Source organism: Paenochrobactrum gallinarii (genome assembly GCF_014205685.1).
GTDB lineage: Bacteria > Pseudomonadota > Alphaproteobacteria > Rhizobiales > Rhizobiaceae > Paenochrobactrum > Paenochrobactrum gallinarii.
On record NZ_JACIIU010000014.1, the window covers coordinates 1 to 57,671 of the forward strand.

The following is a 57,671-nucleotide window of genomic DNA, read 5'->3' on the forward strand; positions in this document are numbered from 1 at the left end:
TTCATATTGATCTCCCAGCCTTCACGCCTCAACAAGACATGGACGCGACGATAGCCATAGCGCACACGGCTCTCACAAATCTCCTTAATCCGAAGACTTAAAGCTGCCTGCTCGCCACGCTTGCGCTTATAGGTGTAAAGAGAGCGTTCTATCCGTAACGCAGAACAAGCCTTACGGATTGAGACCTTCCAGATACGCTGAACTTCATCAATAAGCGCACGGCGACGTGCAGGCTTCAGAGCTTTTTTGATAAAACGTCCTGCAACATCGCTTTATCCAGGCTGAGGTCGGCGACAAGCCGTTTAAGCTTGGCATTTTCCTCCTCCAGCTGACGAAGCCGCTTGACCTCTGAGGGCATCAGTCCGGCAAAGCGTTTACGCCAGCCGTAAAAGGTTGATTCAGCAATACCTGCCTTTCGGCAGACTTCGCCAATCGGTGTACCATCCTCGGCCTGCTTCAAAACAAATGCAATTTGTGCGTCGGAAAACTTACCCGCTTTCATGAAATTCTCCTTCTCCCGTAAAGGGCATTATAAATGGAAAATTCCAGCTGAAAATGGTCCGATTTTAAGGGAGCAGGTCACACGAGCTTACAAAAGCGAGCCGATGCGGTAAAAGCCCTTGGCCGATACATTGGTGGTGTCTCGAATTCAATCAGGCAGCATTCAGCGCTCGGATATAAGTCGCCAATAGCATTCGTAGCCAACAACGCATTCGCTGAGTGAAAGTCTTTTCACTAAAGCGGGGCAAGTCCAGAGTGCCTTTAACACTGGCTAGGCTTGCAGCGCTTACTCTGATCGGTTGTGAGAAACTCTAATCGAGGCTCCATGTAGAAACTCCGTTCTGTCCATTCAAAGCCTCATAATAACAGATCAGAAAATCAAACAAAATGTGGCGACAAAACAGCTCTTACGGTTTATTTTAGCTAGACCCTAAGCCTATCCAGATAAACAGGGCAACTTCAGTGGCAAGCAATTTGCACAGATTGAACTTGTGTCATTGCTTGTCACTTTTGTGCAGCATGCATGCTTTGAACTGAAGCCGATAGTGATCCGGTCTTTCATTGGAAATCGCAAATGCTAAGTAAAAATGGAGTGCAGGTCAGAGTTTCATCGCTCGACTAGCCCATCTGTCGTTTTTGCCAGCGACGTTCCGCAGAGGAACCAATCTTCATCAGGTCGCGATATTTAGCGACAGTGCGCCGTGCAATTTCTATGCCTTCAGCTTGTAATTTTGCGGCGATACTATCATCCGACAAAATACCGTTTGCACTTTCACCATCAATCAATTGCTTGATTTTCTGCTGAATGGTTTTTGCTGACAAATCTTCTTCTCCCGTCACGCCAGCAATGGCTTTCGAAAAGAAATATTTCATCTCAAACAAACCACGATTGGTCATAATATATTTATGCGAAACAGTACGCGAAATCGTAGATTCATGCATGTCCAAGGCTTCAGCCACTTGACGCATTGTCAGTGGCCGTAAATGGCCGTTTTCCGCAATAAGGAAAGCACGCTGATAGCTGGCAATATATGTTGCAACTTTCAAAATTGTTTGCGCACGCTGATCCAGACTTTTCACCAGCCAATGTGCCGACTGCAAACAATCTATAATAAATTGCTTTTCATCATTTCCTAGTTTGGCAACGGATATTTTGCTCGCATAAGCGCGGTCAACCAATACACGCGGCAATGCCTGCGGGTTCAATTCAATCTTTATATTATGCGCTTCATCAACAGAGATCAAAACATCCGCGACCACACGAATAGATGGTTCCGACTCAAAACAGTCACCAGGCTTTGGCACCAGCGCCCGAATTTCGCGCATCATGCCCATTATTTCATCAGGGGAAACGCCACAAAGCTTAGCTAGTTTGGGTAGATGATTACCAGCCAACAATGGCAGATTTTTCAGCAGAACCATCATCGGTTGGCTCAACCGATTTTTCGCTAACAGTTGAATTTTCAAACATTCAGTCAAATCGCGCGCGCCGACACCTGAAGGCTCAAAGTTTTGAATACGGCTCAAAATACGCTCAAAATCTTCCGATGTTATTTGGCACTGTTCAATAATTTCATCGGCAAGCTGGCGCAAATAACCATCTGGTTCAAGCGCATAAACAATCTTGGTAGCAATAGCCTGATCACGCGGCTCTTTAAAACTCGCCATCACCTGCTGGTGCAAATAATCATAGAGGCTAACTGAAGCGCTGTGGGTTTCTTCAATTGCACGAAGATCACCAGAGCCAGACAAAGTGCCTTTTCGCATAAAAGGCGCATAGGTATTTTGTGATGACTGAAGCTTTGGCGTCGCTAAATCCAAAACCGGATTTCTCTCCACCTGATCGAGAATATAAGACCGAAGCTCATCATAGCCGCACTGCAACACCTGCACCGATTGGATCATCTGTGGTGCAAGAATTTGCGTTTGTTGCTGGCTGGTATAAAGCCCTGCACCTGCCTTCATAAAGACTCCCGACAACATCACAGCGACGAAAACGAATAAAAATCCATGCAACACCTAAAAATGGCACGATTCTTGCTGTATTTTTATCTATCCCCTCAATCAAGCTAAAATCAAGTCCTGTCAGCACAGCCTCAACTGCCCATGAATAAAATTCACGCCCCCCCCCTACTTCATGCTGGCGTTAAAAAAACGCAAAGCGCGTGTATTTCACTCAATACACCCCCGCAACAGAGCATATCAAAAACCTCCAAAAGTTAAAGCTTTGAAAAAGCTATGTTAATTATTTAATCTTTGTGAGAAATAGTTTGGCATGATTATTGCTCGATCAGTTTCAAGGGAAAAAAGACAAATAATGTCACCCTGCTCGACAAAAAGGGAGATGGAATGATGCGCTTAAAAACAATCGCATTCGCTTCAGCACTTGCATTCACCTGCTCGCTCAACACCGCGATGGCAAGTGAGATCCGCATCGGCTTTGCAAATGACCCGCTAACTTTAGACCCGGCCAATCACAGAAACCGTGACACCGAAACAATCATCCGTAATATGTATGACGGACTTGTCACCCGTGATGGCGACATGAAAGTCGTACCGGAACTCATCGAATCTTATAGTCAGGTTTCTCCGACTGTTTATGACTTTGTCATCCGCAGCGGTGTCAAATTTCATGATGGCTCAACCATGACCGCAGGTGACATCAAGTTCACACTAGACCGGCTAACAGTTGACGGAGCGATGAACGGACAAACCAGCCCGCGCAAAAGCCTGCTTGGCCCTGTCGAAAAAGTTGAAGAACTCGAAAACAATATTATTCGCATACATTTAAGTGAACCCTGGCCGATTTTGCCGGCTATGCTGCCTAACCAACAAATTGTTTCGGAAGCCTTTGTCAAAGCGCATGGCGATGAAGCTCTTGCCACTCAAGTGAATGGCACCGGCTCATTCAAGCTCGTCGAATGGCGCAAAGGTGACTCTGTCATTATGGAGCGGTTTGAAGATTATTACGGCGGCTCTCCTGACGTTCCGCCGGTGGGCAAAGCCTGCGTAGAGCGTGCAATATTCAAAGTCATCCCTGAAAATGCTTCCCGCGTTGCCGCACTATTGGCTGGCGATGTGGATATTATTACCGAACTGCCAGCATTTTCTGTTTCACAAATTAAAAATAACCCTAATACCGATGTCATGACCGTCAATGGCACACGAAGTTTCTTCATCGCAATGAATAATGAAGGCTCCGCGTTAAAAGATGTCAAAGTGCGTCAGGCGCTGGCTTATGCGGTCGATAAAAAACTGATCGTCGACAAATTATTTAACGGAACGGCTGCGCTCATTAATGGTATTTTGAGCCCGGATGCTTTCGCCTATAATCCAGATCTCATCACCTATGATTACAATCCTGAAAAAGCAAAATCGCTGCTTGCAGAGGCAGGCTATCCTGACGGAATTGAGCTAACGCTAGAAACTGAAGGCGCATATAAAGATACAGCAGAAGCGATAGGCGCAGTTATGAGCAAGGCAGGCGTGCGCATTTCTGTGGTAACGGGTGAAGCCAGCCAATTGGTCAGCAAATGGCGAACGCAAGGAAAGCCTAAAAGCGGCGATCTGTGGTTGACCTCATGGGGCAACGGCTCGCTCGATCCTTATGATATTTTCGTACCCACCCATCGTACCAATGATCGCGGCAACTCCGCCGGCTACGCCAATCCGCAGGTCGACCAATTATTAGATGCTGCAGGTGTCGAAGCAGATACTGAAAAACGCGCCAGCCTTTACAAAGAAGCCGAAACAATCGTCAACAAAGAGCTGCCTTATATTTATCTATGGGTGCCGCAAGATATCTATGGGGTTTCCAAGCGTCTCAGCGGCTGGAAACCAAGCGCCGACAGCCGTATTCACTTGCATGATGCCTGCATAAATTGAGGCTATAACTAAAAATAAAAACAATAATAAAAATGGGAGTCGCTTAATGCAATTAAGCAAAGTGTTTGAGCGGTTTTTACAGCTCATCCCCGTTTTGCTAGGTGTTAGTGTCATCGTTTTTTTAATGATGGCACTCACACCCGGTGATCCGGTAACCATTATGATCGGCGATCAGAATGTCACACCCGAACAAGAAGCCTTGCTGCGAAGCGATCTCGGCCTTGACCAACCGATATATCAACGCTTCGTAACCTTTGTCGGCAATGTTGTGACCGGGGATTTCGGCACCAGCTTTTATCATCGCCGTCCGGTCTTTGATGTGATTGCCGAGCGACTTCCAGCAACCATCGAACTGACACTCATTGCGTTGATTATAGCAATCATCACATCAATTCCCTTGGGCGTATTGGCAGCGGTTAAGAAGAATACATTCTTTGATCGCATTGCCACTATCGGCTCACTTCTTGGTGTCTCCATGCCAGGCTTCTGGTTTGGTATTTTGCTATTGATGCTATTTGCCGTGCAACTGAACTGGCTGCCTGTATCAGGGCGCTTAGGCTATAGTAGTGAAGTCGCACCCATTACGCATTTTCTGCTGATTGATACCTTACTACGCGGCCGCCCTGATGCATTCTGGGATGCTCTCAAGCACATTATCCTGCCAGCACTCACATTAGGACTGCCCATGAGTGCCATTCTCATGCGGGTGACCCGCACATCCATGCTTGAAGTCATGCGCTCCGACTACATCACCTTTGCTGATGCAAAAGGTTTAAAACGCCACCGCATTCTTTACCGCCACGCACTCAAAAATGCTCTGATCCCGACAATTTCTGTTGCAGCCATCGAAACAGGCTCATTGCTGGGCGGCAATATGATTGTTGAGACAGTCTTCGGCTGGCCGGGTCTGGGAAGACTGGTCGTGGAAAGCATTTTTGTACGCAATTACCCGCTTGTACAGGCGGCTGTGCTTTTTTATGCGACAACCTATGTCCTGCTCAATTTTCTGGCAGACCTTCTCTACACCTTCTTTAACCCGAAGGTGAAGCTATGACAGACATTATCACAGATACAAGTGCCGTCACTTCACGCAAAGAAAGCCGCTTTGCTCAAAATATCAAAATTTTTATGCAAAACAGGCTGGCATTCTCATGCATTATTCTTGTGCTTCTTTTTGTGCTGGCAGCTATCTTTGCACCGTTGATTGCACCACATGATCCAAACGAAACAGACTTGTTCCGCCGCCTGCAACCACCCGCATGGTATCCGGATGGCGACTGGGCATATTTGCTTGGCTGTGACGCACTAGGACGTGATATCCTGTCACGACTGATTTACGGCTCGCGCATCTCCATTTTTATCGGCACCGCCGTTATTTTAGTTGCCACTGCCATCGGTTTAATCGCCGGTCTTGCAGCTGGCTACTTACGCGGCTGGACGGACGTCATCATTTCCCGTCTTGTCGATATTTTGCTGGGCTTTCCTTATCTTATTTTTGCCATCGGCCTGATGGCGATGATGGGCCCCGGCCTCATCAACATCATCATGGCACTTGCTTATAAGGAATGGGTGATTCCATGCCGTATCGTTCGCGGTGAAACACTTGCCGCGCGGGAGCAAGAATATGTCGAAGCAGCGCGTGCTTTAGGCGCTTCACCAGCTCATATCATGTTTCGCGAAATTCTGCCCAATATCCTGTCACCAGTCATTGTGGTTTCGACCATCAGAGTGGCGCATGTCATTATTCTGGAAGCAAGCCTGAGTTTTCTCGGCCTTGGCGTGCAACCGCCAACTGCCTCATGGGGCGCTATGGTTGCAGATGGCCGTGCCTTCATTCTTGAATCATGGTGGGTCAGCACCTTTCCGGGGCTCACAATTCTCGTTCTTGTTTTAGCAATCAATGTCGCAAGCCAGGGTTTGCGGGATGCCTTTGATCCGAGGTTCCACGAATGAAGAATGATGAAGCTTTATTGAAAGTGCGTGATCTCCGTACTGTTTTCCACACTCGCGCCGGTGCAGTCTGTGCCGTTGATGGTGTTTCTTTTGACGTAAAACCGGGTGAATGCTTAGGCGTTGTTGGCGAGTCTGGCTCCGGTAAAAGTGTAACATTCAGCTCTGTAATGGGTCTGATCCGATCACCAGGCATCATAGAAAATGGCAACATCCATTTTGAAGGCCGTGATCTGAGGCAGCTTTCTTTAAACGAGTTACGCAATTTGCGTGGCCGCGACATCGCAATGACTATGCAGGATGCACTCACTGCTCTCAATCCATCACTGACCGTTGGTGAGCAGATTGCAGAAACCATCATCGCCCATGATGACACCCTGCCCGGCGGTTACTTCCGCCGCAGGCAAGCTGTGCGTGAGCGCAGCATCGAAATGCTGCAATTGGTGGGCATTGCATCGCCTGAAAAACGCTTAAAGCAATATCCGCATGAGTTTTCCGGTGGCATGCGGCAAAGGCTTATGATCGCAATTGCGCTGTCCTGCCGCCCGAAACTGCTGATTGCCGATGAACCAACCACAGCACTTGATGTCACCATTCAGGCTCAGGTTCTGGAACTCATTGCCGATATTCGCGCGCAACTCGGCATGAGTGTTGTTCTCATTACGCATGATCTGGGCGTAGTTTCCGAGCATTGTGACCGCGTAGTGGTGATGTATGCAGGGCAAATCATCGAAACAGGCCCAACCAGAGAACTTATCCGCAACCCGCAACATCCTTATACGCAAGGTTTGCTTGCCTCATTGCCAAAGCTTTCCATGCGCGGCCAGTCTATCCAGCCCATTCAGGGGCAAGTCCCTGATCTGATCAATCTGCCGCCGCAATGCAGGTTTTATTCACGTTGTACGCAGCGCATAGCAGATTGCCAGCAAATTATAGACATACGAAGCATGACACCCGGCCGTGAAGTGCGCTGTATTTTAGCCGGGGAGAAGCAATCATGACATCAACATCTGCGCCTTTGCTTACTGTAAAAAATCTCGTCAAACATTATGGCGGCCAACCAACATTATTAGACACGCTAACCAAAAGAAAACCGGTTCAAATCCAAGCCCTCAACTCGGTCTCTTTTGACATTCGCAAAGGGGAAACTCTAGGGCTCATCGGAGAAAGCGGCTGCGGTAAATCCACACTCGGGCGCACAATTTTACGGCTGCATGAGCCGACAAGTGGTGAAATCAATTTTCAAGGCACAGATATTACCGCGCTTGATACCACGCAAATGAAGGCCATGCGCCAACATTTGCAAATCGTTTTCCAAGACCCCTATGCCTCACTTAATCCGCGCCGCACCATTGCAGAAATCGTCGGGCTTTCCCTGCAAATCCACGGCCTTGTAAAAACAAAATCTGAAATGCGCGACAAAGTGGTGGAAATAATCGAAAGCGTGGGGCTTAAAGCGGCACATCTTGATCGCTATGCACATCAGTTCTCTGGCGGGCAACGTCAGCGTATCGGCATAGCGCGCGCACTGATTTTAAACCCGCAATTCGTTGTCTGCGACGAGCCTGTGTCAGCACTCGATGTTTCTATTCAGGCACAAATCATTCAGTTGCTGAATGAAATGAAAAAACAACGTGATCTGACTTATCTGTTCATTTCGCATGATATTTCGGTCATCGGTTACTTAAGCGACCGAGTGGCCGTGATGTATTTAGGTGAAATCGTTGAAATGGGCGACACCGAAAGTGTCTTATCCAATCCGCGCCATCCTTATACCAAAAGCCTTTTATCGGCAGTGCCGGATATCGACAATCCTGAGCGCAAGCAACGCATTCGACTATCCGGCGATTTACCTTCACCGCTCAATCCGCCATCGGGCTGTAAATTTCATACACGCTGCCCTTTTGCCATGCCTGTATGCAGCAAAATTGCACCTCAAAGTGTTAATGTAGCACCCAATCACCAAACCGCTTGTCACTTGGAGGATAAAAACCTTGTTTCAGCAGCGTGACCCAGTCAGCCTTTCAGGCTCGGCATTTGAACGTGGTTTACAACAGCAAAAACGTAATCCCAATACTGTTCAAGCTGTGCGCGATGCAACATTGCAACGTGTGCATCAGGCACGCGCAGAAGGCTTGCTGGATAGTGCGGGCGAAGTCTACCTGCAAGCTCAACGGCAATTTGCCAAAATGCACGATCCGCAATCTTTGAAAGAATTAAAAGGTATCGCGCAAGGTTTCGGACTGGAAGAAAACCTGCTTTTTGAGCATCTTCATCTGGCTGTCCTCAGGGATCATAAAAGATGCGGAGGCATTGATCAGGACGGTTGCAGCGCATGGGCGGTCAATAACAGTGCTCAAGGCCCTTTGGTTGTCAAAAACCGTGATTTTGCCGGATCGCATACTGCAATCCAGCGCGTCTTTTCACATCAAGGCGATGATATCAAAACGGGCTCTGTTCTATGCATCGGAAGCCTTGGCAGTCCGGGCGCCTACTCCAGCGGCATGAATGCCTCAGGACTGGCTTTAGTCGACACACAAGTCGGTAGCCGTGACCACGGCATCGGCTGGTTGCGCTATTTTTTGATGACGCGCCTGCTGGCACAATGCCACACAGTTGACGAAGCCATTACTTTCATACGAACTCGTACTCATGCCGGTGGTGGTACTTTGGTTATGGCTGATATAAACGGCACTGTTGCCGCTGTTGAACTCGGGCATCGCCATATCAGCATTGAAACTGCTCCACGGGCCTGGCGGAGTAATCATTTCATCAGTGAAAAACTGCATCAGCAAACTTACCCGACTGACGGAGATTCTATCTCCAAAAGCTCGCTTGAGCGCTTTGCAGTTTTAAAAAACCGCATACCGGATGGTGACTGGTCAATAGAACAAGCAATTGCCTTGATGAAGTCTCATAAAGACACAGAAATTTATGGCTCGCTTTGCCAGCACCCCGAGGGGCACGGATCTTTAACCATATCCTCAGCGATTTATGATGTGAAACGACGTGAGCTATATTTCAGTGGCCCCAATCCATGTATAAGTCCATGGTATCACTATGCTCTTAATGGTCATTCACAAAAACATTTGACTGTAAGGGAGCGCTGACACAATGGAAGCAAAGGGCAGCGGCGTGGCCAGTTATCAAGGACAGCTCATTGGTGAACATCACTCAATTGAAGCCACACGCCGCCTGATAACGCGCGTTGCCAAAAGCCCCACACGGACAGTTCTCATTTACGGCGAAACCGGAACCGGTAAGGGGCTGGTGGCACGGATGCTACATCAGCAATCGTCGCGCGCTGCACATGAATTTGTTGACGTTAATTGTGCGGCCATTCCGGATAATTTACTTGAATCAGAGCTTTTTGGTTATGAGCGCGGCGCGTTTACCGGTGCCACAGCGAAGAAAACCGGCCTTGTCGAAACAGCCAATCAAGGCTCAATATTCCTTGATGAAATTCGGGAAATGGATCTTGTCCTGCAAGCAAAATTGTTAAGCCTTTTGGATACACAGCGCTTTCGTCGTGTGGGAGCCGTACAACCCATTGATGTCGATGTACGCTTCATCACCGCAACCAATAAAATACTACTAGCCGAAGTGGATGGAGGGCGCTTTCGTGAAGATCTCTATTATCGCCTTCAGGTAATTGCGATCAATATTCCCCCCTTGCGGGAACGTGATCACGATGTCCTGATCCTGACACAGCATTTTCTCAAACAATTAAATGAACGCTACAAGCGCAATATTACCGGAATTTCCGCCGAAGTTGCACAAATTTTTAGAGATTACCCATGGCCGGGCAATGTACGGGAACTGGAAAATCTTTTAGAGCGCATTTTCATTCTCGAAGATGAAAACGAAATCCTTTTAAAGCATTTACCTGACCGTATTATCCGCGGTGCGCGCAATCCAAGACATGTCAGCATCCCTCAATCCAGTGCGGTAAACACAGAAAATGCAGAAACCAATTTTCACATCGCAACACAACAATTTCAAAAATCACTGATTGAGCGCGCGCTATCAAAAGCTCAAGGCAATATTGGTCAGGCTGCAGCAGACCTGGATATCAGCCGTCACGCTTTGCGACACCATATGATCAAATTAAATATCTCAACGGACTGACCGCGTGTTTTTCACGCAGTTAGCGCAATTCACGCACAGCAAAAATCCGCACTCGATTTTCCATTGATAATGTATTCTCTCACCGACACACAAGTCTAAGGCCGTATAGGGCAAACTTTTAATTTATTATTTTATATCAAATAGTTATTGCATTTAAATCGTTCTATCTGATTACTCCTGACAATAAAAAATCCAATTCCATTCATTTGGCACAGAAAATGCTTGGTTCTCATTAGCCATTCGGCAGATCGTTAATGTTGGAGAACTTGGCATGCAATCAATGAAATTCATATGTCCTAATGGCCACTTGGGTTTTGCGCCACTGAAACCGGACAGTTTTAAGCTCGGTGTGGAAATCAATCCGGATGTAATCGCTGCGGATTCAGGCAGTGACGATATTGGCCCGGGTCCCCTTGGCAGTGATACATGCGCAAGCCCGCGGGCATGGCAAGAGCATGATCTGGAAATCATGTTACTGGCTGCACGAGATAAAAAAGTACCCATGATCATCGGTTCGGCTGGCGACACCGGCAGCAATAGCCGCGTGGATATGTATGTCAGCATCATTCGTGATTTAGCCAAAAAACACAAACTGGCAGATTTCAAACTTGGCTGGTTCTATTCCGAAGTCGATAAAGAGCTGATCCGTCAAAAAATCCGCAATGGCTCTGCTGTACGCGGGCTGGATGAGCGCTCCGATCTCGATGAAAAAACACTGGATGCAACAGAACGTGTCGTTGCAATGGCAGGTATTCATCCGTTTAAGAAATTACTTGATGAAGGCTGCGATGTCATTATTGGCGGCAGATCTTCCGACAGCGCTTTGTTCGCCGCTGGTGCATTAGCAAAAGGCTATCCTGAAGCCCAGTCTTACTATCTTGGTAAAGTTCTGGAATGTGCGTCTTTCTGCGCAGAACCTTATGGCGCCAAAGAAACTGTCATGGGTGAAATCACCAATGATTATGTTGAAGTAACTGCCATGAGCCCAGAACAACGCTGCACAGTTGCATCAGTTGCAGGCCATGCCATGTATGAGCGTGCAAATCCGTTTCATGAATATGTTGCGGGCGGCCTCCTTGACATGACTGAGTGCCGTTATGAACAGGTTTCAGAAAAAACCACACGCGTGACTGGCATGAAATTCGTGCCCGCAGAAGAGTTTCGAGTCAAACTTGAAGGCTCAGGCAAAATCGGCGAGCGCTATGTCGGCATGGCTGGAATTCGCGATCCTTACACCATTGCCAATGTCGACAAAGTCATCGAATGGGCTCGCAATCAGGTACGTGAACGCTTCGGTGATGAAGGCTGGGAACTCCACTATAATGTCTTTGGTCGTAATGGCATTATGGGTGATATGGAGCCTAACAAAAACAACCCTGCACATGAGCTGATGATTGTCGTTCAAGGCATCGCACCAACAGCTGAAATGGCCGAAGAGGTGACCATTACCGGCACAAGGCAACTTTTTTATGCACGTTTACCGGAGGTTAAAGGAACCGCGGGTGGCGTGTCGTTCATACTTGATGAGGTGATGCGCGCCAGTGCCGGTTATGTCTGGACACTCAACCACACAATGGCCGTTGATGATCCGCTTGAACTCTTTCCGACCCATAGCGAAGTTATTTCTCAAGGTTAGGTGCAGATAAAATGACAACCACTAAACTATCAGAACTTGCGAAAACAATTCGTAGTAAAAATGCCGGAACTGACAAAATCACCTTTGATATTATTTTCCGTGAACAGGAAACATATGATCGGGTGAAAAAATCCGGAGTGCTTTCTCGGGAGCGGGTCTGCGCTATTTTGGGTCTGCCGGAAAGACGTCTGACTGACTTTGTTGAATATGATCCGGCCTTTGCCATCAAATTCACAATTTCGCGCGTGCGTCCGAGCGGCAGCCCGGGAGATCCGGATATCTTTGGAGCGCAGCAATATGCTCCTTTCCTTGATGTAAAAGTACCCCTTTAAAAACAAAAATGTGAATGCGGATGTCAAAAGCATCCGCATTTTTCCAATCATGATGCTATTCATCATGATTATCTGGCTTTCAACCTGAGCCAATGTTATATGCTGTCCAAGTCCCATCGCAAAAGGTACGAGGCAGCAGAATATATGATGAGTACAGAACAGAGCACTAATTCGGATCACTCCAAGACGCCGGCATTGGAACTCTCTCATCTTCATAAAAAATTTGGCACTACCCAAGCGCTGAACGATCTGTCTTTGACGATACAGCGCGGCGAAGTTGTATGTCTTGTTGGCCATTCCGGCTGCGGAAAAACCACCCTTTTAAAAATCATCTCCGGTGTCGATAGTCCCGATGGCGGTAGCGTGTGCATTAATGGCACGCAAGTGGCGGGAGACAGCGGCTTTATCGAGCCGGAAAACCGCAAAGTGGGTGTGGTTTTTCAGGATTATGCTCTCTTTCCACATTTGACTATTGAGCAAAATATCATGTTTGGCTTGCGCAAAATGGCCAAATCGGAAGCCAGAGACCGCGCTCGCCAAATGCTGGAACTGGTTAATCTGACACATATGGCAGATAAATATCCGCATATGTTGTCGGGAGGTGAACAACAGCGCATTGCCTTAGCGCGTGCTCTCGCTCCAAAACCTGATATTCTTTTGATGGATGAGCCATTTTCCAATCTGGATCGCGGGCTGCGTGACCAGCTGCGCCATGATACGATCAGCCTGCTGCGAAAGCTTGGCACCACCGTAATATTTGTCACGCATGATGCCGAAGAAGCGCTCTCTACAGGGGACAAAATTGTCTTGATGCGGGCTGGCCATATCGTTCAGACAGGTACGCCGCGCGAGCTTTATGACCAACCTTGCTGCCGCTATACGGCTGATTTTTTCTGCGACTACAATATTGTTCAAGGCACTATGCGAACCGGTGAAGTTGAAACAGCCCTTGGCTGTTTTGCTACCGATTATATTGGTGATGACTGTCCGGCAGTAGTTTATTTGCGACCATGCGATATTTGCCCATGTCTTACACAAGCTGCGACTATCGATGCGATTTCGGCACAAATCGAAAGCCGTGTATTTCGTGGCGACATGGAAGAACTGACACTAAAAATCGGCGCTTTATCTGAGCCGCTAAAGCTACGGACATCCACGCGGCTGCCAGCACAGGCAGAAACCACCCAAATCGAAGTCAGCCGCGATAGAGCGCTGATATTTAAACTATAGTACTAATTCATCCTGTGCGCACTTGACCTTTTATTGACTTTATATAATAACCTGACTGTAGCACTCTAGTTTAACCGGATGCAATCAACGCGTCCCCTCTAAAGGTTATCGGATAAAAGAAACCATGGTTAAAACACATTATAAATATGCAAGCCTTGCCTTCGCTTTTTCTGCCCTCTTTGCAACAGGCGCCGTTGCTGAGGAAGTCAATATTTATACTACACGTGAACCTGGTCTCATCCAGCCTTTGCTTGATGCTTTCAAAAGCTCAACCGGTATCGGGGTCAATACAGTTTTTCTTAAAGACGGCCTGGCCGAGCGTGTTGCAACTGAAGGCGAAAGCTCACCTGCCGATATTTTGATGACCGTTGATGCGGGCAACCTCATTGACCTCGTTGAAAAAGGTCTGACCCAGCCTGTTGCATCTGATGTTCTCACTCATAATATCCCTGCGCAATTGCGTGATGCGGGCAATCAATGGTTCTCCCTTTCCATGCGTGCGCGTGTTGTTTATGCCGCGAAAGAGCTTGGCCTGAAAGAAATCACCTATGAAGAACTGGCCGATCCGAAATGGAAAGGCAAACTCTGTGTCCGCTCCGGTCAGCATCCATATAATACAGCACTTTTTGCTGATTATATCGTGCACCACGGCGCTGAAAAAACTGAAGAATGGCTGACCGGCCTGAAAGGCAATCTGGCGCGCAAAGCTGCTGGTGGCGACCGTGACGGCGCCAAGGATATTGTCGGTGGTATCTGCGATCTGGCGATTGCCAATTCCTACTATGTCGGACTGATGCGCTCAGGTAAAGGCGGCGAAGAGCAGGTTAAATGGGGAGAAGGTATTGACGTTCTCCTGCCCACATTCAAAGATGGCGGCACGCAGGTCAATATCAGCGGTGCAGCAGTTGCAAAACACGCCAAAAATAAAGATGCAGCCGTAAAATTATTGGAATATCTCGTCTCTGACGAAGCCCAGAAAATTTATGCGGAAGCCAATTTTGAGTATCCGGTTAAGGCCGGCGCAACCATTGACCCGATCATCGCTTCTTTTGGCGAGTTGAAAATTGACCCGACACCACTGACAGAAATTGTCGCTAAGCGCAAAGAGGCCAGCGAGCTGGTCGATAAAGTTGGCTTTGACAACTAAAATACTTTAGACATTGGCGCCATATCCTTTTGGCGCCAATGTTTTATCGTAAGATTTATGCTTAACACTTCGCACCCGACATCCAAGCAGCCTCTGCGCCGGTTCAGATCAGGCAGCCTTTGGCTGATCATCAGCCTTTTCATTGCCGGCTTGATGCTGCTGCCGATTTTGGCACTGCTCATGCAAGCATTTCAAGGCTCCGAAGGTCTCTGGTCGCATTTATTAGCCACAACGCTGCCAGTCGCTTTACGTGATACGCTAATCTTATTGACAGGGGTCGGTTTTATTGCAGCAATGCTTGGCACCACTACGGCGTGGCTTGTAACAGCCTACCAGTTTCCCGGCCGCCGCGTGCTTGAATGGGCACTCTTATTGCCGCTGGCCGTGCCAACCTATATCATTGCTTATTCATATCTGGATATTTTGCACCCGATAGGCCCGGTTCAAAGTGCAATCCGCACGATACTTGGCTACTCCAGCCCGCGCGAGTTTCGCCTGCCCGATATTCGCTCTCTGACAGGTTGCATTTTGCTCTTAGGCTTTGTGCTTTACCCTTATGTTTACATTCCAACCCGTGCGATGTTTTTAACCCAATCTGCCAATCTGATCGAAGCTGCTCGCACCTTAGGCGTTTCAAGACGTGGCATTTTCTGGCATGTCGCACTACCCATGGCGCGCCCTGCCGTAGCGGTGGGTGTCAGTCTGGCGTTGATGGAAACATTAAACGATATTGGCGCGGCCGAATTTCTTGGGGTACGCAGTCTGACGGTTTCAATCTACACGACATGGATTACCCGCTCTGATTTACCCGGAGCCGCACAAATTGCATTAGCATTATTGCTGATCGTCGTTTTGCTGGTTTCATTTGAGCGCTGGGCTCGACGCAAACAACGCTTCACATTAAGTACACAGCGCAGCCAAAGCTTCGAACCACGTCAGGTTAAAGGCTTAAAAGGCTGGTTATTTTTATTGCTGGGTGCAGTTCCGGTTATGCTTGGATTTATGGCGCCAGCCACTTATCTTATTATAGAAGCGTGGAAGAGGGTACAGTTCGCAGGCATATCACCACGTCTTTATGATGAAGCGCTTAACACTATACTGCTGGCAGGCACTGCGACTATCATAACGCTTACCTGCGGTGTGATCATTGCTTATGCCATGCGTTTGCGTCCCGGCCAAAGCACGCAATGGATATTCCGGCTGTCGACAATGGGCTATGCTGCTCCAGGCACTGTTATTGCCATTGGTGTGCTTATCATTAGCGGTGGCCTTGATCGTTTCATCGACCAAAACATGCAATACTATTTTGGTGTATCAACAGGCTTATTGTTGCTAGGCTCAGGTACTGCACTTTTATATGCATATGCTACCCGCTTCATGGCCATATCAGCCGGTGGCATTGAAGCGGGCTTGAACCGTATCCCTCTTTCTTTTGAACATGCTGCCCGCACACTCGGTCATACCAGCACCAGCACATTCCGGCGCGTACATTTACCACTGTCCAAAACGGCTCTCACTGCCGCGGCATTGCTGGTTTTTGTCGATTGCGTCAAAGAGCTGCCCGCAACCTTATTGCTACGGCCACTAAATATGGAAACCTTTGCCACCCATCTTTATGGTGAAGCAGCGCGGGGCACTTATGAGGAAGCATCACTCGCTGCCCTAGCCATTGTTGCCATCGGTATATTACCGGTTATCCTGCTCGCTAAAATCGGACGTAAACTTTAAACCTTAGTGGGAAACTCTTTTCCGCTTTCCATAATGCTTGCCCAAAATTTATTTACCACTGTGCGGCTGCGGCCAAGGCGTTTGTAAATCCGCACTTCAATCGATACTGTCCAACGTTCACCACCAGCAAGAACCAGTTTTTTCTCACACAACAGATTTTTAATCCGGTCATAAGGCATCCATGTGATGCCATTACCTTCCAGCACCAGTCCGAGCAGGTTCTCTCCATTGGTGCCCTGACAGGTTTTCAAAACCTGCAAATCATTTTCAGCTATACGGCTTTCAACAATGTTGCCGATATAAGACCCCGGCAACCGCGCCACATAAGGCAACACGCCCTTCAAGTCATCAAGATTAATGCTTGGCTTTATGCCATTTTTAACAGGCACACAAACCGGCACCACTTGTTCAGGACCCAGAATTTTATATTCAAATTGCTCCAGATCGAATGAAGAGACCTGCCCCGAAGAATGATAGGTCAGAAAAAAATCATATTCACCGCTTTCCAGCGCCTGCACATCTTCAGGCGTAGTGCGCGATGATAAAACATTAGGCACAATTTCCGGCATCAGCGTTTTTTTGCGCGTGATCCACGACGGATAGAAAGACTGCACCAGCGTTGTCGCGCCGGAAAATCTGAGCAAATAGCGGTCATGCCCCAATAATTGACGAGCGTTTTCTTCAGCACGGCGTACACTGATAATAATCGGCTTACAATCATTGAGAAACTGCTCACCCAATTCGGTGAGTTCTAAAGGCTGGCGATTGCGGGCGATCAACTCGCCGCCCAGATGATTTTCAAGCGAACGGATGCGTTTGGAAAAAGCCGACTGGGTAATGTTGCGTTGGCGTGCCGCCCGCGCAAAACCTTTGCTTTCAACCACAGCCAGAAAATCTTCAATCCAACTTAAATCCAAACCCATACTTTCTTCAGCTCATGCCTGCCGCGACGTCCGGCTGAAGCCAGATGTCCAAACCGGACTATAACTATTCCAAAAATCCGTTTGCTCCGCTTCTGCCTTCAAACTTAAACTCAGGCCAACCCAATGAAGCATAACAGGTATAGTATGAAGCCGGAATTAATGACACAGAGTGATAAAAATCGCGAGCATTTTTATATAAATCGCATGAGTGCCTATGCCGCCAATGCTTTGAGCGACACATTGCCGGATCACGTCGCAGAAAAAGCCAAATATCATATCTTGGATACATTCTGCGCCATGATCACCGGCGCTCGCCTGACAGTGGGTGAGATGGCTTTATCCTATTCCAAAACCTTGTCGCAATCAGCTGACAAAGCCGCGGGCATTGTTGCATCTGACAGTTTTTTACATCCGGCCGATGCAGCTCTTGTCAACGGCATCATGGCACATGCCAATGAAACCGATGACAGCCATCCGGCAGCAATCGGCCATCCGGGCTGCGCCATTGTTCCTGCCGCATTGGCTGCGGCTGAAACCAATGCATCCAGTGGCAGTGATTTTCTAAAAGCGGTTGTGCTTGGCTATGATTACTATGCCCGTATGAATATCGCGCTTGGTTCAAACCATATTTATGCGCGTGGTCATGGCCCCTATAGCATTGGTGGCGCATGGGGTGCAGCCGCCGCCGCCGGTGCGCTTTATAAAATTGATGCAGAGCGTATGGCCTATGTATTCTCTAATGTCGCACATCAAACCGGCGGCATTGCCGTTTGGATGCGTGATAAAGACCATATGGAAAAAGCCTTTCATTTTGCTGGCCTGCCAGCCCGCAACGGCGTGAGTGCAGCTGCAATGATTGCCCATGGTTTTTCCGGCACAGATGATGTGATTGAAGGCCGCGGCAATTTCATGGATGCCTATTCGGACAATCCGGATCGCGACATTCTGATCGGCGAGTTAGGCACCCGTTTTGAAGTTATGCTCACCAATATCAAAAAATGGTGTGTCGGCTCTCCTATTCAATCAGCGCTGGATTCCCTTGAATATTTGATGGAAAATGAAGTGGTTCATTTGGGCAATATCGAGAAACTGACCATCGAACTCCCGTCCCATGTGGTCGATGTCGTGGAAGACCGCGGTGTGCCGGATATCAACTGTAAACACTGCCTTGCTTTGATGCTGGTGGACGGCCGTTTTGGTTTCCATGCTTCACATGATTATGCACGCTTGCAAGATCCGGCCATTCTGGCCATGAAGAATAAAATGTCGTTGCTTCCTAGTGCAGAACTAGCTGATGCACTGCCGATCCGTCAGGCAATTGTCACGGCAGTTTTGTCAGACGGGCGCACCGTCAGCCGCCGCACTTACGCGGTAAAGGGAGTGGTGGAGAACCCCATGGATCGCAACGACGTTATCCGTAAAGCGCAGGATTTATTATCACCACTCCTTAAGCAAGAGACAGATAAATTCATCGAAACAGTGCTGAATATCGAAACTTTATCGGACATTCGCGCATTGCGTACGGTGCTGCAAAAACAAGACTAAACTGGTTGAAATCTAGCGAACGAAAGAAAAATCATGATAAAAAATCACGGAATTCGCCTTCAAACCACAATGGCAACACGCTATTTGCGCGCTGTCTCATTGGCGGGAGTAGCTTGCTGTGCATTGACAGCATCAGCATGGGCCGCAGATTTGCGGATGGGAATGAGCTCGGCTCCGACCTCGATTGATCCGCATTTTCATGCCAACAGCTCCAACATCTCTATGACAGGTCAGGTTTTTGAGGGGCTGACCTGGAAAGACGAGAATATGCGCCCTGTTCCGGCTCTGGCCGAAAGCTGGGAGTATAAGGGAGACAATATCTGGCATTTTAACTTGCGTAAAAACGTGAAATTCCACGACGGCACACCATTTACTGCCGATGATGTGATTTTCACCTTTGAGCGTGTGCCAACTATTGTTGACAGCCCAAGCCCGTTCACCGCGCGTCTGGCGGATGTGGTTTCTTATAAAGCGCTTGATGATCATACATTGGAAGTGGTCACCAAAGGTGCAGCACCTAACCTGCCGATCAATCTGGCCGATGTGCAGATTGTTTCGCGTAAAAACGGCGAAAACAAAACCACGTCAGATTATGTCACCGGTAAAGCCATGATCGGCACCGGCCCTTATAAATTTACCAATGCGCGCATCGGCGAAATTTATGAATTTGAAAGCTATGCTGATTATTGGGGCGGCAAGCCTGCCTGGGATAAAGTAACACAGCGCATTATCAGCTCTGATCCTGCACGTATTGCGGCACTCCTTGCCGGTGACGTGGATCTGATCACCAGTGTGCCGACCAGCGACATCGCCAATCTGGAAAAAGCGCCGAATATCGCGCTTTGGTCAACCGCCACCAATCGTATTGTTTTTGTGGCGCTGGATGTCGAGCATGAAAAACCAATTGCAGGTCAGGTGACCGACAATAATGGCAAACCATTGGATAAAAACCCTATGCTGGATGTGCGCGTACGTAAAGCGCTTTCTATGGCACTCGACCGCAAAAGCCTTGTAGAACGCGGCCTTTCCGGTGATGCATTGCCTGCAAGTCAGCTCGTGCCGGAAGGTCTGTTCGGCTATAATCCTGAAATTCCGGTTGAGCCTTATGATCCGGCTGCGGCCAAAGAGCTTTTGAAAGAAGCAGGCTATCCGGAAGGTTTCCGTGTAGTGCTGACCACTTCTAACGATGACACATCACGCGTGCGCGCTTCGCAGGCAATTGGTCAGATGTGGACACGTATTGGTGTGCGAACCGAGATAGAAACCATGCCACATGCCGTTTTCATTCCGAAAACCAATGACTTCCAGTTTGCGCATATGATCCATTCATGGGGCACTTCAACCGGTGAGGCCGCTTATACATTGCGCGGTATCGCAGGCACCCGTGACCATGAAAAAGGCATCGGCACGTCAAACCGTGGTCGTTATTCCAATCCGGAAATGGATGCACTGGTCAACAAAGCCTCCGAAACCATGGATGATGCGACACGCGAAGCTATGCTGCAAAAAGCAATGGTGATGACTATCAGTGATTACGGTATTCTGCCGCTCTACAGCCCGAAAGCAACATGGGCTTCATCCAAGAATGTGAAATATATTCCGTCGAAGGCCAATGTGACGTCGGCAATTTTCGCAACACCTGCTGAATAATCCGACTTCAATACTGATCCCTTATACGGTTACAAAGCCGTATAAGGGAATAATACCTGCGACAGTCAGGGGGGAAATATGGCCGAGATGATCGCGCGGCGACTGGTACAGTCGCTCATCACGCTTCTGGCTTTGAGCTTCATAACATTTGCCGGACTTTATATGATCGGTAACCCGATGGAAGTTCTGGCTGATGAATCCGCCACGGCGCTGGAAATCCAGCAAATCAGTGAGCGGCTTGGGCTGGATCAGCCACTCTACATTCAATATATGCGTTATATGGGTCGTTTGTTGAGCGGCGATTTCGGCATATCTTTTGTCACCGCTTTGCCGGTTTCAACCATGTTGCTGCAACGCCTGCCCGCAACACTTGAAATGGCACTCATTTCAATCATTATTTCAGTTGGTATCGGTCTGCCGCTTGGCATTCTTGCAGGCACATTTCCAGATAGCCGCTTTAGCAAATTTGCCTCGATCAGCTCGATTTTCGGTTTCAGCCTGCCAAATTTCTGGCTTGGCCTGATGCTGCTGTTGGTTTTTGCTGTTCAATTGGCCGTCTTTCCGGCCATCGGGCGCGGCCAGACCATAGAGATCAACGGGGTCGCCTGGAGTTTTCTAACGTGGAACGGGCTCACTCATCTCATTTTGCCAGCCGTCACGCTTGCAACGGGTAATCTTGCGCTGATGCTACGCTTAGGGCGAGCCGGTATGCAGGAAGTGATGATGCTCGATTATGTCAAACTTGCCAGTATCAAAGGCCTGTCACCCTGGCGTGTTGTAACTGTTCATGCCTTGCGCAATGTAATGATCCCGATTGTCACCATTATCGGTCTTGAAATCGGCGGCCTCGTTTCGGGTGCCATTATTACAGAAACTGTTTTTGCCTGGCCCGGTATCGGCAAGCTGCTGATTGACTCAATCAATATGCTCGATCGTCCGGTGGTCATTGCTTATATGATGATTTTCACCTTCATGTTCGTCACCATCAATCTCATCGTTGATATACTTTATATCGTGCTTGATCCGCGCGCGGGAACAGGACGTGCATCATGACGAGTTCCGCTTTGTCACGTTTTCACCAATGGCGCAAAACCACACGCTTTTATAATTTCTTCCGCGAATTCAGCACCAGTAATACGGCGCTGCTCGGCTTGGGCGTGACCATTATTTTGCTCTTTATCGCCATTTTCGCCCCGCTCATCTCGCCACAAAATCCTTATGACCTGATGCAGGTTGATTTTATGGATTCCGAACTGCCGCCGGGCTCGGTTGGCGGTATGGGGCAATATTATCTGCTTGGCACTGACGCTAACGGCCGCGATATGCTGAGCGCCATGTTCTATGGCCTGCGTTCCAGCTTCATGGTCGCATGGAGTAGTCTCGCGATGGCACTTGTCATCGGCGTGATGCTAGGGCTCATTTCCGCCTATACGGGCGGAAAAGTGGATGCAGTTATCATGCGCATTGTTGATGTGCAGATGAGCTTTCCGACCATTTTGATCGCACTTCTCTTATTGGCTGTGTTTGGTCGTGGTCTGGATAAAACCATTCTCGCACTCACACTCGTGCAATGGGCTTACTTTGCCCGCAATGTGCGCGGCACAGCATTATCAGAGCGCAATCGCGAATATGTTCTGGCGGCACGCCTTGCGCATATTCCAACCTTTCGTATTCTCTGGCGTCATATTTTGCCCAATTGCCTGCCACCCTTGCTGGTTATTGCCTCAGTGCAGCTTGCATCCGCCATCTCCATCGAAGCATCGCTTTCCTTCCTTGGTCTTGGCATGCCAGTTACGCAACCTTCACTCGGCCTGCTGATTTCCAATGGTTTTGGCTATCTGATGGGTGGTAAATACTGGATCAGTGTTTTCCCCGGCGTACTGCTTCTCATTACGGTTTTTGCAATCAACCTGATTGCCGATCAATTGCGCGACATGTTCAATCCGAGGCTTAAAAAATGACGACTGCAGTTTCAGCATCCCCTGCTGCATCACTATTTGTGCTTCAGGTTGAAAATCTTAAAACCCAGTTTGATACCAGCGCCGGTGTTGTGCGCGCTGTCGATGGCATCAGCTTTTCGCTCAAACGCGGCGAAGTGATGGGTTTGGTGGGTGAATCCGGTTCTGGCAAATCCATCACCGGTTACTCCATCATGCGTGCCATCGACAAACCGGGGCGCATTACTGAAGGGCACATAAAATTTTGCGGCCGCGACAACAAAATCGTTGATCTGGTTAGTCTGCCCGAACGGCAGATGCGGGATTTACGCGGCAACCGCGTGGCAATGATTTTGCAAGATCCGATGATGTCGCTCAATCCAAGCTTACGCATCGGAACACAGCTTACCGAAACCTATCTTGCGCATAAAAAAGTCAGCAAACAGGAAGCCCGTGAACGTGCCATCAATGTGATGCAGCGTGTCGGTATTCCTGATGCCGAACGCCGCCTGAGCGCTTATCCGCACGAGTTTTCCGGTGGTATGCGTCAGCGTATCGCCATCGCAATTGCACTTATCAATGAGCCGGACGTCATCATCGCCGATGAACCGACCACCGCTTTGGACGTCACCACGCAGGCGCAAATTCTTTTTGAAGTGCAAAAGCTATCGCGTGAATTTGGCACAGCATGGATATGGATTACCCATGACCTGACTATCGTTGCTGCCCTCGCGCAAAATGTGGCTGTGATGTATGCCGGTAAAATCGTCGAATATGGATCAGTTGCCTCCATTCTTGACCGCCCGCTGCATCCCTACACCAAGGGTTTGATTGCCTCGATACCCGGGCATAACAGCACTTTGGCCAATAAGCGCCTTTACCAGATACCGGGCAATGCCCCTTCTCTTCTGTCCTTGCCACGCGGCTGTCCGTTCCGCCCGCGCTGCGCATATGCCGACAGCACATGTCTTGAAACGCCCGCCGATACCAAGCTTTCTGAAAACCGCTTTTATCGTTGCTGGCACCCTGTGGAAACAGGAGCTGCATTATGAATGCTATCAATATCTCGCCTGAAGGCGAAACCATTTTGGAAGTTCAGTCCCTGCGTCATCAGTTTGGCCGCAAAGAAGACTGGATCGACAAGATCGGTGCGAAACTGCGCAAAAGCGGCCCCCGCCCTGTGGTGCGCGCCATCAATGGCGTTGATCTTAATGTCAAAAAAGGTGAAATTTTCGGCATTGCCGGTGAATCCGGCTGCGGGAAAAGTACGCTTGGCCGTATTATGGCGGGTTTGATCAAACCAACAGAAGGGCAAATTGCCTATCACGGCAAGCCGGTGATGCGAGGCGACAAACCTGCCAATCTGAAATTGCAAATGATCTTTCAGGATTCAGGCGCAGCGCTTAATCCCCGTATGCAGGTCAAAGATCTGATCGGCGAAGGCCCGCTTTTGCATGGCTTGGTAAAAAGACGCGAAATGAAAGACTTTATCGTCAATCAGCTCGAAATTGTAGGCCTGAATGCCGATGCCATGACGCGCTATCCGCACCAGTTTTCCGGCGGTCAGCGCCAACGCATCAACATTGCCCGCGCGCTTGCGCTGCAACCGGATATGATCATCTGTGATGAATCAATTGCCGCGCTTGACGTCTCCATTCAGGCACAAATTATCAATCTGTTTCTTGATCTGAAAGACAGGCTTGATCTGACATATGTTTTCATCAGCCATGATTTAGGCGTCTTGAAACATATCGCCGATAATCTGGCCGTGATGTATCTCGGGCGTGTTGTCGAACAGGGGGATGCCTCAGAAATATTTGCCAATCCACGGCATCCTTACACGCAGGTTCTGCTTGAAAATGTACTGACACTTGATCGCCGCGACCAGCAGTTTGAACCTGTTGAAGGCGAAGTTCCCTCACCGCTTAATCTGCCGTCAGGTTGTGCATTTAACACCCGTTGTACCCATGCAGTTCCTGCCTGTGCGCAAGTCGTACCGGCTCTTGTGGGAGATGAAAAACATCAGGTTGCCTGTCCGGTGATGGCATGAAAATGGAGGCCATATCCATGAACCGTTGGAACGACACCCATGCCGAAGATCTCATCGGCACCATTAAAGACCGCGCTGATCTTTATGATTATCTGGTGGAGGCAACCCTGCGTCGTCAGGCAATTTCGCCAGCTAAAAACAAGCTGTTTGATATTAATGTGCCGCGCGATATGGCGCATTATCGCAATGATTTTCTCAACGCAACCACACCGGCTGAGCTTTGGTATGCCTTGGCCAAATTGTCCAATACCCGCCATGACCGCCATTTATCGTTAGAACCAGTTGAAGGCGGCCTGCCGCTGCCTGCCGAATTGCAAGCAAGAATGCGTTTCAACCATGCAAACAAACGTGCCGATCCGGCACCGCGTGTTGGCGTTGAGTTAAAGACCGATTTTTCTTCGGATCAGCCATTTGTGTTTTTAAGCGGCTATGCGCTTAATTTTGAAGGCAATCAAAATATAGAAGCCGGTGCCCGTCTCTTGAAAATCAATGGTCGTTCTTTTGCCGATCATGTGGCGCTGACAGAGCCTTATTTCTGTTATTCAACGCCGCATTTTTACTGGTATCATATGCCAAATGAGATCATCCGGCGCACAGGACTGATCCCTGAATGGCTGCAACCAGCAACACTTGCGCTTGAATTTGAAGACGTGAACGGCACGGTTCAGAGCCTTCAACTTGATTATCAACCAGCCGATCATTGGCAATGGGCAGATGTGCCCTCCCCTTACAGCGGTTTTGAGCAGATACTCGACACACCTTCCTTTACGCTTCACACCCGTGCAGACAAAGACACAATCATCATTCAATGGCATGGTTTTGGCAAAAGTCTGACCAGTGATGTCGATGCATTGATGGCCTATGCACAGACAAATAATCTGCTAGGCGCCCATATTATTTATGATGCAAAACGCTCGCGTGGCGGTGATTTTGGCGGCTATTTATTGCAGCATTTATCCGCACACCATATTCGTATTAATTTGGGTGATTTGCGCCTTTCTGATGCAATTGAAGGTGTGATTGCAACAGTTTTGGGTGAAGATCACGCGGCTATTGCAGAAGGTAATCTCAATCAGGCACAACTCAATGCTACGCGATGGCGGCGTGACTGGTTGCTTGGCACTGTGCGTGATGACCTAAAAGCGGGCAAAGAAAAAACTAGAGCCATTCCATTTAAATGCGCGCACCAACCGGAAAATGGCTCAGGTATTTTACCACCAGCGCCTATACATTTTACCGGCAAAATTGTGATGCTCACTGTGCCTTATGCAGGCTCTCACATTGATCAGGTGGCCGCGCAGCTCTGCGACAATAAAATGTGCCATCATATTGGCATGCCGCTTGGCGGTTTTTCCAAAACTTGGACCCATGAAGAAGTGCTGACATTCCCACGCACGGGGCAGAAAATTGCTTCTTTTGCATGGAGTTGCGGCAATACGATCCGCCCCAATGGTGAAGTGCTGGAAAGCAATCCGGCCATGCCAGACACCTATTTTCCAATCACCCGCAACAATCATTTAACCCATCACGCTGAGATGGTTGCCATGGCACTGGAATATTTTAACCGGCCATAGCCACCAGCCGATTGTCTGCTTTTATATATTATTACCGCTTCAGGAGCGTTCCCATGCCTGTGTCTAAAATGCCTGTGTCTAAAATTGAAGCAATCCGCGCTTTATTCCCAGCATTAACCAGCCAGACCTATATGTCGATTTGTGACAAAATGATCTTGGCCGATCCGGTGCGTCAGGCCGTCGACAGTTTTCTCGACAAGCTCGCTATGGCCAGTGCCAACCGCACTGACCATGAAGACTTTGTCGAAAGCAGCCGAATAAAATTTGCACAAATGATGTCGGTTAAACCTGACGAAGTGGCCGTCACCCGCAATGTTTCCGATGGCGTAAATGCGATTGCCTGGGCATTTCCGTTCAAGGCCGGCGACAATATTGTGATCTGCACGGATGCCGAACATCCAAACAATATTTACCCATGGTTACGTTTGCGCGAACGTGACATTGATGTGCGCATTGTACCGGCCATTAATGGGCGCATTGATATAGATGCCATGACTGCGGCGATGGACAGCCGTACCCGCCTTGCAACGGTCGCTTCCGTCAGCTTTGCCCCCGGTTATCGCACCGATACCACTAAGCTGGGCGAATATTGCCAAAAGAAAAATATTTTTCTGCTGATCGACGGTGTGCAATCCGCCGGTATTTTGCATCATGATTTAGCGCAGGAGCCGATAGATGCTTTTGCCACCTCCACCAGCAAAGGATTGCTTGGTCTTTACGGTTCCGGCTTCATGTATATCAACGAAAACTGGCTTGATCGCTTGAACCCCGCCTATCTCTCACGAACCGGCGTTGATCTTGGCAGTGATGCTGCCTCAGCCATGGGCGAGCATCACTATCAGCTTTATGCCAGTGCCAAGCGTTTTGAAGTCGGTAGCTATAATCTTGCAGCCTCTTATGCCGCTGATGCCTCGCTCTCCCTTCTCAATGCAATTGGCACCCAAGCAATTGAAGCACATGTACTACATCTGGCGCGCGCTTTACGTGAAGGTTTGGCCGAATATGGTTTGCTCATCTCCAAGCCACAACAAACGCTGGAAGAAAGCCATATCATCACCTGCGGTGAGCTTGATGCTGGCGGCCATGGTTTCTCTCACGATACACGTATCAACGAAATGCACAAAACCTTACTTGATGCCAACATCACCCATACGTTGCGCCGTGGCCAGCTACGTTTCGGCTTACATGTTTATAATAATATGGCTGATGTAGAGCATGTATTATCAACCTTAAACAATATGAAATGATAATCTAATTTTACACCATAGTTCGAATACAGATTTCTAACTTAATGGGGTAAATTATAAAAATTTACCCTAAATTTTATTATTTTTGACAAAAACATATAAATTGAATTATATCTCTGTCAGTTCACATAAAGTAACCCTGATTTTGGATATACAGAGGCAATAAGAATTGGGACAGATTATTCAATGCAATCGCCCGCAACCATGCAGTATGGAGTGGCGCAACCGCGCAATCGCAACAATTGAAGCAGATTTCAACAGATCAGCCGACACGCATCTGATCCGTATTGATCTGCCAAAGTTCAACGACATTACACTCTATTTAAAAGACGAATCCAGCCATCCGACCGGCAGCCTCAAGCACCGTTTGGCGCGTTCTCTGTTCCTTTATGCCATTTGCAATGGCAAAATCGGCCCGCAAACCACAATTGTTGAAGCCTCCAGCGGCTCCACTGCTGTGTCGGAAGCCTATTTTGCACGCATGATTAATCTGCCTTTTGTGGCAGTTATGCCTCGCACCACATCCAAGGAAAAAATCGCGGCAATCGAGTTTTACGGTGGTCGCCCGCATCTGGTAGATGACCCTAAAACCGTTTATGACGCAGCACGTCAGGTCGCGGAAGAAACCGGTGGTTATTACATCGACCAGTTCACCTATGCGGAACGGGCAACCGATTGGCGCGGTAATAATAATATTGCTGAATCCATCTTCAATCAGATGAGCCATGAAGAATTTCCAAACCCGCGCTGGATTGTAACAGGTGCCGGCACCGGTGGCACGTCAGCAACATTGGGCCGCTATATCCGCTACCGCCAGCTTGATACACGCCTGTGCGTGGCCGATCCTGAAGCATCGATTTTCCATCAGCATTTTACAGATCGTTCCATCATGGAAATCGACCGTTGCTCATCCATTATCGAAGGCATTGGTCGTCCGCGTGTCGAGCCATCTTTCGTGCCCGATGTGGTTGATTGTATGGTAACAGTGCCGGATGCCGCAAGTCTCGCCGCACAACGTGCCATCAGCAAAATTATCGGCCGCGCTTGCGGCGGCTCAACCGGCACCAATATCTGGGCTTGTGCGCTGCTCATTTCCGAAATGGTCAAAAAGGGCGAAAAAGGCTCGGTAGTCACCCTGCTTTGCGATCATGGCGATCGCTACCGCTCCACATATTTTAATGATGAATGGGTGGAGAAAAACGGGTTCGACATTGCGCCTTATCTTGAACAGATGGACGCGTTTTTCTCGGAAGGTCGTTTGATCACCGTTTAAAAATACGGATAAAACTTCAAATCAAATAAAACCCTGCTTTTATTCACTAAGAGCAGGGTTTATTTTTGGGTAAATTTTGCATCGCAAATGCCAGCAAATAAAGCATTTTGCGCCTGCCCGCTTTTTAGAGCTACCAAAATCATAATCAATTGCCATGCAACCATGCTTGACAAGTTCTCTCCGTATCGTATTATTCCATTATAAAGATAATTATTCTTTAATAATGGAATAAGTGGAGGGGAACATGCGAAATTTCAAAACATTACTGATGGTGGGAACCGCCCTGATCGGTGCCGCCACATTAAATCTGTCATATTCTTACGCGCAGGAAAAGGGCGGCATTATTAATGTTGCCACCATTGGCGAGCCGCCAACCCTTGATCCGATGGTTTCAACAGCTGATCTTGTCGGCATTGTCAGCCAGCATATTTTTGAAACACTTTATACCTTTGACAAATCATGGAAAACCACGCCGCTATTGGCGGCTGCTTTGCCGGAAATCAGCGCTGACGGTAAAGTTTACACCATCAAATTACGCGATGGCGTCAAGTTCCATAATGGCTCAGGTATGACATCCAAAGATGTTGCGGCCTCGCTTGATCGCTGGACAAAAGTAGCATCCCGCGGCAAGCAAACCGCCACAATGATCAAGTCCATTGAACCGACAGACCCACTGACTGTTACGATCACGCTGAGCGATCCTTATGCGCCGCTCGTTTCATTGCTGGCCTTCAACAATTCCGCCGCTATTATTTTGCCTGCTGACCATCAGGCTGAGCCGATGACCGACATTATCGGCACCGGGCCTTACAAGCTGAAAGAGCGTAAAGCCGACCAATATATTCAGTTGGAGCGTTTCGCCGATTACACTTCACCAGCCGGTGAAAGTGATGGTTATGGCGGCGCACGCCATCAATATGTCGATGAAATCCGCTTTGTGCCGGTGCCTGATGCCAATACTCGTGTCGAAGCCGCCATTTCCGGTCAATATGATTATGTCGATTCCATTCCGGTTGAATCATTTGAGCGTGTGAAAACTTCAACGGCTTCCGAACCAGTGATGTTGAAGCCTTTCGGCTGGCCGGTTTTTGTGCTCAATTCCGGCCATGGCATGACCAAATCCAAGGAACTGCGCCAAGCTATCCAGCAGTCGCTCAGCCAAGAAGATATGATGGCCGCAGCCTTTGGCTCGAAAGAGTTTTACGCGCTGAACGGCTCGCTCTATCCGGATAGTTTTGCATGGGCGACCGATGCAGGTGTTGAAGGTCATTATAATGTGGCCAACCCTGAGAAAGCCGGAGAGCTGATGAAAGCCGCCAATTATAATAGCGATCCGGTGCGCATCCTCACCAGCCGCCAATATGAGTTCCATTATAAAATGGCTCAGGTGGCCGCAGAATATTTGAAAGCCGCTGGCTTTAAAGTTGACCTGCAAGTGGTGGACTGGGCGACACTTACTCAGCGTCGTGGTGATCCAAGCTTATGGGATATTTACATCACCCATAGCCCGTTCTTGCCGGAGCCATCGCTTATCGGCATGATGTCAACCAGCGCTCCAGGCAATTGGGACACACCGGCACGTGGTGAAGTGGTCAATGCGTTCAACACCGAATCTGATCCGGAAAAACGCATCAAACTCTGGGCTGATGTGCAAAAAGTCGTGATGGATGAAGTGCCGTTTATTAAAATCGGCGACTTTAACGCAGTGGCCGCGAAATCGCAGAAGCTCGAAGGTGTTGAGCCTGCTCCATGGCCATATTTCTGGAACGTCTCGCTTAAAAAATAATGGCTGAAGCCTGTGCCCGCACTTTTTTAGCGGTCGCATTCAATAAAGAGACACAGGATAAAACCGTTTATTCTGTGTCTTCTGCACTTCATCTCTGACAGAGTTTTTGATTGATTGCGGAGTGTTCGCCCGCATGAAAGTGCCTGTCACATTGTAAGCAAGGCCAACATGATACGATATATTATCCAGCGTTTCATCGGCATGATTATTGTGATGTTTCTCGTCGTCACGATTGTTTTTGTCATTGTGCGCGTCACGCCCGGTGATCCGGCAGCCGTTATGCTCGGCCCTGAAGCGACCCAGGCAGATATAACTGATTTGCGGGCGCAATTGGGGTTAGATCAACCGCTTGTCATGCAATATATCTATTATGTCGGGCAATTAATGCGCGGTGATCTCGGTCAATCAATTTTTCTCAACCAGCCTGTATTGAGCGCATTGAGTGAACGTGCCGAACCGACATTTTTCCTGACTTTATTTTCCATCATTATCGCTTGTGTCATTGCTTTGCCGATCGGCATTTATGCAGCTTACAGACGCGGTTCTTTCATTGATCAGGCAGCAACAACGCTGGCAATGTTTGCCGCAAGTATTCCAAGTTTCTGGCTTGGACTGATTTTGATGCAAGCCTTTGCTGTGCGCTATGGCTTCTTTCCGGTTTCCGGTTATGGCGGGCCAGATGCAAGCTTTACCGACAGAATGTGGCATCTAAGCCTGCCGGCTTTCGCGCTGGGGCTTGTTTCATCCGCTCTCATCTTACGCTTTACCCGCGCTTCGATGCTTGATGTTTTAGGTGATGATTATGTGCGCACGGCACGCGCCAAAGGGTTGATCGAGCGTAAAGTCATCCTGAAACATGCACTTAAAAATGCGCTGATCCCTATTCTCACAGTTATTGGCCTCACGGTTGCGGTGCTCATTTCCGGCGCTGTTGTCACCGAAACCGTGTTCAGCCTGCCCGGCATCGGCAATCTGGTCGTGTCTGCGGTTTTACGCCGTGATTATCCGGTCATTCAAGGCGCGTTACTGGTGATTGCCGCTCTTTATGTCCTGATTAATTTTGCCATTGATATGCTTTATCTGCTGGTCGATCCAAGGGTGCGCTACTGATGACACATTCAATCACATCTTCAGCCAAAACCCCAAGCGAAAGCATGCAATTCATCAAGCGGTTGTTAAAACGCAAAACCGTTGCATTCGGCTTGTTTATTTTGGTGATTTTCACCTTGCTGGCACTGCTGGCGCCTTGGGTTTCGCCTTATAATCCTTACAAATTATCCATTGTAAACCGCCTCAAACCACCGTCAGAACTGTTTTGGTTCGGCACAGATGAATTTGGCCGCGATGTATTTTCGCGCACTATTTATGCCGGTCGCCTGTCACTCTTGGTGGGGTTTGCTGTCGTCATTTTATCATCGCTGATTGGTGTCACGATGGGGCTGCTTGCAGGCTTTTTCCCGAAGCTCGATGCCCCGATTGCCCGTCTCATTGATGCGATGATGGCTTTCCCCGATATTTTGCTGGCTATTGCTCTGGTGGCAGCACTCGGGCCTTCACTGGCAACGGTTATTGTAGCGCTTTCAATTGTTTATGCGCCGCGTTTAGCGCGTGTTGTGCGCGCCTCCACCTTGGTGATCCGCGAACTTCCTTATGTGGAAGCGGCTGTTTCCATGGGTGTTTCCACCCGCAACATCATGATACGCCATGTTTTGCGCAATCTTTTATCGCCAATTTTAGTGCAAGGTACATTTCTGTTTGCCAGTGCCATGCTGGCCGAAGCTGGGCTTTCGTTCCTCGGTCTTGGTGTCAGCCCTGAAATTCCGACATGGGGTACGATGATTTCATCCGGCCGCCAATATGTCGGCCAAGCCGACTGGATGACCCTTTTCCCCGGCATCGCCATTATCTTGTCTGTGCTTTCGCTCCAAATGGTTGGCGACGGCTTCCGCGACCTTCTTGACCCCCGCCTTAAAAAGGACCTGTAATCACATGTGCGCGCAAACTCAAAAAAACGGCGCTTTGCTTATCACCAATGTTAAACCGGTGGCTTTCGGCCAGCATTCCCATCAAGGCGCAATTGACATTCTGATCGACGAAGACGGTAAGCTTGCCAAAGTGGGCAAAGATCTGCCTCGCGCCGGCATTACCAACATCATCGAGGGCAATGGCTCGTTTATTTCACCGGGCTGGGGCGATCTGCATGCGCATGTCTGGCATGGCGGCACCGATATTTCCGTGCGTCCTAACCTGTGCGGCGTGCAGCGTGGTGTCACCACTATTGTGGATGCCGGCTCTGCCGGTGAAGCCAATTTCCATGGCTTCCGCGAATATATCATCGACCAATCGCGCGAGCGCATTAAAGCATTTTTGAACTTGGGTTCGATTGGCCTTGTGGCTTGCAATCGTGTCAGTGAATTAAGCGACATCCGCTCGGTCGACATTGACCGTATTGTTGCCTGCTACCATGAAAACCGCGACCATATTGTCGGGCTTAAAGTACGCGCCAGCCATGTCATCACCGGTTCATGGGGTGTTACACCGGTAAAACTGGGCAAAAAAATTGCCAAAATTCTTAAAATTCCGATGATGGTGCATGTGGGTGAGCCACCCGCACTTTATGACGAAGTGTTGGAAATTTTAGGCCCTGGTGACATCATCACCCATTGCTTTAATGGTAAGGTCGGCAGTTCCATCATTGAAGATGAAGACCTGTTTGAACTGGCAGAGCGCTGCGCCGGTGAAGGCATCCGTCTTGATATCGGCCATGGCGGCGCATCCTTCTCTTTCCGCGTAGCGGAAGTGGCGATTGAACGCGGTCTGTTGCCGTTTTCCATTTCCACTGACGTTCATTTACGCAGCATCAATCAATCGGTTTGGGATTTAAGCACCACTATGTCGAAGCTGTTAAGCGTCGGCATGCCATTTGATAAGGTCGTGGAAGCGGTCACCCATGCCCCTGCCGAAGTTATCCGTTTATCAATGGATAATTTGCTCGAAGCAGGCGCGCGCAGTGAGTTTACAATTTTTGATCTCAATGACTCTGATCTGCAAGTAGTGGATTCCCTTGGTGCGCGCGCAGCGCTTACCAAACTGTTCGAACCACGCATGACCGTGCTTGGCACCGACATTTTTGAGGCAGGCCGCTATCAGCCGGACATAGTCGAATGCGTCGATCACAGCCACGGCTTCAGCTACCGTTAAAAATTTTGCATAAGGTGCGGTTGTCCGCAGCCGCACCTTTAAAAACAACAATTTACAATGAAGACAAGTGACAACTTACTTCACAAATATTCAGGGGCTGATGTGTCAAACCCAGTAAAGCCAATCGGTAACAATAATGCAGCCAGCCCTTATGACCGGCTCGCAGCATTGGGCATTAAATTGCCGGATGCACCGCCACCCATTGCCAATTTTGTCACCCATGTGCTGGAAGGCAATATTCTTTATCTTTCCGGTCAGGGTCCGCGCGAGGCAGATGGCCGACTCCATACCGGCAAAGTCGGCATCGATCAGGATGTGGACGCGGCTTACAATCATGCCCGTCTCACCGGCATCAATTTGCTTGCTGTGATGCATCAAGCGCTGGGCGACCTCAACCGCATCAAGCGCGTGGTAAAGCTTTTCGGTATGGTCAATGCCGAGCCGCATTTTGAAGATCATCCGCGCGTTATCAACGGCTGCTCCGATCTTTTCATTGATGTGTTTGGCGATAATGGCCAACATGCACGTTCTGCCGTTGGCTTCGGCTCGCTTCCCGGTAATATTACCGTCGAGATCGAAGCCATTGTGGCACTGCACGATTAAGAGGCTGAACGATTAATGCTTACGCCAGCCCATCACCGTTTCAATCTTTTCAGCCGAGCGCTGGACGCTGCCGGTATAAAGCTCGGTATTATCCATCAGCTTTTGCTCGGGCAGAACGATCGAAATCGTGGCAACGCAAGCCCCTTGCTCATCGCAAACAGGGGCTGCAATACAGGCAACGGCATAATCGGATTCACCCGCCTGCACCGACAAACGCTGGCTGAAAGCACGCACCGCTCCCTCGGACAAAATTTTTGGATCCGTATCAGCTCTGCCGGTTGGCGACGGGGACGCGCAACGCTTGAAAATTTCCAAGCGCTCATTGTCGCTCATATGACCGACAAGCAAACGCCCCGATGCTGTCCAGTTAAGCGGAACACGGGTTCCCACCCGCGACGTCACCTGAAAATGACCCGGCCCGTCGGCCATAGCCAACACCTGCATATGATCGCCGTCCAGCCCGCAAAGCTGAATGGTTTCGCCGATATCACGGCAAAGGTCGTGCATTTCACTGGTTGCAACACTCAAAAAGTCGAGCGAGCGCGCATAAGCCAGACCATAATGATAAAGCCTGTCGCCCAGCCACAAAAGCCCCTCGCTATTGCGCGACAACAGCTTTTTTTCCACCATGTCATCAACAATGACGTAAACCGTGGACAAAGGCGCACCAATGGCTTTGGCAATCATATAAGCACCGCTTGGGCTGCCATGTTCATAGAGAAAATCCAGCACCTGCAACACGCGGTCAATCCCGCTGACACGGGAGCGGCGTGATGGTTCTTTTTTCTCAACCGCAGTTTTATTTTCCGAAGCCGCTTTGGTCACTGATGCTGACATTTTGGTGTTCATTTTCTGGCTCCGTCAATCGTTCAAACACATTCAGGCTTGTCATTCGTTATTTATCCCGAATGATAAAAGCACCCACACAGCATTTCACAATTATGAAATCAATTCCAGTGCTAGGGAATAAAGAAATTTCAAAATTTCTCTTACCCGCATTGATGACCGGAGGCTCCCATGGCTGAAACAAATCTGCATCAAACATTAGGTTTGCGCAATATTATCAATGTCTCCGGCACGATGACAGGGCTCGGCGCTTCCATCGCACTGCCGGAAGTAGCGAAAGCCATGGCGGAAATTTTACCGCAATTTGTCGAAATGAATGACCTGCAACGCAAAGCAGGCAAAGTCATTGCCCGCCTAACCGGCGCAGAAGCAGGCTTTGTCACCGCGTCCTGTTCTGCCGGTATCAGCATGGCAGTCGCCGGTGCCATCACAGGCGATGATCTATCAGCGATTGAACTTCTGCCAGAAACTAAAACGGAAAAAAGAGAAATCATCGTGCAGATGGGGCATGTGGTAAGCTATGGCGCACCCGTTGATCAGGCTATTCGTATTGCCGGTGGCAAGCCGGTGCTGATCGGGCAAGCAACGACATGTTATGATTTTCATCTCGAAGGCGCCATCAGCGAAAACACTGCCGCCGCCATTTATGTTGTCTCCCATCATGTGGTTCATTACGGACTGCTGGAACTTAAACGCTTTGTCGAGATTTGCCACGCCCGCAACATTCCGGTGATTGTCGATGCTGCATCAGAATACGACCTTAAAGGCTTCCTCGAAGCAGGTGCCGATATCGTGCTTTATTCGGGACATAAGTTTTTAAGCGGCCCTACCTCCGGCATTGTTGCCGGCAGCAAAAAACTCGTGCGCCATGCTTATTTGCAAAATTGCGGCATTGGCCGCGGCATGAAGGTCGGCAAGGAAAGTGTCTATGGCGTGATGGCGGCGCTTGAAGCATGGGAAAAGCGTGATCATGAAGCCGTACGTGCGCGTGAAAAAGCTTTTCTTGATCTGTGGCAGGCAACGCTGCAAGATTTTGCAGGCGTTAATCCGGTTATTGAAGCCGACCCGACCCACAATCCGCTTGATCGTCTGCGCGTCAATATAAATCCGCAAGAAACCCATATTACGGCATGGGATTTGGTGGATGCCTTGGCACGCGGAACGCCGCCAATCATTGCGCGTGATCATGAGGTTGAGCATCATTACTTCTACCTTGATCCATGCAATCTGCATGATGGACAAGAAACAATTGTCGCCAGACGTTTAAGTGAAGAACTGACCAAAGCGCGTAGCTCTAATGAAATAATTGCCACCCCGCTCGCCGACCGCACCAAAAAAAGCTTCGATAGTTTGCGTCGCTGGCCGGATTAATTTGCCTTCGCTTTCTTCAGTCATCGCATAAAATTTGAAACTTTGGGAGATCCATCATGACAACAACAAAGGCTGTCTCTCCGGTATTGTCAGTTGAAAATCTGACCACCAGCTTTTTGAGTGAAGGACAATGGAAATCCGTTGTCCGTGATATCTCCTTTACCGTAAATCCGGGTGAAACTGTTGCTGTGGTGGGTGAATCCGGTTCCGGTAAAAGTGTCACCTCCTTATCAGTCATGCAATTATTGCCGCGCGACACCAGCCGAATTGGGGGGCGTGTGCTTCTCAATGGCAAAGACTTGCTGCAACTGCCGGAAGCGCAAATGCGCAAAGTACGCGGCAATGATATTGCGATGATTTTTCAAGAGCCGATGACATCGCTAAACCCGCTTTTCACCATTGGCGATCAGATATCGGAAGCGCTATTATGCCACCGTAATATGAGCCATGAAGAAGCAAAAGCCGAAACGATCCGGCTGCTTGACCGTGTGCGCATTCCATCAGCTGCCAGCCGTTTCGATGAATATCCGCATCGTTTCTCTGGCGGCATGCGCCAGCGCGTGATGATTGCAATGGCACTTGCCAGCCGCCCCAAACTGTTGATTGCCGATGAGCCGACCACCGCATTGGATGTCACCATTCAAGGCCAAATTCTCGATCTCATCAAAACCTTGCAGGAAGAGGAAGGCACATCAGTGCTGTTCATCACCCATGACATGGGTGTCGTTGCCGAAATTGCTGATCGTACTGTGGTGATGTTCCGTGGCGAGGCTGTTGAGAGCGGTGACACTGCCGATATTTTCAATCACTCCAAACATCCCTATACACGAGCGCTGCTTTCTGCTGTGCCTATGCTCGGTTCAATGAAACCTTATGACCGGCCTTTGCGCTTTCCCGATCTTGATCCCAAGACCGGTTTACCGGGGGAGCCTGTTGTCTCTGCCGATACAGTCGACCATCAATCAGCACCGGTGCTGGAAGTTAAAAATTTAAGCAAACGCTTTGACATTCATGCAGGTCTCATGGGGCGGTTACAGGGTCGCGTTCACGCTATTGAAGATGTCAGCTTCGCGCTGCAACCGGGCGAAACCCTGTCATTGGTGGGTGAATCGGGATGTGGAAAATCCACCACCGCGCGCGCTGTAATGCGCCTTATTCAACCGGACGAAGGCGTTATCCGGCTTGACGGACAAGATATTTCGGCCATGGATCATAAGGAACTGCGCCAAATCCGCCATAAAATGCAGATGATTTTCCAGGATCCTTTTGCCAGCCTTAATCCGCGCATGCGTGTGGGGGCAACGATTGCCGAGCCTTATCTTGAGCATAAGATGGGAACAAAAGCGCAAGCGGAAAAAATCGTCGCTGACTTATTGCTGCGTGTCGGACTAACACCGGACATGGCCAAGCGTTTTCCGCATGAGTTTTCGGGGGGGCAGCGCCAGCGCATTTGCATTGCACGTGCGCTGGCGATGGATCCAAAGGTTATTGTTGCCGATGAATCTGTCTCCGCACTTGATGTCTCCATCAAAGCACAAGTGATCAATCTGATGCTTGAACTGCAAGCCAATCTCAAACTTGCTTATCTTTTCATCAGTCACGACATGGCAGTAGTCGAGCGCGTCAGCCACCGTGTGGCGGTGATGTATCTGGGCGAGATTGTCGAGATCGGCAAACGGGCGGAAATTTTCGAAAACCCGCAACACCCATATACCAAGAAACTCTTATCTGCTGTGCCAATCCCTGATCCGGAGCGCCGCCATTTACGTCGTATGATGCAAGTGGATGAATTAAAAAGTCCGGTGCGTTCACCAGACTATCAACCGGCACCACGCCAATATCAGCAACTCTCCGAGCATCATTTTGTCCAACTGAATTAACCACAAAGCATTCATAAAAATCAGTAGCTTACAGCGATTTATCGTAGCGAAAGATTTTTCTCTGGGATAATGTCACATCCAACAAACAATAAGATGATGATAAAACCGGAGGAAAATCATTGGATCGTAGAAATTTCACCAAGTCACTCATTGGTCTTGGCGCTGCTGGTGTCGGCACTGTTATGTCTGCCGGCATGGCAAATGCCGCTCAGACAAAGGAAACCGCAATGGAATTGACAGCACTTTTGGGCGGCTCGATTGTTGACGTTCCAGGTATCAAGCTTGGCCACCACACGCTTTCCACCCGTCCGACCGGCTGTAGTGTTCTTTTATGTGAAGAAGGCGCAACAGCAGGCGTCGACGTACGCGGTTCCGCACCTGGGACCCGTGAAACAGACCTGCTCGACCCGATCAATATGGTTGATCGCGTGCATGCTGTCATGCTTTCGGGCGGCAGCGCCTATGGCCTGGATGCGGCAAGCGGCGTGATGCGCTATCTGGAAGAAAACAAAATCGGTTTTAAAATCGGCAATGGAGTTGTGCCAATTGTTCCGGCAGCGATTCTGATGGATTTAGGCGTTGGAGATTTTTCCATCCGTCCTGATGCAGAAGCTGGTTATCAGGCATGTCTTGCAGCCAACACAACTGAAAGTGCTGAGGGCAATGTGGGTGCCGGTGCCGGTGCAACCGTCGGCAAAATGTTTGGCCCTGACTTCTCCATGAAGGGTGGCCTTGGTACTGCCAGTTATAAAGTTCCGGGCACGGAAGTGGTTGTTGGTGCGATTGTTGCTGTCAACGCCGTCGGAGATGTTTACGATCCGCGCACCAACCAGATTATTGCCGGTGCACGCAATGAAGACGGCAACGGCTTCCGCGACACTGTTGGCGCGATCATGAACGGCCGCAATGTGGTGAAAGCCGTAGGTGCTAACACCACCATTGGTGCAATTGCCACCAACGTGCCATTCAATAAAGCTCAGCTGAAGAAAATCGCTGAAATGGCGCATGACGGCTTTGCCCGCAGCATCAACCCGATCCATACAATGTCGGATGGCGATACTATTTTCGCACTTTCCACCGGCAAGCTGGAAGGTGTTGAGGGCAATGTCACATCAATCGGCACTATTGCTGCTTTTGTAATGGCGCAAGCCGTTGCGCGAGCCGTCATGGCAGCTGAGAGCCTGAACGAATATAATCTGCCAGCATGGCGTGATTATGTGGCCAAAGCCTCCAATTAATCAGCAATACGAAAAAGCCCCGCTCTGAAATCTCAGAGCGGGGCTTTTTAATAAACTTGTTTCGAAACTTAAAGCTTCGACAAATCCTGTGCCAGTGACAAGAAAATCTGCTCGGCCAATTCCTCAGCCGCACGTTTTTGTGCATCACGTTCAGCACGCAGATTTGCAAATTCCTGACGCGGGCGGTCAAAGGAAGCAAAAACTGTACGCTTGCCACGAGCAACCGGCTTACCCTGATTATCGAGCAAAACATAATCAGAGAATGCACGAACGGAGCCAGCAGAAGGACGACCGGTGCGGTCTGTTTTGTCGCCCACATCCACAGTGACAGCCGAAACAGTGGTTTTATTCAAACCCATGCGCAGCTTGTAAGCCGGATATTGTGGCTCACCCGCTCCGCCACCGAGCAAGAAAATCAAACGGTTACGTACGGCCTGCTGAAAAATGTCATTTGCCGGCTCGATCGAAACTGATGCCAGTTTGGAACGCATATCAGGTGTAACACCCGCACCAATTTCCCCCGTACTGCCTCCTGAATAAAGCGGCTGAACGGTACATCCGGCAACAGCCACAGCCATTATCACAAGTGTGATAAGGCTGCGAACCGGTGAAGTGACTTTTTTAATGCAGTCAGGCAACGACATTGACGATCCTTTGTGGCACTACAATGATCTTTTTAGGTGCGTTGCCCTGAAGGGCATGTTTCACGAAATCGAGTTCGAGCACCGCTTGCTGAATAGCAGATTGATCTGCATCGCGCGCGATTGTCAAATCCCCTTTTCGTTTACCGTTGATTTGAACAGGTAAAACCACATCATTTTCAACAATCAATCCCGGATTGAACTGAGGCCATGCTGCTTCAGACACCAATGTTGCTTTACCATTAATGGTACCGCCCAGTGTTTTGGAGCATTCTTCAGCCAGATGCGGCATCATTGGAGCAATCATAACCAGCAGAATTTCAATGGCTTCGCGAACTGCACTCTTCAATGCATCATCGGCCTCACCGTTTTTAACCTGCTGCAAGGCACCTGAAAGCGCATTCACCAGCTCATAAAGACGGGCAACTGCACGGTTGAAGGCCAGCTTTTCCAAATCTTCGCCAACAGCCTGAAGCACTTTATGCGCAGCCTTGGAAACCTGAGCTGCATCACCTTCCAGTGCGGCTTTTGGTGTAGCATTCTTCAAGGCATCAGCGGCTTCGCTGACCACACGCCAAACGCGTTGTACAAAGCGATGCGCACCTTCTGCACCAGCTTCTGTCCAGATCACGTCACGTTCCGGCGGACTGTCGGAAAGCATAAACCAGCGCGCGGTGTCAGCACCATAAGACGAAATAATATCATCCGGATCGACAACGTTTTTCTTCGACTTCGACATTTTTTCAATCGAGCCGATGTCCACTTTCGCGCCTGTATCGAGCATTGTGGCAACACGCACACCATCCTGCTCGTCAAAGCGGATTTCAGCCGGTGATACCCACTGACCATCGCATTTATAGGTTTCGTGCACCACCATGCCTTGTGTGAACAAGCCCTTGAACGGCTCTTCCACATTCAGGTGACCGGTCGCTTTCATCGCACGGGTAAAGAAGCGCGAATAAAGCAAATGCAGGATCGCGTGCTCAATACCACCGATATATTGATCAACCGGCAGCCAGCCATCAACGGCTTTCAGATTGGTTGGTTCATTTTCAAACGGCGCGGTAAAGCGTGCAAAATACCATGATGAATCGACAAATGTGTCCATCGTATCGGTTTCACGGCGGGCATCGCCACCACAGCTCGGGCATTTCACATGACGCCAGCTTTCATGACGATCAAGCGGGTTACCCGGACGATCAAATGTCACATCATCCGGCAGTTTCACCGGCAAATCCGCACGTTTAACCGGCTGCACACCACAAGCATCACAATGGATCATCGGGATCGGGCACCCCCAATAACGCTGACGGGAAATACCCCAATCGCGCAAACGGAACTGAACCTTACGCTTGCCCTGTGGCTGACCATCAAGCTGCTGCGCTTCCAGCTTTTCAGCGACTTTTTGGAAAGCATCCTGCGGTGTCAATCCATCAAGGAACTGCGAGTTGAACATAATGCCATCATCAGAATAAGCATCTTTATCAACGCTGAATGTTGCTGCGTCTGCACCTTTTGGCAACACGACAGGACGTACCGGCAATGAATATTTATTGGCAAAATCCAAGTCGCGCTGATCATGCGCAGGGCAGCCGAAAACAGCGCCTGTACCATATTCCATCAGCACGAAATTGGCGACATAGACCGGCAAGGTCCAGTTGTCGTCAAATGGATGCTTGACGCGAAGACCGGTATCGAAACCCTGCTTCTCAATGGTTTCAAGTGTCGCCACGGAAGTGCCATGGTGATGGCATTCAGCGATGAAGTCGGTCAAAGCTGCATTATTAGGCGCGAGTTTTTTGGCCAGCGGATGATCCGCAGCAATCGCGATAAAAGATGCACCAAACAAAGTGTCCGGACGGGTGGTGTAAACTTCAATCTCACCAGCTTCGCCGCTCTTTGCATCAAGTTCAAAACGCAGTTGCAGACCTTCGGATTTACCAATCCAGTTTTTCTGCATCAGGCGAACTTTTTCAGGCCACTGGTCAAGCGTATCAAGGGCTGCCAACAGCTCTTCATTATAATCTGTGATTTTAAAGAACCACTGGGTCAGCTCACGCTGCTCAACCAGAGCGCCGGAACGCCAGCCACGACCATCAACCACCTGCTCATTGGCAAGCACTGTGTTGTCAACCGGATCCCAGTTTACTTTTGATGTTTTACGGGTCACCAGACCCTTTTCAAACATATCAAGGAACAGCATCTGCTGGCGATGATAATAATCCACATCACAGGTCGCAAATTCGCGTGACCAGTCCAGCGACAAGCCCATCGATTTCAGCTGACGCTTCATCGTAGCGATGTTCTGATAGGTCCACTCTTTCGGGTGTACTTTATTCTGCATCGCGGCGTTTTCAGCAGGCATACCAAAAGCATCCCAGCCCATAGGGTGCAGCACATTGAAACCACGCGCGCGTTTGTAACGTGCGACCACGTCACCCATAGCATAGTTGCGCACATGTCCCATATGAATACGACCTGACGGATATGGGAACATTTCCAGCACGTAATATTTTTCGCGCGGATCATCATTATCCGTTTCGAAGGTCTTTGCCTCGTCCCAGACTTTCTGCCAATGGGCTTCAGTAGTGCGGGGATTATAACGTTCGGTTGCCATGGCCGTATTTACTCGTACAAAGGGGATGAATAAAGAGTCTCAAACTTAGTTGCCGGAGCTTCATCACGGATTGAGATAAGCGTCAAGTTTTTGGCGCGATTAACACGCATTTCTATCGAAAAAATCCGGTTTTATGACCTGAAAGGTGCAAAATGTCCTCACACGCCTCCCAAATCACGCAAGCACTCAATTCTGTTCGTCATGCGCTTGATTTAGCCACACGCGAAGCAAAACGTAAAGCCAACTCAGTATCGCTGATTGCAGTTTCCAAATTTTTTGATGCTGACAGCATTCGCCCTGCCCTTGAAAACGGCCAGCGTATTTTTGGCGAGAACCGCGTTCAGGAAGCCCAAAACAAATGGCCAAAATTGCGTGAAGAGTATCAGGGGATCGAATTGCACCTTATCGGCCCGCTGCAATCAAATAAAACTGCGGAAGCAGTAGCTCTTTTTGATGTCATCCAAACCATCGACCGCGAAAAGATTGCTGCCGCCATTTCCCAAGAGATTAAAAAACATGGTCGCGCACCAAAGCTTTATGTGCAGGTAAATACGGGGCTTGAGCCACAAAAAGCCGGCATTTCCCCATTGGAAACTGTAGCTTTTGTCAAACGCTGCCGTGAAGAACACGGCCTGCAAATTGAGGGTTTAATGTGCATTCCGCCGGTTGACGAAAATCCAGGCCCGCATTTTGCATTATTACAAAAACTTGCCCGCGAAGCTGGCGTTGAGAAACTGTCGATGGGCATGTCATCTGACTATGAAACGGCCATCGCTTTTGGCGCAACTTCCGTACGCGTCGGCTCAGCTATCTTCGGTGTCCGCCCACAAAACGCCGCTGAATAGGCCGGTTAAAAACAAATACAACTGGCAGGTTTCGATATAAGCTGGCCAGTTGTAACATCTGCGTCACTTTGCGTGCACTTAACGCCTTTGTCTAACTTTACCTCTGACCTGTGCCGTTTATAAATAGAAAAAATGATAATGATGATTTAAGGGAATCATCGCTCATACCGGCTTTTGGGAGATTTGCCGGTTATAAACGGAGGAACTCATGTCAGAAAAGCTGTATCCTGTTTTGCCGGGAGCTAAAGCCAATACGCATATGGACGAGGCCACCTATCAAGCGTGGTATCAGGAAAGTATCACTGATCCGGAGGCGTTCTGGGGCAAACACGGGAAGCGCATCGACTGGTTCAAGCCTTACACCAAAGTGAAGAACACTTCCTTTGATGGCGATATCTCCATCAAATGGTTCGAGGACGGCATCACCAATATTGCCTATAACTGTATTGATCGCCACTTAGAAACACGCGGCGATCAGGTTGCGATTATCTGGGAAGGCGACAATCCCTATATCGATAAGAAAATCACTTATCGCGAACTGCATGAAAATGTCTGCCGCCTAGCCAATGTACTGAAAGATAACGGCGTTAAAAAAGGTGATCGCGTCACCATTTATCTGCCGATGATTCCGGAAGCCGCTTATGCAATGCTTGCTTGTGCCCGCATTGGCGCGGTACATTCTATCGTCTTTGCTGGTTTTTCACCGGAAGCTCTCGCCGGTCGTATTGTCGATTGTCAGTCAACTTTTGTCATCACTTCCGATGAGGGTGTTCGCGGCGGTAAACCAATCGCACTGAAAGAAAATACTGATAAAGCCATCGATATTGCTGCCAAGCAATTCGTTATGGTCAACAAGGTGCTGGTTGTGCGCCGCACAGGCGGCAAAATCAGCTGGGGCCCGGGTCGAGATCTCTGGTATCATCAGGAAATTGCCAAGGCTTCACCTGTTTGCGAACCGGAGCCAATGAATGCGGAAGATCCGCTTTTCATCCTTTACACTTCCGGCTCGACCGGCAAGCCAAAAGGCGTACTGCATACAACCGGCGGTTATCTCGTCTATGCATCTATGACCCATCAATATGTCTTTGATTATCAGGACGGCGATGTTTATTGGTGCACGGCAGATGTGGGCTGGGTTACCGGTCACTCTTATCTGGTCTATGGCCCGCTGGCCAATGGCGCAACGACATTGATGTTTGAAGGCGTGCCTAATTTCCCTGATTACGGTCGTTTCTGGGAAGTGGTCGACAAGCATCACGTTAATATTTTCTACACCGCACCAACTGCTATTCGCGCATTAATGGGTGCAGGCGATGAATTTGTCACCCACTCTTCCCGCTCCTCTCTGCGTCTGCTTGGCTCAGTTGGCGAGCCAATCAATCCGGAAGCATGGGAATGGTATTATAATGTGGTTGGCGATCAGCGCTGCCCGATTGTCGATACATGGTGGCAGACCGAAACCGGCGGCATTCTGATTAGTCCGCTGCCGGGTGCAACGGATTTGAAACCGGGCTCAGCTACACGCCCATTCTTCGGCATCAAGCCGCAAATCGTCGATAATGAAGGCGGAGTGCTGGAAGGCGTCACCGACGGTAACCTGTGCATCGTGGATTCTTGGCCATCACAGGCAAGAACGCTTTATGGCGATCATGCCCGCTTTAAAGAGGCTTATTTCACCACCTATCCGGGCAAATACTTCTCCGGTGACGGCGTGCGTCGTGACGAAGATGATTATTACTGGATCACCGGTCGCGTCGATGACGTATTGAACATTTCCGGTCACCGTATGGGAACGGCTGAAATTGAATCAGCACTGGTTTCGCATCATGACGTGTCCGAAGCAGCCGTTGTAGGCTATCCGCACGCCATTAAGGGACAGGGCATTTATTGCTATGTCACGCTGATGTCGGATGCCGAAACTAAAGATCAGGAAGAATTGCGCAAAGAACTGATTGCGCATGTGCGCACCGAGATCGGGCCGATTGCAACACCGGATAAAATCCAGTTCGCACCTGGATTGCCTAAAACACGTTCCGGTAAAATCATGCGCCGTATCTTGCGCAAAATTGCCGAAGATGATTTCGGCACATTAGGCGACACCTCTACCCTTGCTGATCCGGCAGTGGTGGATGATCTCATCGATCAGCGCCAGAACAAAAAATAATTTTAAAGCTTATACAAGTTAGCTTTGGATCAAAAAAGAAGGCCGGTTTATCCGGCCTTTTTCATATTTATCTATTATATGAACGCCCGCAGACGGCACTTCATTTAAAAATCAATGGTGCGGCCTTTGATTTCCCAATCACCAAATCGTGCAGGATCTTTACCGCCGCGTCCGCCGATTTCACGCAGGGGTACCGCTTGTTCTTCAACTTTCCGGCGCTCTTCCGCTTCTTTAAGTGCGCGTTGTGCAGCAGGTGGCAAATCGTTAAAATCACGCGCCTTCGCAGCCACGTCCTGCACCTGATCTGCTGCATCACTCTTGGTCATAACCACTATCCCACACTATTATCGACAATAAGTTTAAAAGCTAATTATTGAAGCTTGGCGTTCTGATCCCCATGATATAGGCAAGATCAATTGCTGTGCAAAGTATTTTACGTACTAATTTGCACGAGATTACAGGAGATAGCCAATGAACATGACAAGAACAGCCATGCTGATTGCTTTGATGACAGTCATGTTTATGAGTGTCGGCTATCTTTTGGGCGGCAGCGGCGGCATGATGATTGCACTGCTGATTGCCATTGCCACTAATGCCATCGGCTATTGGAATTCCGACAAAATGGTGCTGCGTATGTATAATGCGCAGGAAGCAGATGAGCGCACCGCGCCCGAATATTTCCGCATTGTCCGTGGCCTTGCCGCCAATGCCGGTTTGCCGACACCTAAAATCTATATCATCCATGAAGATCAGGCCAATGCTTTTGCCACCGGCCGTAATCCGGAAAACGCAGCCGTTGCCGCAACAACAGGCCTTTTACAGCGCTTAACACCGGAAGAAATTGCCGGAGTGATGGCACATGAACTGGCGCATGTGCAAAATCGCGACACATTGACGATGACAATCACTGCCACTTTGGCCGGTGCCATTTCCATGCTCGGCAATTTTGCGCTTTTCTTCAGCGGTAACCGTGAAAACGGCAATAATATTTTAAGCATTATCGGCACGGTTATTGCCATGATTGTTGCCCCTTTTGCCGCTATGATTGTGCAAATGGCTGTCAGTCGTACGCGCGAATATGCAGCCGACCGCCGAGGTGCCGAAATTTGCGGTAATCCGCTTTGGCTCGCTTCCGCCTTGAATAAGATTGCCCGTAGTGCCAAAACGACCGTAAATGAAGAGGCCGAGCACAATCCGGCAACCGCACATATGTTTATTATCAACCCGTTATCTGGACGCGGTGCAGATAATTTGTTTTCAACCCATCCAGATACTGATAATCGCATTGCAGCTTTGCAGCAAATGGCGGCAGAGATGGGCTTTTCTCATTCAGCGCCTTCATCACGTGTTACTCCTGAACCGCCAAGCGGCCCTTGGGGTAATCATGATGATCAGGGCTCAACCGGCTTTAAAGGACCGTGGTCGTGAACCAAACTAACAAAAAAAACGCCGGAAAAAAACGGAATTTCAAACAGCATAATGACATGTTCGACCGTCCGGGTCTGGCAGCGCGTCTTTGTGCGCAGCGCCTGCTTGGCGCAGTCATTGAAAAAAACAGCTCGCTTGACGGCTTGACCGATAATAACTCCGGCAATGCACAATATCTGGCGCTGGAACCGCGTGACCGCTCGCTCGTGCGCGCGATCCTCGGCACATCTTTGCGCAATCGCGGCACGATTGAACAGACAATCCGCCGCTTGCTTGATCGCCCGCTGCCGGAAAATGCCCATTCGCTAAAACATCTTTTGCATGTGGCAACGGCTCAGATCCTTTATCTTTCAGTGCCGGATCACTCGGCAGTTGATTTGGCAGTCACGGCTGCGGACAATGACCCTCGCAACCGCAAATATGCAGGCCTCGTCAACGCTATTTTGCGCCGCATTGTGCGTTCGAAAGAAAAAATACTGGCACATGCTGCCAAAACTGACCAAGCCGCCAATAATGTGCCGGCATGGTTCAATGAAATGCTGATTGCTGCTTATGGCGAGGAAAAAGCTGCCAAGATTTTGCAAATGCAAACCTATGAGCCACCAATTGATCTCACGGTTAAAGGCGACCCGAAACATTGGGCAGAGGTGCTGAACGGCACTGTCTTGCCAAACGGTTCTGTACGTTTGGGCTCGTTTGAGGGCTCGCTCACTGATTTGCAAGGTTTTGAAGACGGCGAATGGTGGGTGCAGGATATGGCTGCGAGCCTGCCCGCCCGCCTCATGGGCGATTTAAAGGGCAAAAAGGTTGCCGATCTTTGCGCAGCACCTGGCGGTAAAACCGCTCAGCTGGCGCTTGCCGGTGCCGATGTCACCGCCCTTGACCTTTCCGCCAATCGTTTAAAAAGGCTGCAAGGCAATTTTGACCGTCTGAAGCTTCCTGTTAAAACACATCAAACCAACCTGATGGATTATGAGCCGGAAGAGCTTTTTGATGCCGTGCTTTTGGATGCCCCTTGCTCGTCCACCGGCACCGTGCGCCGCCATCCTGATGTGCCCTGGACAAAAACACCGGACGATCTGGCAAAGCTTGCAACTGTTCAGGCCAATCTGCTGGCGCGGGCTGTTGATTTCGTCAAACCGGGCGGTATTATCGTTTTCTCCAACTGCTCGCTTGATCCGAAAGAGGGTGAAGACGTCGCAAGAGCAGCGCTTAAAAATCCGGCACTGGAAGCCTGTCCGATCACACCACAAGATTGTGAAGGCATCGAAAACCTCATCATTGATGAAGGTTTTTTGCGCTCGACACCTGCGGATATGCCGCATGAAAATCCGCAACTTGCAGGGATGGACGGTTTTTTTGCAGCCCGTTTTCGCAAAAAATCCACATAGTCAGATATTAAATATCTGATATCCCAATGAATTGTGTGTTTTAACCTATACAGCTCATAGCTGATATGGTTAACACTCGATTCACCATTCTTGTAGCATTATACACTTAGAAGAGAAGGCCAGTGATTTGGCCTTTTGCTGACCGATGACATATGATTCCGTAAATTCAGGCAAGGAGACCGGCCGCGTGACTGTCGCCCTCAGCGAAACCCCGCATTTATGGGGACTGGCTGCCGCACAAACATGGCGGCGCTTCAGTCGTCGTTTGCGTATGGGGCCGCTTTATCGCTGGCGCTTTACCGGTTTTACTCCAGAGCGCATTTTAATTGCGCCGCCTGATTTGCGCGTTGCTGATCCGCAGCTTGCACAAGAATTTTACCACGGACGCTTTGCACTGGCCGGTCGCATGGTTGAAACGGGTGGCTTTTCGCCTTTTGCCGTTGAACCGCCAACTCATGCGTGGGAAGCAGCACTGCACGGTTTTGGCTGGTTGCGCCATATGCGCAGCGCCGAAACCGATCTTGCCAGCGCCAATACACGCGCCCTTGTCGACGATTGGATCAAGCTGCATAGCAAGCGCATTCACGGCACGGCATGGGAGCCGGAAGTTACTGCGCAGCGCATTATCGCATGGCTTCAACATTCTAATCTTATTTTGGAAGGGGCGGAACTACCAGCCTATCGTAAATTCATGCGTTCACTGGCGACGCAAGTGCGTTATTTGCGCACTGTCGCAGCCGTGATGGATGATGGCGAAGAAAAGCTGCGTGCCCGCATTGCGCTTGCCTTTGCCTCTCTTGCCCTGCCAATGTCTCCGGCAACGGTGCGTTCTGCCAAACGCAATCTTGAATATGAGCTGAACCGGCAGATTTTACCCGATGGCGGCCATATTTCGCGCAATCCCGTCACCGTACTTGAATTGCTTGCTGACCTGCTGCCATTGCGCCAAACCTATGCCAATGGCACGGAAACACCACCCAAAGCGCTGATTGAAGCTGTCGAACGCATGCTTCCGGCTTTGCGTTTCTTCCGCCATCAGGATGGAAGCCTTGCACTTTTCAATGGTGTCGGGCCAACCTTGCCAGAGCGTATTATCTCTGTTTTGCGCCATGATGAAACCGCAGGCGCGCCGCTTACACATGCGCCTTATTCCGGCTATGAACGCTTATCGATGGGCTCCACCACGATCATTGCTGATACAGGTCTGCCGCCGCAGGTGACTGCATCGCGTGATGCCCATGCCGGTTGCTTATCATTTGAAATGTCCTCCGGTCGCCAGCGTTATATCGTCAATTCCGGCATTGACCGTTATGGCCCTGCCGAGTTCCGCCCGCTCGGACGCTCGACCGCAGCGCACACCACTGCGACAATCAACGATACCTCATCTTGTCGTTTCAGCCTCAATTCCGGACTGTCCAGAATGCTGGGGACGCCGATCATTGCAGGGCCGACAAAAGTTCACCGTGAGCATATTGAAGAAATCGGCACGCAGGGTTTTCTGGCGCGACATGACGGCTATGCCCGCCTTTTCGGCATCCATCATGAACGCCGCGTCTGCCTCTCGCACAGCGGCAGCATCATTCAAGGCTCCGACCGTTTTTATCGTGAAGACGGCAAACCGATGGGCGCGAAAACCCGCGATCATATTGCCGTGCGTTTTCACATTCACCCTTCCGTTCATGTTGAATTTAACGAAGACGGTTTGCTGGTGCTTTCTGCCGATCGCGATGACACATGGGCATTTTCCTGCTTTGAAATTGCACCGCAGCTGGAAGACTCAATCTTCTTTGCCGGTTTTCGCGGGCCTGTACGTAGCAAGCAAATTGTGCTGCATTTTTCCGGTTCCGAGCTGGAACAGATCAACTGGCAGCTGACACGCATAGCCCTTGGCAATTATGTTTGAGGCAAAACAGCCTCAAAAGCCTAAAATTCAAGCTTTTTGCTATTAAAAGCCAAAAAATCCGGCTTTTAAGATAGGATTCATCCGCCCCTTGTGCTAACCCGCAGCCATCCCCTCCCGTTTCATCAACGAAGAGAATTTCCATGGCTGTTAGTTCCAAACATATCCCTGCTCCTGATCTGTGTCAGGTGCGGCGCGCGCTGCTGTCTGTATCGGATAAAACCGGTCTTATCGAATTTGCTCAAGCTCTGCATGATCAGGGTGTTGAACTGCTGTCCACCGGTGGCACGGCAAAATCAATCGCCGCTGCCGGAATTCCGGTACGCGATGTTTCCGAAATCACTGGTTTTCCGGAAATCATGGATGGTCGCGTCAAGACATTGCATCCATCCGTGCATGGCGCCTTGCTTGCTGTGCGCAATGATCCGGAACATGTCAGCGCCATGGAAGAACACAATATTCATGGCATCGATCTGGCTGTCATCAATCTCTATCCGTTTGAAGAAGTCCGCTATAAAGGCGGCGACTATGACACAACGGTTGAGAATATCGACATCGGCGGCCCTGCAATGATCCGTGCTTCGGCAAAGAACCACGCCTATGTGGCAACGGTTGTTGATCCGGAAGATTACGCGCTTGTGGTTGCTGAGCTGAAGCAAAACAGCGGCTCATTGCCTTACGCATTCCGCCAGCAGCTTGCAGCCAAGGCATTTTCGCGCACTGCCGCTTATGATGCAGCCATTTCCGGCTGGTTTGCTGAAAGCCTCAACCAAGAAGCTCCAAAATGGCGCTCGGTTGCAGGTACTTTGCATTCTGTTATGCGTTATGGCGAAAACCCGCATCAGAAAGCCGGCTTCTACCTGACTGGCGAAAACCGCGCCGGTGTTGCCACCGCAACGCAGCTTCAGGGCAAACAGCTTTCTTATAACAATATCAACGACACCGATGCAGCTTTTGAGCTCGTTGCTGAGTTTGACCCGGCCCGCACCAGTGCGGTGGCCATTATCAAACACGCCAATCCATGCGGTGTTGCAGAAGGCAACAGCATTAAGGATGCTTACCTTAAAGCTTTAGCTTGCGATCCGGTTTCAGCCTTCGGTGGTATTGTTGCTCTCAACAAAACTCTGGATGCAGAAGCAGCCGAGGAAATTGTCAAAATCTTCACTGAAGTGATCATTGCACCAGATGCAACCGAAGAAGCGCAAGCGATCGTTGCAGCCAAGAAAAACCTGCGCCTGCTCACCACCGGTGGCTTGCCTGATCCGCGCGCAGAAGGCGTTTCGGCCAAAACCGTTGCTGGCGGCTTGCTGATCCAGTCACGCGACAACGGCAATATTGATGATCTCGATCTGAAAGTTGTCACCAAGCGCGCGCCAACCGACGCTGAAATGAACGATCTGAAATTCGCGTTCCGCGTTGCCAAGCACGTTAAATCCAACGCAATCGTCTATGTTAAAGACAGTGCAACTGTTGGTGTTGGTGCAGGTCAGATGAGCCGCGTGGATTCTGCCCGCATTGCAGCGCGCAAGGCAGAAGATGCAGCCGAAACAGCTAACTTAGATGCGCCACTCACTAAGGGTTCAGTTGTTGCATCCGATGCGTTCTTCCCGTTTGCAGACGGTCTGCTCTCTGCCATTGAAGCTGGTGCGACCGCTGTTATCCAGCCGGGCGGCTCCATGCGCGATGATGAAGTGATCGCTGCGGCTGATGAACATGGCATTGCCATGGTGATGACCGGCATGCGCCACTTCCGCCACTAAACATTGCGGATAATGTAAAATTAAAAAACCGCCGGAGATAATCCGGCGGTTTTTTTATGAGCATTTCCGGCAAAAACAGGAAGTAAAAAACATCACACTTTTGCCGCTGGATAAGGTGTTCTGGCGATCAATAGTAATCCAGCGATAAAGAACAATAATAACACCGCCATACCGAGACGCGGTGAGCCAAGCGCCATCGTCACTGTCGCCACCATGAAAGGCGCCACAAAACTAGTGGCACGTCCGGCCAATGCGTAAATGCCGAAATAGCGCCCTGCTTCTTCCGGTTTGACACTACATGCAAACCATGAACGCGATGAAGCCTGCACAGGACCAAAGGCAAAACCAATCAGCAAACCATAAACCAGATAGGCACGCTCAGCGCCGGTGGCAAACAGCCCTTCTCCATCCAGACCAAATGTCAAAACTCCGAATAAAGTATAGTCAGTTCCGGTTGAAATAATCCCAACGGTCGCAATCAGCAACAAAATAAGAGACACAATAACAATTGGTTTCGAGCCGAAAAGCGCATCACATCGGCTGGCAATTAAACAGCCGAAAATCGCCACTACATTGAGAATAATGCCAAAAATCCCGACTTCCGTAATCGTCCAGCCAAACATCGCAGCAGCAAAACCACCACCTAGTGCCAGTAACGCGTTGACGCCATCTTGATAAATCATTCGCGCGATTAAAAAACGCATAATACCGGAGCGCTGGCGAACTTCATGCAATGTCGCTTTTAACTCACTTAAACCCGACCGGATTGCAGGCATCAAGCGTGATGCTTTCGGTGCATCAGGCGTGAAGAAAAACATTGGCAGGATGAAGACAAAATACCACAAGGCACTTAATGGCCCCGTAATACGGGCATCTTCACCAGTCAGCGGATCAAGTCCCCACAAAGGCTTGATACCGATCAGCGTAGTGCCGGTTTCGGGCGATGCCGCCAGACATGTGACTACGAAAATCAGCATAATCATGCCACCTAAATAGCCAAGCCCCCATGCAATATTGGAAATGCGGCCAATGTCCTCGCGCTTTACCAAGCGCGGCATCATCGAGTCATTAAAAACAATAGAAAACTCTGCCGCGACGGAGGCAAGGGCAAAAAAGATCAGCACCACCACAAGCGACGAGCCGGGAGCCGCGAACCACAGCATTGCCAGACTGATAATTTTAACGGCGGAAAAAAAGCTGATCCATGGTTTACGCGCACCCGTTTTATCAGCAACCGCGCCCAAAACAGGCGACAAAATAGCAATGATAAATCCGGCTATTGCCACCCCATAGCCCCATGCCGCCTGGCCTTGTGCCGGATCTTCCGCCATGCGGGCAATGAAATAAGGGCCGAAAATAAAAGTAGTCACAACTGTGAAAAACGGCTGTGCTGCCCAATCGAACAACATCCAGCCCAAAATGCCGCGTTTTGGCGTCGCTATAGCGCGTGGCGCGGCCTGTTCCAACTCAACCAAAAAAATTCCTAACATGTTTTTCGGCTGAGCCGGACAATCTTGTCATTACAAGTCTTACAATTCGACCAGCTTATCTTCCAGCTCGTTTTCACTGTTTCCATCATCCGGAAAATGTTTTTTCAGCAATTGGCCTGAAAGGGCAATCGCCTCCACGAAACCATCGCTTAATCTATCGTGTTTGGCGTGGTTCATCAAAACGCCAACAATAGAATTCCACTCTTCCTGCTCCACCTTCGCATGAATACCGGCATCGGCAACCACTTCTGCATAATGTTCAGCCAAGGAAACAAACAGTAATATGCCGGTACGCTGTGAAGTCAGATGCACATTACGCGCTAAAAACTGCTGCATCGCATTGAGATGCGCGCGCTTATAAAGAATGCGGCGTGGCACTAACAAAACCCGTAAACCGGGCAAAAACCACAACAGCAACATCGCGCAAGTGAATGCGCCCAGAATTGCCAAACCAAAGCGCGGTAAAGCAATATCAAACCAATAATAATGCGCCAAAAAGGCCATGACCACAGCGCTTAACAAAATACCGCAGGTAAATACAAAGCCCGCAGCGAAAAAATAATCATCACTGCGACGTGCCAGCACGGCATAAATTTCCCCATTCGTGCCTTTTTCCGCTTCAGCAATGGCTGCGCTGATCCGCTTATGGCCGGTATTGTCAATTTGATGATGTGTTTGATTGCTCATGAAAACTGATCCGTCACCAACTGCCCGAAGCGCCGCCGCCGCCCGATGATCCGCCACCACCGGAAAAACCACCACCGCCACTGCCGCCGCCGAAGCCTCCACCAAAACCACCGCTGCGACCTGAACGGCCGCCACCGGATCCGCCCTGCGAGCGCATATCGAAGGTCATACCCAACCAGACATAACGACCAGGGGCAATTTTCTGCCCGAAAATCGGCACCAAAACCGCCATGCCGAAACCGCCGAAAAATATACTGATCCAGAAAATCAGGAAGACGACTTCAACCCAGTCAACATTATCTGTTGTGCTTTTCGCGTTGCGTTTGGCACGCGCTTGCAATTCGGCACCATCTCCGGAAAGAACAGCAATGATGCCTTCAACACCTTTGTCGATACCGCCGGAATAATCGCCATCGCGGAAGGCCGGCAAGATAATCGTTTGAATAATGACGCTTGAAAGCGCATCGGTCATAATCCCTTCAAGCCCGTAGCCGACTTCAAGCCGCACTTTGCGATCATTGGGTGCAACCACCAGCAAAAGGCCGTTATTTTCTTGCTTTTGCCCCAGTGACCAAGCCCTAAACAACTGATTTGAATAGGTTTCGATATCGGCGCCTTTGAGGCTTGGAACCGTGACCACCACTACCTGATCGGATGATGTCTTTTCAAAATCAGCAAGTTTTGCAACAAGCCGGGCGCGCGTTTGCGGGTCAATCACATTAGCCGCATCGACCACGCGTCCTGTGAGCATAAGTTCAGGTGAAGAACTTGCCTGTGCCCATGCAGCCGTTGCGTTTACACAAAACGCGCTCCAGACAAGCAGCAGCAACAGGCCAGATAAACTGGCCAGTTGGCTTAGCCGTTGACGAAATATGGTGCATGAAGCAGTCATTCAACGATCACCCGTCATTCACGCAGTCACCAAAAATCAGAAATTGACCTTTGGTGCCTGCTGGCTGGCAGCATCAATGCTGAAAGTCGGCATTGGTTCACTATCGCGGAACCAGAACATCTTCCACAGCATGGTCGGCATGGTTTTTAAGCCAGTATTATAAACGCGAACCGCTTCAATATAATCACGGCGTGCAACAGCAATCCGGTTTTCTGTGCCTTCCAGCTGTGACTGCAAAGCCAGGAAATTCTGATTGGCTTTCAGATCAGGATATCTTTCAACCACAACCATCAAGCGCGACAATGCACTGCTCAAATTGGCCTGATTGTCCTGAAACTGTTTAAACATTTCAGGATTATTGAGCATTTCAGGGCTCAATTGCACAGTTGTTGCTTTCGAGCGGGCTTCAATCACTGCGGTCAGTGTTTCCTGCTCATGCGCCGCATAGCCCTTGACGGTTTCCACCAGATTCGGGATCAGGTCGGTACGGCGTTGATACTGGTTCAGCACCTCGCTCCACGCGGCCTTGGCCTTTTCTTCATTGGTTGGAATCGTGTTGAAACCGCAAGCGGACAATAAGGGCATTAAAATCGCAAGGCCGAGAAACAAAGCCAAACGGGAAAATCGGGAACGGGACGCAGTCATCGCAGTGGACATCTATATCTCCTGATAAAGCGCTTGTTTTATCAACCAATAACAAAATTAATCCGGTTCAGTATTCAAGCTATAGGACATTGAGTTTAAACTGAAAAGCGCAAAAGAAAAGCGGCAGATAATCTGCCGCTTTCATATTCTTCATGCAAATCTGTATAAAAGATCAGGCTTTATGCAAAATATCGCTCTGAGCCACGATCCTTGTTACAAATTATTCGCTTGCAGCTTCTTCAGCTGGTGCGGCTGCTGCTGCAGCTGCTTCAGCGGCCTTTGCAGCAGCTTCTTCTTCAGCCTGCTTAGCCATTGCCAAACGTTCCTGAGCTTTTTTGCCTGGAAGACCCTTGGTTGGGTTGTTGCGGGTATCACGCTTGGAAACACCAGCCTGATCCAAGAAGCGCAGTACGCGGTCGGTTGCCTGTGCACCGTGACCGAGCCAATGAGCAGCGCGTTCGCCGTCAACTTTAACGCGTTCAGCGTCTTTAGCAAGCATCGGGTTCCATGAACCGATGATTTCGAGGAAACGACCGTCGCGCGGGCTGCGTGCATCTGCAACTACGATGTGGTAGTAAGGACGCTTTTTAGAACCGGCACGTGCCAAACGAATTTTAAGGGACATAGTTTTTTTTCCTTAGAGTAAATAAGAGATCTGACCGTCAGGACAGAACAATGTTATGCTACGGTTAGCAGCAGTTTAGTTTTCACCGTGGTTAGCGGCGGTATGTTCATGATGCCGAATAACTTCTTTCACGATGAAGTTGAGAAATTTTTCAGCAAAATCGGGATCAAGGTTTGAATCTTGTGCAAGCGCACGAAGACGCGCCACCTGACGCTTTTCACGTTCAGGGTCGGCAGCGGCCAGCCCCTGTTCAGCTTTCAAAATGCCGACGGCTTTGGTGCAGCGAAAACGCTCGGCCAGCATATGAATAAGGGCTGCATCAATATTATCGATTGAGCCACGCAGTGCGAGTAACTCAGCAGGAGTTGTATTTGCTTCGCTCATCATACTCACTTCTTCTTTGGTAAGCCCGGAAGGCCGCCACCAAGACCAGGCAATTTAGGGCCGCCAAGCCCTGGTAAACCACCACCAAGACCCGGAAGACCACCCTTGGTCAGGCCTGCAGCTTCTGCTTGTTTTTGAAGCGCTTCGAGCTGCTTCGGATCCATTTTCGACAGATCAGGCAAACCACCCATTCCACCCCCGAGGCCGCCCATACCGCCACCGAGACCACCAAGCCCCATTTTACCGGCAAGGCCGCCCATCATCTGTTTCATCAGGCCGCCTTTGCCGCCCTTACCCATGGCTTTCATCATATCAGCCATTTGACGATGCATTTTCAAAAGCTTGTTGATGTCGGCAGCATTGGTGCCGGAACCTTTGGCAATACGCTGCTTGCGGCTATGTTTCAGCAAATCAGGGTTTGCGCGCTCAGCTTTGGTCATTGAGCTGATGATTGCCAACTGGCGATCAAAAAGCTTGTCATCCAGACCGGCAGCAGCCATCTGATCTTTTGCCTTGCCCATGCCCGGCATCATACCCATGA

At 49.5% G+C, this 57,671-nt stretch carries 48 protein-coding genes and 1 pseudogene (1 of these 49 running past the window's edge); 35 read left to right on the forward strand and 14 right to left on the reverse strand.

Features of this window, described 5'->3' with window-relative positions:
* Together FHS77_RS16245 and rpoN are read right to left on the reverse strand one after the other, a co-directional pair.
* A pseudogene (locus FHS77_RS16245) lies at positions 1-502 on the reverse strand (transposase); the annotation flags it as partial.
* Between the two features lie 617 nt (positions 503-1,119).
* The gene (gene rpoN, locus FHS77_RS12160; protein ID WP_184223747.1) at positions 1,120-2,466 is read right to left on the reverse strand and encodes an RNA polymerase factor sigma-54; all 1,347 of its coding nucleotides are present in this window, start codon (positions 2,464-2,466) and stop codon (positions 1,120-1,122) included.
* Between the two features lie 384 nt (positions 2,467-2,850).
* On the opposite strand from rpoN, the gene FHS77_RS12165 reads away from it, so the two are divergent.
* From FHS77_RS12165 to FHS77_RS12220, 12 genes are all read left to right on the forward strand, one after another.
* Positions 2,851-4,386: an ABC transporter substrate-binding protein gene (locus FHS77_RS12165; protein WP_184223749.1), complete on the forward strand. Its 1,536-nt coding sequence runs from the start codon at positions 2,851-2,853 to the stop codon at positions 4,384-4,386.
* Between the two features lie 46 nt (positions 4,387-4,432).
* A complete protein-coding gene (locus FHS77_RS12170) occupies positions 4,433-5,440 on the forward strand; it encodes an ABC transporter permease (RefSeq protein WP_184223751.1) in 1,008 nt (335 codons plus the stop codon).
* Positions 5,437-6,339: an ABC transporter permease gene (locus tag FHS77_RS12175; RefSeq protein ID WP_184223753.1), complete on the forward strand. Its 903-nt coding sequence runs from the start codon at positions 5,437-5,439 to the stop codon at positions 6,337-6,339. Before FHS77_RS12170 ends, FHS77_RS12175 begins: the two co-directional genes overlap by 4 nt.
* Positions 6,336-7,337: an ABC transporter ATP-binding protein gene (locus tag FHS77_RS12180; RefSeq protein ID WP_184223755.1), complete on the forward strand. Its 1,002-nt coding sequence runs from the start codon at positions 6,336-6,338 to the stop codon at positions 7,335-7,337. Before FHS77_RS12175 ends, FHS77_RS12180 begins: the two co-directional genes overlap by 4 nt.
* Positions 7,334-8,347, forward strand: a complete 1,014-nt coding sequence (locus FHS77_RS12185; RefSeq protein WP_184223757.1) for an ABC transporter ATP-binding protein — start codon at positions 7,334-7,336, stop codon at positions 8,345-8,347. Before FHS77_RS12180 ends, FHS77_RS12185 begins: the two co-directional genes overlap by 4 nt.
* The gene (locus FHS77_RS12190; RefSeq protein WP_184223759.1) at positions 8,331-9,446 is read left to right on the forward strand and encodes a C45 family autoproteolytic acyltransferase/hydrolase; all 1,116 of its coding nucleotides are present in this window, start codon (positions 8,331-8,333) and stop codon (positions 9,444-9,446) included. The genes FHS77_RS12185 and FHS77_RS12190 overlap by 17 nt, the downstream gene beginning before the upstream one ends.
* 4 nt (positions 9,447-9,450) lie before the next feature.
* On the forward strand, positions 9,451-10,464 hold the full coding sequence (locus tag FHS77_RS12195) for a sigma-54 interaction domain-containing protein (protein ID WP_184223761.1): 1,014 nt from the start codon (positions 9,451-9,453) through the stop codon (positions 10,462-10,464).
* A 271-nt stretch (positions 10,465-10,735) separates the two neighbouring features.
* On the forward strand, positions 10,736-12,100 hold the full coding sequence (locus FHS77_RS12200) for an acyclic terpene utilization AtuA family protein (protein WP_184223763.1): 1,365 nt from the start codon (positions 10,736-10,738) through the stop codon (positions 12,098-12,100).
* 11 nt (positions 12,101-12,111) lie between these two features.
* Positions 12,112-12,432, forward strand: coding sequence for a DUF4387 domain-containing protein (locus FHS77_RS12205; protein ID WP_184223765.1), 321 nt, complete (start codon positions 12,112-12,114; stop codon positions 12,430-12,432).
* Positions 12,433-12,576: 144 nt separating this feature from the next.
* Positions 12,577-13,662, forward strand: a complete 1,086-nt coding sequence (locus FHS77_RS12210) for an ABC transporter ATP-binding protein (RefSeq protein WP_246431318.1) — start codon at positions 12,577-12,579, stop codon at positions 13,660-13,662.
* A gap of 124 nt (positions 13,663-13,786) precedes the next feature.
* On the forward strand, positions 13,787-14,809 hold the full coding sequence (locus FHS77_RS12215) for a Fe(3+) ABC transporter substrate-binding protein (protein ID WP_184223767.1): 1,023 nt from the start codon (positions 13,787-13,789) through the stop codon (positions 14,807-14,809).
* A gap of 57 nt (positions 14,810-14,866) precedes the next feature.
* Positions 14,867-16,537, forward strand: coding sequence for an ABC transporter permease (locus tag FHS77_RS12220; protein WP_184223769.1), 1,671 nt, complete (start codon positions 14,867-14,869; stop codon positions 16,535-16,537).
* Here FHS77_RS12220 and FHS77_RS12225 read toward each other — a convergent pair.
* Complete coding sequence (locus FHS77_RS12225; RefSeq protein ID WP_184223771.1) at positions 16,534-17,460, reverse strand: LysR family transcriptional regulator; 927 nt, start codon at positions 17,458-17,460, stop codon at positions 16,534-16,536. The genes FHS77_RS12220 and FHS77_RS12225 overlap by 4 nt on opposite strands.
* Positions 17,461-17,619: 159 nt before the next feature.
* Here FHS77_RS12225 and FHS77_RS12230 point away from each other — a divergent pair, with 159 nt between their 5' ends.
* The 14 genes from FHS77_RS12230 (at position 17,620) to FHS77_RS12295 (ending at position 34,326) form a co-directional block, all read left to right on the forward strand.
* Positions 17,620-19,005 carry an MmgE/PrpD family protein gene (locus tag FHS77_RS12230; protein WP_184223773.1) on the forward strand — a complete coding sequence of 462 codons (1,386 nt, stop codon included), beginning with the start codon at positions 17,620-17,622 and terminating at the stop codon, positions 19,003-19,005.
* A gap of 33 nt (positions 19,006-19,038) precedes the next feature.
* On the forward strand, positions 19,039-20,655 hold the full coding sequence (locus tag FHS77_RS12235) for an ABC transporter substrate-binding protein (RefSeq protein ID WP_184223775.1): 1,617 nt from the start codon (positions 19,039-19,041) through the stop codon (positions 20,653-20,655).
* 78 nt (positions 20,656-20,733) lie between these two features.
* On the forward strand, positions 20,734-21,708 hold the full coding sequence (locus FHS77_RS12240; RefSeq protein WP_184223777.1) for an ABC transporter permease: 975 nt from the start codon (positions 20,734-20,736) through the stop codon (positions 21,706-21,708).
* Positions 21,705-22,616: an ABC transporter permease gene (locus FHS77_RS12245; RefSeq protein ID WP_184223779.1), complete on the forward strand. Its 912-nt coding sequence runs from the start codon at positions 21,705-21,707 to the stop codon at positions 22,614-22,616. The genes FHS77_RS12240 and FHS77_RS12245 overlap by 4 nt, the downstream gene beginning before the upstream one ends.
* Entirely contained in the window at positions 22,613-23,644 is a 1,032-nt protein-coding gene (locus tag FHS77_RS12250; RefSeq protein WP_184223780.1) for an ABC transporter ATP-binding protein, read from the forward strand. The genes FHS77_RS12245 and FHS77_RS12250 overlap by 4 nt, the downstream gene beginning before the upstream one ends.
* A complete protein-coding gene (locus FHS77_RS12255; protein WP_184223783.1) occupies positions 23,641-24,642 on the forward strand; it encodes an ABC transporter ATP-binding protein in 1,002 nt (333 codons plus the stop codon). The genes FHS77_RS12250 and FHS77_RS12255 overlap by 4 nt, the downstream gene beginning before the upstream one ends.
* Before the next feature lie 17 nt (positions 24,643-24,659).
* Positions 24,660-26,216: a hypothetical protein gene (locus tag FHS77_RS12260; protein WP_184223785.1), complete on the forward strand. Its 1,557-nt coding sequence runs from the start codon at positions 24,660-24,662 to the stop codon at positions 26,214-26,216.
* Between the two features lie 53 nt (positions 26,217-26,269).
* The gene (locus FHS77_RS12265) at positions 26,270-27,463 is read left to right on the forward strand and encodes an aminotransferase class V-fold PLP-dependent enzyme (protein ID WP_184223787.1); all 1,194 of its coding nucleotides are present in this window, start codon (positions 26,270-26,272) and stop codon (positions 27,461-27,463) included.
* A 211-nt stretch (positions 27,464-27,674) separates the two neighbouring features.
* Positions 27,675-28,736 carry a PLP-dependent cysteine synthase family protein gene (locus tag FHS77_RS12270; protein ID WP_184223867.1) on the forward strand — a complete coding sequence of 354 codons (1,062 nt, stop codon included), beginning with the start codon at positions 27,675-27,677 and terminating at the stop codon, positions 28,734-28,736.
* Between the two features lie 268 nt (positions 28,737-29,004).
* Positions 29,005-30,522, forward strand: coding sequence for an ABC transporter substrate-binding protein (locus FHS77_RS12275; RefSeq protein ID WP_374786265.1), 1,518 nt, complete (start codon positions 29,005-29,007; stop codon positions 30,520-30,522).
* 168 nt (positions 30,523-30,690) lie between these two features.
* A complete protein-coding gene (locus FHS77_RS12280) occupies positions 30,691-31,632 on the forward strand; it encodes an ABC transporter permease (RefSeq protein WP_184223791.1) in 942 nt (313 codons plus the stop codon).
* Positions 31,632-32,507 carry an ABC transporter permease gene (locus tag FHS77_RS12285; protein WP_184223793.1) on the forward strand — a complete coding sequence of 292 codons (876 nt, stop codon included), beginning with the start codon at positions 31,632-31,634 and terminating at the stop codon, positions 32,505-32,507. Before FHS77_RS12280 ends, FHS77_RS12285 begins: the two co-directional genes overlap by 1 nt.
* Positions 32,508-32,511: 4 nt before the next feature.
* Positions 32,512-33,723 (forward strand): amidohydrolase/deacetylase family metallohydrolase, encoded by a 1,212-nt coding sequence (locus FHS77_RS12290; RefSeq protein ID WP_184223795.1) that lies wholly within the window; start codon positions 32,512-32,514, stop codon positions 33,721-33,723.
* A gap of 102 nt (positions 33,724-33,825) precedes the next feature.
* A complete protein-coding gene (locus tag FHS77_RS12295; protein WP_343061014.1) occupies positions 33,826-34,326 on the forward strand; it encodes a RidA family protein in 501 nt (166 codons plus the stop codon).
* Positions 34,327-34,338: 12 nt separating this feature from the next.
* Here FHS77_RS12295 and FHS77_RS12300 read toward each other — a convergent pair whose 3' ends face one another.
* On the reverse strand, positions 34,339-35,175 hold the full coding sequence (locus FHS77_RS12300; protein ID WP_374786263.1) for an IclR family transcriptional regulator: 837 nt from the start codon (positions 35,173-35,175) through the stop codon (positions 34,339-34,341).
* Between the two features lie 168 nt (positions 35,176-35,343).
* Here FHS77_RS12300 and FHS77_RS12305 point away from each other — a divergent pair, with 168 nt between their 5' ends.
* From FHS77_RS12305 to FHS77_RS12315, 3 genes are all read left to right on the forward strand, one after another.
* Positions 35,344-36,543, forward strand: coding sequence for an aminotransferase class V-fold PLP-dependent enzyme (locus FHS77_RS12305; RefSeq protein WP_184223798.1), 1,200 nt, complete (start codon positions 35,344-35,346; stop codon positions 36,541-36,543).
* 56 nt (positions 36,544-36,599) lie between these two features.
* Entirely contained in the window at positions 36,600-38,423 is a 1,824-nt protein-coding gene (locus FHS77_RS12310) for an ABC transporter ATP-binding protein (RefSeq protein WP_184223800.1), read from the forward strand.
* Between the two features lie 182 nt (positions 38,424-38,605).
* The gene (locus FHS77_RS12315; protein WP_374786264.1) at positions 38,606-39,661 is read left to right on the forward strand and encodes a P1 family peptidase; all 1,056 of its coding nucleotides are present in this window, start codon (positions 38,606-38,608) and stop codon (positions 39,659-39,661) included.
* Between the two features lie 68 nt (positions 39,662-39,729).
* Here the strand turns inward: FHS77_RS12315 and lptE are convergent, their stop codons facing one another.
* The gene (gene lptE / locus FHS77_RS12320; protein ID WP_184223804.1) at positions 39,730-40,305 is read right to left on the reverse strand and encodes an LPS assembly lipoprotein LptE; all 576 of its coding nucleotides are present in this window, start codon (positions 40,303-40,305) and stop codon (positions 39,730-39,732) included.
* A complete protein-coding gene (gene leuS / locus FHS77_RS12325) occupies positions 40,292-42,919 on the reverse strand; it encodes a leucine--tRNA ligase (protein ID WP_184223806.1) in 2,628 nt (875 codons plus the stop codon). The genes lptE and leuS overlap by 14 nt, the downstream gene beginning before the upstream one ends.
* A gap of 152 nt (positions 42,920-43,071) precedes the next feature.
* Here leuS and FHS77_RS12330 point away from each other — a divergent pair, with 152 nt between their 5' ends.
* Both FHS77_RS12330 and acs read left to right on the forward strand, forming a co-directional pair.
* Complete coding sequence (locus tag FHS77_RS12330; RefSeq protein WP_184223808.1) at positions 43,072-43,764, forward strand: YggS family pyridoxal phosphate-dependent enzyme; 693 nt, start codon at positions 43,072-43,074, stop codon at positions 43,762-43,764.
* A gap of 208 nt (positions 43,765-43,972) precedes the next feature.
* Complete coding sequence (acs, locus tag FHS77_RS12335) at positions 43,973-45,928, forward strand: acetate--CoA ligase (protein WP_184223810.1); 1,956 nt, start codon at positions 43,973-43,975, stop codon at positions 45,926-45,928.
* A 104-nt stretch (positions 45,929-46,032) separates the two neighbouring features.
* Here acs and FHS77_RS12340 read toward each other — a convergent pair whose 3' ends face one another.
* The gene (locus FHS77_RS12340; protein ID WP_184223812.1) at positions 46,033-46,254 is read right to left on the reverse strand and encodes a DUF1674 domain-containing protein; all 222 of its coding nucleotides are present in this window, start codon (positions 46,252-46,254) and stop codon (positions 46,033-46,035) included.
* Positions 46,255-46,399: 145 nt separating this feature from the next.
* Between FHS77_RS12340 and htpX the strand changes: the two genes are divergently transcribed.
* The 4 genes from htpX to purH all read left to right on the forward strand — a co-directional run bounded on the left by htpX (position 46,400) and on the right by purH (position 52,407).
* Complete coding sequence (gene htpX, locus FHS77_RS12345) at positions 46,400-47,356, forward strand: zinc metalloprotease HtpX (RefSeq protein ID WP_184223814.1); 957 nt, start codon at positions 46,400-46,402, stop codon at positions 47,354-47,356.
* Positions 47,357-47,412: 56 nt separating this feature from the next.
* Complete coding sequence (locus FHS77_RS12350; RefSeq protein ID WP_184223815.1) at positions 47,413-48,747, forward strand: RsmB/NOP family class I SAM-dependent RNA methyltransferase; 1,335 nt, start codon at positions 47,413-47,415, stop codon at positions 48,745-48,747.
* 187 nt (positions 48,748-48,934) lie between these two features.
* Positions 48,935-50,650, forward strand: a complete 1,716-nt coding sequence (locus FHS77_RS12355; RefSeq protein ID WP_184223817.1) for a heparinase II/III domain-containing protein — start codon at positions 48,935-48,937, stop codon at positions 50,648-50,650.
* 140 nt (positions 50,651-50,790) lie between these two features.
* Positions 50,791-52,407 carry a bifunctional phosphoribosylaminoimidazolecarboxamide formyltransferase/IMP cyclohydrolase gene (purH, locus tag FHS77_RS12360; RefSeq protein ID WP_184223819.1) on the forward strand — a complete coding sequence of 539 codons (1,617 nt, stop codon included), beginning with the start codon at positions 50,791-50,793 and terminating at the stop codon, positions 52,405-52,407.
* 92 nt (positions 52,408-52,499) lie between these two features.
* Here the strand turns inward: purH and FHS77_RS12365 are convergent, their stop codons facing one another.
* The 7 genes from FHS77_RS12365 to ffh form a co-directional block, all read right to left on the reverse strand.
* The gene (locus FHS77_RS12365) at positions 52,500-53,897 is read right to left on the reverse strand and encodes an MFS transporter (protein ID WP_184223821.1); all 1,398 of its coding nucleotides are present in this window, start codon (positions 53,895-53,897) and stop codon (positions 52,500-52,502) included.
* Between the two features lie 39 nt (positions 53,898-53,936).
* Positions 53,937-54,584, reverse strand: a complete 648-nt coding sequence (locus tag FHS77_RS12370; protein WP_184223823.1) for a TPM domain-containing protein — start codon at positions 54,582-54,584, stop codon at positions 53,937-53,939.
* Between the two features lie 13 nt (positions 54,585-54,597).
* Positions 54,598-55,476, reverse strand: a complete 879-nt coding sequence (locus FHS77_RS12375; RefSeq protein ID WP_184223825.1) for a TPM domain-containing protein — start codon at positions 55,474-55,476, stop codon at positions 54,598-54,600.
* A 36-nt stretch (positions 55,477-55,512) separates the two neighbouring features.
* Positions 55,513-56,133: a LemA family protein gene (locus FHS77_RS12380; protein ID WP_184223826.1), complete on the reverse strand. Its 621-nt coding sequence runs from the start codon at positions 56,131-56,133 to the stop codon at positions 55,513-55,515.
* 208 nt (positions 56,134-56,341) lie between these two features.
* The gene (gene rpsP, locus FHS77_RS12385) at positions 56,342-56,746 is read right to left on the reverse strand and encodes a 30S ribosomal protein S16 (protein ID WP_184223828.1); all 405 of its coding nucleotides are present in this window, start codon (positions 56,744-56,746) and stop codon (positions 56,342-56,344) included.
* A gap of 75 nt (positions 56,747-56,821) precedes the next feature.
* Complete coding sequence (locus FHS77_RS12390; RefSeq protein ID WP_184223830.1) at positions 56,822-57,133, reverse strand: chorismate mutase; 312 nt, start codon at positions 57,131-57,133, stop codon at positions 56,822-56,824.
* Between the two features lie 2 nt (positions 57,134-57,135).
* Positions 57,136-57,671, reverse strand: partial view of a signal recognition particle protein gene (ffh, locus tag FHS77_RS12395; protein WP_184223833.1) — the 3' portion only. 1,045 nt of this gene lie beyond the right edge of the window; 536 of the gene's 1,581 nt are visible here — the last part of the coding sequence; its start codon lies off the right edge, out of view; it ends in the stop codon at positions 57,136-57,138.

Bases quoted from the DNA above. Each gene is read 5' to 3' on its own strand.
- rpoN (WP_184223747.1), bottom strand. From the start codon at position 2,466: ATGAAGGCAGGTGCAGGGCTTTATACCAGCCAGCAACAAACGCAAATT.
- FHS77_RS12165 (WP_184223749.1), top strand. From the start codon at position 2,851: ATGATGCGCTTAAAAACAATCGCATTCGCTTCAGCACTTGCATTCACC.
- FHS77_RS12170 (WP_184223751.1), top strand. From the start codon at position 4,433: ATGCAATTAAGCAAAGTGTTTGAGCGGTTTTTACAGCTCATCCCCGTT.
- FHS77_RS12175 (WP_184223753.1), top strand. From the start codon at position 5,437: ATGACAGACATTATCACAGATACAAGTGCCGTCACTTCACGCAAAGAA.
- FHS77_RS12180 (WP_184223755.1), top strand. From the start codon at position 6,336: ATGAAGAATGATGAAGCTTTATTGAAAGTGCGTGATCTCCGTACTGTT.
- FHS77_RS12185 (WP_184223757.1), top strand. From the start codon at position 7,334: ATGACATCAACATCTGCGCCTTTGCTTACTGTAAAAAATCTCGTCAAA.
- FHS77_RS12195 (WP_184223761.1), top strand. From the start codon at position 9,451: ATGGAAGCAAAGGGCAGCGGCGTGGCCAGTTATCAAGGACAGCTCATT.
- FHS77_RS12200 (WP_184223763.1), top strand. From the start codon at position 10,736: ATGCAATCAATGAAATTCATATGTCCTAATGGCCACTTGGGTTTTGCG.
- FHS77_RS12205 (WP_184223765.1), top strand. From the start codon at position 12,112: ATGACAACCACTAAACTATCAGAACTTGCGAAAACAATTCGTAGTAAA.
- FHS77_RS12210 (WP_246431318.1), top strand. From the start codon at position 12,577: ATGATGAGTACAGAACAGAGCACTAATTCGGATCACTCCAAGACGCCG.
- FHS77_RS12215 (WP_184223767.1), top strand. From the start codon at position 13,787: ATGGTTAAAACACATTATAAATATGCAAGCCTTGCCTTCGCTTTTTCT.
- FHS77_RS12220 (WP_184223769.1), top strand. From the start codon at position 14,867: ATGCTTAACACTTCGCACCCGACATCCAAGCAGCCTCTGCGCCGGTTC.
- FHS77_RS12225 (WP_184223771.1), bottom strand. From the start codon at position 17,460: ATGGGTTTGGATTTAAGTTGGATTGAAGATTTTCTGGCTGTGGTTGAA.
- FHS77_RS12230 (WP_184223773.1), top strand. From the start codon at position 17,620: ATGACACAGAGTGATAAAAATCGCGAGCATTTTTATATAAATCGCATG.
- FHS77_RS12235 (WP_184223775.1), top strand. From the start codon at position 19,039: ATGATAAAAAATCACGGAATTCGCCTTCAAACCACAATGGCAACACGC.
- FHS77_RS12240 (WP_184223777.1), top strand. From the start codon at position 20,734: ATGGCCGAGATGATCGCGCGGCGACTGGTACAGTCGCTCATCACGCTT.
- FHS77_RS12245 (WP_184223779.1), top strand. From the start codon at position 21,705: ATGACGAGTTCCGCTTTGTCACGTTTTCACCAATGGCGCAAAACCACA.
- FHS77_RS12250 (WP_184223780.1), top strand. From the start codon at position 22,613: ATGACGACTGCAGTTTCAGCATCCCCTGCTGCATCACTATTTGTGCTT.
- FHS77_RS12255 (WP_184223783.1), top strand. From the start codon at position 23,641: ATGAATGCTATCAATATCTCGCCTGAAGGCGAAACCATTTTGGAAGTT.
- FHS77_RS12260 (WP_184223785.1), top strand. From the start codon at position 24,660: ATGAACCGTTGGAACGACACCCATGCCGAAGATCTCATCGGCACCATT.
- FHS77_RS12265 (WP_184223787.1), top strand. From the start codon at position 26,270: ATGCCTGTGTCTAAAATGCCTGTGTCTAAAATTGAAGCAATCCGCGCT.
- FHS77_RS12270 (WP_184223867.1), top strand. From the start codon at position 27,675: ATGGAGTGGCGCAACCGCGCAATCGCAACAATTGAAGCAGATTTCAAC.
- FHS77_RS12275 (WP_374786265.1), top strand. From the start codon at position 29,005: ATGGTGGGAACCGCCCTGATCGGTGCCGCCACATTAAATCTGTCATAT.
- FHS77_RS12280 (WP_184223791.1), top strand. From the start codon at position 30,691: ATGATACGATATATTATCCAGCGTTTCATCGGCATGATTATTGTGATG.
- FHS77_RS12285 (WP_184223793.1), top strand. From the start codon at position 31,632: ATGACACATTCAATCACATCTTCAGCCAAAACCCCAAGCGAAAGCATG.
- FHS77_RS12290 (WP_184223795.1), top strand. From the start codon at position 32,512: ATGTGCGCGCAAACTCAAAAAAACGGCGCTTTGCTTATCACCAATGTT.
- FHS77_RS12300 (WP_374786263.1), bottom strand. From the start codon at position 35,175: ATGAACACCAAAATGTCAGCATCAGTGACCAAAGCGGCTTCGGAAAAT.
- FHS77_RS12305 (WP_184223798.1), top strand. From the start codon at position 35,344: ATGGCTGAAACAAATCTGCATCAAACATTAGGTTTGCGCAATATTATC.
- FHS77_RS12310 (WP_184223800.1), top strand. From the start codon at position 36,600: ATGACAACAACAAAGGCTGTCTCTCCGGTATTGTCAGTTGAAAATCTG.
- FHS77_RS12315 (WP_374786264.1), top strand. From the start codon at position 38,606: ATGTCTGCCGGCATGGCAAATGCCGCTCAGACAAAGGAAACCGCAATG.
- lptE (WP_184223804.1), bottom strand. From the start codon at position 40,305: ATGTCGTTGCCTGACTGCATTAAAAAAGTCACTTCACCGGTTCGCAGC.
- leuS (WP_184223806.1), bottom strand. From the start codon at position 42,919: ATGGCAACCGAACGTTATAATCCCCGCACTACTGAAGCCCATTGGCAG.
- FHS77_RS12330 (WP_184223808.1), top strand. From the start codon at position 43,072: ATGTCCTCACACGCCTCCCAAATCACGCAAGCACTCAATTCTGTTCGT.
- acs (WP_184223810.1), top strand. From the start codon at position 43,973: ATGTCAGAAAAGCTGTATCCTGTTTTGCCGGGAGCTAAAGCCAATACG.
- FHS77_RS12340 (WP_184223812.1), bottom strand. From the start codon at position 46,254: ATGACCAAGAGTGATGCAGCAGATCAGGTGCAGGACGTGGCTGCGAAG.
- htpX (WP_184223814.1), top strand. From the start codon at position 46,400: ATGAACATGACAAGAACAGCCATGCTGATTGCTTTGATGACAGTCATG.
- FHS77_RS12350 (WP_184223815.1), top strand. From the start codon at position 47,413: ATGTTCGACCGTCCGGGTCTGGCAGCGCGTCTTTGTGCGCAGCGCCTG.
- purH (WP_184223819.1), top strand. From the start codon at position 50,791: ATGGCTGTTAGTTCCAAACATATCCCTGCTCCTGATCTGTGTCAGGTG.
- FHS77_RS12365 (WP_184223821.1), bottom strand. From the start codon at position 53,897: ATGTTAGGAATTTTTTTGGTTGAGTTGGAACAGGCCGCGCCACGCGCT.
- FHS77_RS12370 (WP_184223823.1), bottom strand. From the start codon at position 54,584: ATGAGCAATCAAACACATCATCAAATTGACAATACCGGCCATAAGCGG.
- FHS77_RS12375 (WP_184223825.1), bottom strand. From the start codon at position 55,476: ATGACTGCTTCATGCACCATATTTCGTCAACGGCTAAGCCAACTGGCC.
- FHS77_RS12380 (WP_184223826.1), bottom strand. From the start codon at position 56,133: ATGTCCACTGCGATGACTGCGTCCCGTTCCCGATTTTCCCGTTTGGCT.
- rpsP (WP_184223828.1), bottom strand. From the start codon at position 56,746: ATGTCCCTTAAAATTCGTTTGGCACGTGCCGGTTCTAAAAAGCGTCCT.
- FHS77_RS12390 (WP_184223830.1), bottom strand. From the start codon at position 57,133: ATGATGAGCGAAGCAAATACAACTCCTGCTGAGTTACTCGCACTGCGT.